This window comes from Streptomyces capitiformicae, assembly GCF_002214185.1.
Lineage (GTDB): Bacteria > Actinomycetota > Actinomycetes > Streptomycetales > Streptomycetaceae > Streptomyces > Streptomyces capitiformicae.
Genome location: NZ_CP022161.1, coordinates 2,658,513 through 2,716,183, shown reverse-complemented (window position 1 = coordinate 2,716,183; position 57,671 = coordinate 2,658,513). Strand labels below are relative to the sequence as shown.

At 70.0% G+C, this 57,671-nt stretch carries 48 protein-coding genes and 2 pseudogenes (1 of these 50 only partly in view); 15 read left to right on the top strand and 35 right to left on the bottom strand.

Going from position 1 to position 57,671, the window contains the following annotated elements; translation table 11 throughout:
* Positions 1-1,308 precede the first annotated feature (1,308 nt).
* Entirely contained in the window at positions 1,309-1,749 is a 441-nt protein-coding gene (locus CES90_RS12010) for a DUF3846 domain-containing protein (protein ID WP_189784849.1), read from the top strand.
* Between the two features lie 60 nt (positions 1,750-1,809).
* On the opposite strand, the gene CES90_RS12005 is transcribed toward CES90_RS12010, so the two are convergent.
* The 23 genes from CES90_RS12005 to CES90_RS11895 all read right to left on the bottom strand — a co-directional run bounded on the left by CES90_RS12005 (position 1,810) and on the right by CES90_RS11895 (position 27,476).
* A complete protein-coding gene (locus CES90_RS12005; protein WP_189784850.1) occupies positions 1,810-2,085 on the bottom strand; it encodes a hypothetical protein in 276 nt (91 codons plus the stop codon).
* A 357-nt stretch (positions 2,086-2,442) separates the two neighbouring features.
* Positions 2,443-5,898: a LysM peptidoglycan-binding domain-containing protein gene (locus CES90_RS12000; protein WP_189784851.1), complete on the bottom strand. Its 3,456-nt coding sequence runs from the start codon at positions 5,896-5,898 to the stop codon at positions 2,443-2,445.
* 1 nt (position 5,899) lies between these two features.
* A complete protein-coding gene (locus CES90_RS11995) occupies positions 5,900-6,352 on the bottom strand; it encodes a TadE/TadG family type IV pilus assembly protein (protein ID WP_189784852.1) in 453 nt (150 codons plus the stop codon).
* Complete coding sequence (locus CES90_RS11990) at positions 6,349-6,804, bottom strand: TadE/TadG family type IV pilus assembly protein (RefSeq protein WP_229914035.1); 456 nt, start codon at positions 6,802-6,804, stop codon at positions 6,349-6,351. The genes CES90_RS11995 and CES90_RS11990 overlap by 4 nt, the downstream gene beginning before the upstream one ends.
* Before the next feature lie 5 nt (positions 6,805-6,809).
* The gene (locus tag CES90_RS11985) at positions 6,810-7,232 is read right to left on the bottom strand and encodes a TadE family protein (protein ID WP_189784854.1); all 423 of its coding nucleotides are present in this window, start codon (positions 7,230-7,232) and stop codon (positions 6,810-6,812) included.
* Between the two features lie 5 nt (positions 7,233-7,237).
* The gene (locus CES90_RS11980) at positions 7,238-7,453 is read right to left on the bottom strand and encodes a hypothetical protein (RefSeq protein WP_189784855.1); all 216 of its coding nucleotides are present in this window, start codon (positions 7,451-7,453) and stop codon (positions 7,238-7,240) included.
* A 39-nt stretch (positions 7,454-7,492) separates the two neighbouring features.
* On the bottom strand, positions 7,493-8,377 hold the full coding sequence (locus CES90_RS11975; RefSeq protein ID WP_189784856.1) for a type II secretion system F family protein: 885 nt from the start codon (positions 8,375-8,377) through the stop codon (positions 7,493-7,495).
* Entirely contained in the window at positions 8,374-9,321 is a 948-nt protein-coding gene (locus CES90_RS11970; protein ID WP_189784857.1) for a type II secretion system F family protein, read from the bottom strand. The genes CES90_RS11975 and CES90_RS11970 overlap by 4 nt, the downstream gene beginning before the upstream one ends.
* Positions 9,318-10,802: a CpaF family protein gene (locus CES90_RS11965; protein WP_229914036.1), complete on the bottom strand. Its 1,485-nt coding sequence runs from the start codon at positions 10,800-10,802 to the stop codon at positions 9,318-9,320. Before CES90_RS11965 ends, CES90_RS11970 begins: the two co-directional genes overlap by 4 nt.
* Positions 10,789-11,619 (bottom strand): hypothetical protein, encoded by an 831-nt coding sequence (locus CES90_RS11960; protein WP_189784858.1) that lies wholly within the window; start codon positions 11,617-11,619, stop codon positions 10,789-10,791. Before CES90_RS11960 ends, CES90_RS11965 begins: the two co-directional genes overlap by 14 nt.
* Positions 11,619-12,323, bottom strand: coding sequence for an SAF domain-containing protein (locus CES90_RS11955; protein ID WP_229914037.1), 705 nt, complete (start codon positions 12,321-12,323; stop codon positions 11,619-11,621). The genes CES90_RS11960 and CES90_RS11955 overlap by 1 nt, the downstream gene beginning before the upstream one ends.
* Before the next feature lie 21 nt (positions 12,324-12,344).
* Positions 12,345-13,238, bottom strand: coding sequence for an ATP/GTP-binding protein (locus CES90_RS11950; RefSeq protein WP_229914038.1), 894 nt, complete (start codon positions 13,236-13,238; stop codon positions 12,345-12,347).
* The gene (locus CES90_RS11945; protein WP_189784859.1) at positions 13,184-13,750 is read right to left on the bottom strand and encodes a hypothetical protein; all 567 of its coding nucleotides are present in this window, start codon (positions 13,748-13,750) and stop codon (positions 13,184-13,186) included. Before CES90_RS11945 ends, CES90_RS11950 begins: the two co-directional genes overlap by 55 nt.
* A 791-nt stretch (positions 13,751-14,541) precedes the next feature.
* On the bottom strand, positions 14,542-15,456 hold the full coding sequence (locus tag CES90_RS11940; RefSeq protein ID WP_189784860.1) for a replication-relaxation family protein: 915 nt from the start codon (positions 15,454-15,456) through the stop codon (positions 14,542-14,544).
* The gene (locus CES90_RS11935) at positions 15,453-18,077 is read right to left on the bottom strand and encodes an ATP/GTP-binding protein (protein WP_189784861.1); all 2,625 of its coding nucleotides are present in this window, start codon (positions 18,075-18,077) and stop codon (positions 15,453-15,455) included. The genes CES90_RS11940 and CES90_RS11935 overlap by 4 nt, the downstream gene beginning before the upstream one ends.
* Entirely contained in the window at positions 18,053-18,700 is a 648-nt protein-coding gene (locus CES90_RS11930; RefSeq protein ID WP_189784862.1) for a hypothetical protein, read from the bottom strand. The genes CES90_RS11935 and CES90_RS11930 overlap by 25 nt, the downstream gene beginning before the upstream one ends.
* Positions 18,697-19,809, bottom strand: coding sequence for a C40 family peptidase (locus tag CES90_RS11925; RefSeq protein WP_189784940.1), 1,113 nt, complete (start codon positions 19,807-19,809; stop codon positions 18,697-18,699). The genes CES90_RS11930 and CES90_RS11925 overlap by 4 nt, the downstream gene beginning before the upstream one ends.
* A 41-nt stretch (positions 19,810-19,850) precedes the next feature.
* Positions 19,851-22,583: a hypothetical protein gene (locus CES90_RS11920; RefSeq protein WP_189784863.1), complete on the bottom strand. Its 2,733-nt coding sequence runs from the start codon at positions 22,581-22,583 to the stop codon at positions 19,851-19,853.
* Position 22,584: 1 nt separating this feature from the next.
* Positions 22,585-22,941, bottom strand: coding sequence for a hypothetical protein (locus tag CES90_RS11915; RefSeq protein ID WP_189784864.1), 357 nt, complete (start codon positions 22,939-22,941; stop codon positions 22,585-22,587).
* The gene (locus CES90_RS11910; protein WP_189784865.1) at positions 22,938-25,616 is read right to left on the bottom strand and encodes an ATP-binding protein; all 2,679 of its coding nucleotides are present in this window, start codon (positions 25,614-25,616) and stop codon (positions 22,938-22,940) included. The genes CES90_RS11915 and CES90_RS11910 overlap by 4 nt, the downstream gene beginning before the upstream one ends.
* Complete coding sequence (locus CES90_RS11905) at positions 25,613-26,206, bottom strand: hypothetical protein (protein WP_189784866.1); 594 nt, start codon at positions 26,204-26,206, stop codon at positions 25,613-25,615. The genes CES90_RS11910 and CES90_RS11905 overlap by 4 nt, the downstream gene beginning before the upstream one ends.
* Entirely contained in the window at positions 26,203-26,544 is a 342-nt protein-coding gene (locus CES90_RS11900; RefSeq protein WP_189784867.1) for a hypothetical protein, read from the bottom strand. Before CES90_RS11900 ends, CES90_RS11905 begins: the two co-directional genes overlap by 4 nt.
* Entirely contained in the window at positions 26,541-27,476 is a 936-nt protein-coding gene (locus CES90_RS11895) for a conjugal transfer protein (protein WP_189784868.1), read from the bottom strand. The genes CES90_RS11900 and CES90_RS11895 overlap by 4 nt, the downstream gene beginning before the upstream one ends.
* A gap of 718 nt (positions 27,477-28,194) precedes the next feature.
* Between CES90_RS11895 and CES90_RS11890 the strand changes: the two genes are divergently transcribed.
* The 4 genes from CES90_RS11890 (at position 28,195) to CES90_RS11875 (ending at position 32,490) form a co-directional block, all read left to right on the top strand.
* Positions 28,195-29,661, top strand: a complete 1,467-nt coding sequence (locus CES90_RS11890) for a helix-turn-helix domain-containing protein (RefSeq protein ID WP_189784869.1) — start codon at positions 28,195-28,197, stop codon at positions 29,659-29,661.
* Complete coding sequence (locus CES90_RS49440; protein WP_229914039.1) at positions 29,658-31,094, top strand: hypothetical protein; 1,437 nt, start codon at positions 29,658-29,660, stop codon at positions 31,092-31,094. Before CES90_RS11890 ends, CES90_RS49440 begins: the two co-directional genes overlap by 4 nt.
* Before the next feature lie 230 nt (positions 31,095-31,324).
* Positions 31,325-31,858, top strand: coding sequence for an RDD family protein (locus tag CES90_RS11880; protein WP_189784870.1), 534 nt, complete (start codon positions 31,325-31,327; stop codon positions 31,856-31,858).
* Positions 31,859-32,043: 185 nt separating this feature from the next.
* Complete coding sequence (locus CES90_RS11875; RefSeq protein ID WP_189784871.1) at positions 32,044-32,490, top strand: hypothetical protein; 447 nt, start codon at positions 32,044-32,046, stop codon at positions 32,488-32,490.
* A gap of 690 nt (positions 32,491-33,180) precedes the next feature.
* On the opposite strand, the gene CES90_RS11870 is transcribed toward CES90_RS11875, so the two are convergent.
* The 9 genes and pseudogenes from CES90_RS11870 to CES90_RS11840 form a co-directional block, all read right to left on the bottom strand.
* Positions 33,181-34,086: a hypothetical protein gene (locus tag CES90_RS11870; protein WP_189784872.1), complete on the bottom strand. Its 906-nt coding sequence runs from the start codon at positions 34,084-34,086 to the stop codon at positions 33,181-33,183.
* Positions 34,087-34,327: 241 nt separating this feature from the next.
* Complete coding sequence (locus CES90_RS11865) at positions 34,328-34,852, bottom strand: hypothetical protein (protein ID WP_189784873.1); 525 nt, start codon at positions 34,850-34,852, stop codon at positions 34,328-34,330.
* A gap of 401 nt (positions 34,853-35,253) precedes the next feature.
* Positions 35,254-35,607 (bottom strand): hypothetical protein, encoded by a 354-nt coding sequence (locus tag CES90_RS11860; protein ID WP_189784874.1) that lies wholly within the window; start codon positions 35,605-35,607, stop codon positions 35,254-35,256.
* 85 nt (positions 35,608-35,692) lie between these two features.
* Entirely contained in the window at positions 35,693-36,724 is a 1,032-nt protein-coding gene (locus tag CES90_RS11855) for an adenine nucleotide alpha hydrolase family protein (RefSeq protein WP_229914040.1), read from the bottom strand.
* 75 nt (positions 36,725-36,799) lie between these two features.
* Positions 36,800-37,714, bottom strand: a complete 915-nt coding sequence (locus CES90_RS11850) for a Mom family adenine methylcarbamoylation protein (RefSeq protein WP_189784875.1) — start codon at positions 37,712-37,714, stop codon at positions 36,800-36,802.
* A pseudogene (locus CES90_RS51930) lies at positions 37,714-38,076 on the bottom strand (DUF6248 family natural product biosynthesis protein); the annotation flags it as partial. The gene CES90_RS11850 and the pseudogene CES90_RS51930, both read right to left, overlap by 1 nt.
* A 25-nt stretch (positions 38,077-38,101) precedes the next feature.
* Positions 38,102-38,197, bottom strand: a pseudogene (locus CES90_RS51925) (DUF6248 family natural product biosynthesis protein); the annotation flags it as partial.
* Between the two features lie 32 nt (positions 38,198-38,229).
* The gene (locus CES90_RS11845; RefSeq protein WP_229914041.1) at positions 38,230-38,769 is read right to left on the bottom strand and encodes a hypothetical protein; all 540 of its coding nucleotides are present in this window, start codon (positions 38,767-38,769) and stop codon (positions 38,230-38,232) included.
* A gap of 185 nt (positions 38,770-38,954) precedes the next feature.
* On the bottom strand, positions 38,955-39,494 hold the full coding sequence (locus CES90_RS11840) for a hypothetical protein (protein ID WP_229914042.1): 540 nt from the start codon (positions 39,492-39,494) through the stop codon (positions 38,955-38,957).
* A gap of 154 nt (positions 39,495-39,648) precedes the next feature.
* Here CES90_RS11840 and istB point away from each other — a divergent pair, with 154 nt between their 5' ends.
* Positions 39,649-40,413 carry an IS21-like element helper ATPase IstB gene (istB, locus tag CES90_RS11835; RefSeq protein ID WP_189784876.1) on the top strand — a complete coding sequence of 255 codons (765 nt, stop codon included), beginning with the start codon at positions 39,649-39,651 and terminating at the stop codon, positions 40,411-40,413.
* Here the strand turns inward: istB and CES90_RS11830 are convergent.
* The 3 genes from CES90_RS11830 to CES90_RS11820 all read right to left on the bottom strand — a co-directional run bounded on the left by CES90_RS11830 (position 40,410) and on the right by CES90_RS11820 (position 43,056).
* Positions 40,410-40,934, bottom strand: coding sequence for a hypothetical protein (locus CES90_RS11830; RefSeq protein WP_189784877.1), 525 nt, complete (start codon positions 40,932-40,934; stop codon positions 40,410-40,412). The two genes, istB and CES90_RS11830, sit on opposite strands and share 4 nt — an antisense overlap.
* A gap of 66 nt (positions 40,935-41,000) precedes the next feature.
* On the bottom strand, positions 41,001-42,281 hold the full coding sequence (locus CES90_RS11825) for an IS630 family transposase (RefSeq protein WP_189784878.1): 1,281 nt from the start codon (positions 42,279-42,281) through the stop codon (positions 41,001-41,003).
* Between the two features lie 16 nt (positions 42,282-42,297).
* Positions 42,298-43,056: an IS701 family transposase gene (locus tag CES90_RS11820; protein WP_408646656.1), complete on the bottom strand. Its 759-nt coding sequence runs from the start codon at positions 43,054-43,056 to the stop codon at positions 42,298-42,300.
* A gap of 1,431 nt (positions 43,057-44,487) precedes the next feature.
* Between CES90_RS11820 and CES90_RS11815 the strand changes: the two genes are divergently transcribed.
* From CES90_RS11815 to CES90_RS11775, 9 genes are all read left to right on the top strand, one after another.
* Positions 44,488-47,175: a BTAD domain-containing putative transcriptional regulator gene (locus tag CES90_RS11815; RefSeq protein ID WP_229914043.1), complete on the top strand. Its 2,688-nt coding sequence runs from the start codon at positions 44,488-44,490 to the stop codon at positions 47,173-47,175.
* A gap of 423 nt (positions 47,176-47,598) precedes the next feature.
* Positions 47,599-48,204: an LOG family protein gene (locus CES90_RS11810; protein WP_189784881.1), complete on the top strand. Its 606-nt coding sequence runs from the start codon at positions 47,599-47,601 to the stop codon at positions 48,202-48,204.
* Between the two features lie 55 nt (positions 48,205-48,259).
* Entirely contained in the window at positions 48,260-49,639 is a 1,380-nt protein-coding gene (locus CES90_RS11805) for a DUF6002 family protein (protein WP_189784882.1), read from the top strand.
* A 39-nt stretch (positions 49,640-49,678) separates the two neighbouring features.
* Complete coding sequence (gene panD / locus CES90_RS11800) at positions 49,679-50,095, top strand: aspartate 1-decarboxylase (RefSeq protein WP_189784883.1); 417 nt, start codon at positions 49,679-49,681, stop codon at positions 50,093-50,095.
* Positions 50,096-50,152: 57 nt separating this feature from the next.
* The gene (locus CES90_RS11795; RefSeq protein WP_189784884.1) at positions 50,153-51,325 is read left to right on the top strand and encodes a GNAT family N-acetyltransferase; all 1,173 of its coding nucleotides are present in this window, start codon (positions 50,153-50,155) and stop codon (positions 51,323-51,325) included.
* On the top strand, positions 51,322-52,203 hold the full coding sequence (locus CES90_RS11790; RefSeq protein WP_189784885.1) for an LLM class flavin-dependent oxidoreductase: 882 nt from the start codon (positions 51,322-51,324) through the stop codon (positions 52,201-52,203). Before CES90_RS11795 ends, CES90_RS11790 begins: the two co-directional genes overlap by 4 nt.
* A 7-nt stretch (positions 52,204-52,210) precedes the next feature.
* Positions 52,211-54,028 carry an asparagine synthase (glutamine-hydrolyzing) gene (gene asnB, locus CES90_RS11785; protein ID WP_189784886.1) on the top strand — a complete coding sequence of 606 codons (1,818 nt, stop codon included), beginning with the start codon at positions 52,211-52,213 and terminating at the stop codon, positions 54,026-54,028.
* 30 nt (positions 54,029-54,058) lie between these two features.
* Positions 54,059-54,256 carry an MbtH family protein gene (locus tag CES90_RS11780; RefSeq protein ID WP_189784887.1) on the top strand — a complete coding sequence of 66 codons (198 nt, stop codon included), beginning with the start codon at positions 54,059-54,061 and terminating at the stop codon, positions 54,254-54,256.
* Positions 54,257-54,275: 19 nt separating this feature from the next.
* On the top strand, positions 54,276-57,671 hold the 5' portion of the coding sequence (locus tag CES90_RS11775) for a non-ribosomal peptide synthetase (RefSeq protein ID WP_189784888.1). Its footprint extends 2,844 nt past the window's final position; the window shows 3,396 of its 6,240 coding nt (coding positions 1-3,396); it begins with the start codon at positions 54,276-54,278; its stop codon lies beyond the right edge, outside the window.

The following is a 57,671-nucleotide window of genomic DNA, read 5'->3' as shown; positions in this document are numbered from 1 at the left end:
ACACGGCCGGAAGACTCCGTACTCGACGCCGCGGCGGAACACGAGCGGAGAGCGGCCGAGCTGGAGAGCGCCGAGGCGGAACCGGTCCAGGTAGTCTCAACTCCGGGGACTGAGCTGCCCGAGGATCCACAGGAATCGACCGTGGAAGCCGCTGAACGGTTCGCCGAGGCATACCAGGCGTTCCTCACCCAGTTCCAGGCTGAGCCGACCCCGACGCAGTGGAGCTACTGGCTCCGCGACACCTATGGCATCTCCACGGGATCCGGTAACCCGCTCTCCGAGGACCAGGTGCAGCCGCTGCTCCAGGTCCTCCAGGCGCGCTATGCGCTCGATACCCAAGAGTCCTCCGCCACCGACGAAGCCGAGTGGTACGACTACTTCCACAGCGCCTGGCGTACCTACGCGCAGGAGCACGGCGCGTACCCGGATGCTGCCGCCCTCGCCGCGTACGTGTACGAGCGAGACTCCATCACCGGAGACGGTGGCCGTCCCATCACGGGCGACGACCTGGCAACCTTCGTCGCGAGCTTCCAGGAGCACGAACTTGGCAGCAGCGAGCCGCCCACGGATGAGACTGCCGCCGATCCCGGTGAGCATGTCGCTGAAGTTCTGCCAGATGGGGAGCCCGAGAGGGCGCCCGCCGGCGCGGGCGCACAGGCCGCCAAGGAGCAGCGCACCCCGCGGGTGAACGCCGCCATCGATGACGCGCTACACCAAGAGGACGGCACATCGGACGGGCCTGTCGGCTTGACCACCGTCGACCGCTACTACCTTGCGTGGATGGAGTACCAGAGCCAGAACGGAGGCGAACCGCAGTCCTCGACGCGGGAGGCCGAGGAACTGTCCGCCTACTTGGCCAGCAAGGGAATGCGCGGCCGTGGTGACAAGCCGGTCAGCCCAGCCACCCTGCGCCGTTACCTCCTGCCGTTTCGCGTGTACAACATCTGGGCCGAGCAGCGAGTGCGCAGCGATGTGCCGTCGCTCGACACCGTTGCGCAGGAGTGCGCAGCCCAAGGGATCACTGCGCAGTACAACAAGCCCCTCAAGGCCGACTACCTCGCCGAGCAGGCCGTTGATTTCGAGCGGCGCTGGCAGGCGCTAGTCCGCCACCACGCCGACGCGCAGCAGTAAGCCCGCCACCGCGCACCGGTTGCGCATCCGGCCTCAGAGCACCGCCGCCAGGCTGCGCAATGAGGAGAAACCCCTGATCAGGGGTGCATTGCGCAGGCATTGTGATCATTGCGCAGCCTGGCGCATCGCGCCCTTGCGTATTGCGCAGCCCCGCCCTGAACCGAGGAGGAGGTCCAGATGCACGCTCTGCGCATTGACCCGGACGCCACTGTCACAGACCTCAACTTGCCCACGACCGATGCGCAGTCCGCGATCCAGGAGCACATCGGATCCAGTGCCGTCGACCACGGGGTCTACCACCAGCGCGCTGTTCTGCACATTCACGGCAACGGCCAGAACCTAGGTCTTCCCCAGAACCTGGCCGCATGGGCCCTGGCGAGTGCGTGGCGCGGCATGCCCCTCTACCCGCTGGCCGGCCCCATCGTCGTCACGGGCCGCACCGCGAGCGGCGACGTGGCGGCCCTCGATGACGACCTGGTGCAGCACGCGAAGGCCGTTGCGCAGACCGTCCGTGACACCCTGTCCGAGTGGCGTACACGCCGTCCCGCCTCCAACGAGGCCGCCGTCAACGAACTCCTCGCGTACGCAGCGCGCGACGTGGCCTCTCGCGGGCAGTGACGGGCTGCGGCCTCTGAGGCTGAGAGGTGTCGGATCCTTCGATGCCATGGCGCCGGTCTGTCACCTTCGACGACGCCGCGCGGCTGCGGTCTCGGCGTGGGCCAATAGCGTAAGGATGCCGCCCACCGCTCCGGTCTCGGCGAGACGGAGAGCCTGTTCGGTGACCGCCTGGAGGTCTGACTCACCCGTGGCGATGAACCAGTTCCGGGCGTTGCTCAGGTGCGCCTGCCAGTCGTCCTCTGATGGGTCCGGGCTGTCGCTCGGGGTGCCCGAGACGCACATCCAGCCGCGGAGATGCGACACGATGATCTCGGCGTGCGGTCGGTGATCGTGCACTGTCCCGCACGGAGGACGCTCATCGTCTGCGGCCAGGCGGCGGAGGTTGCCGGGAACGGACCATTCGAAGAGGCGGCGATGCCGAGGGCAGGTGTAGATCTGCCAGGCGAGCTGTCTCCTCTGGCGTCGGTGGGTTGTGTACTCGGCTGGCTGGGGGCACGCGGTGACCTGTCGTAAATGCATGCCGCCAGCCTTTCGGTGAGCCGTCGCCGGTTCCGCCCTGCGGACGCACACCGGCTGTGGCGTACCCCACAGAGCGCGGTGCGGTGCATGAGACCGGCGTCGTGCAATCACAGGTGCAGACGTCAGCTGGCCTGCCTCAGGGAGGTTGTGACTCAGGCAGTGACCACTCACCGACTAGAGGACCCTGCGCATCGACGTACCCGAGCCGTTGAGGAGTTCGTGAATGAGGGCCTCGGTCTCCGTCTCCAGTGAGCAGTCCAACGACCGGTTGACCTGCTGCACCCGCGTGATGGCGGTATGCAGGCCCTGCCGATTCCCCGCTGCATGCTCGATCCGCAGCCAGTCCCGATACAACAGCTCTGCCGTGTCGTCGGTGTCGAGACCGGTCGCGACGGCCTGACGAGCCGCGCTGAGATCGTGGTGCGGACCTCCGGGCGTGCGGTAGGTGGCCACGGTGTGCGCGACGTCGATGATGCGCGTGATCATTTCCTGCTGGTACGGCTCGGCCCAGGGCAGGGGCTTACCGCCGAACGGCCGGCCCCGCACCAGCGTGAGCGCCCTCTCCAGGTCGGTCAGGCCAGCCGGGCCCAGCGGCAGGGCACGCTCGACGAGCTGGAGGAAGCGGGTCCAGTCGCAGCGCACGCTGGGGGAGAGCCGGTAGGGGCTCTCGCCGGTCTTGCGGCGCGGCACATAGGGGTCGCCGGCCGGGTCGTTCCCCAACGAGCGACGCAGGCCCTGCATCCGGGCGTTGAGGGTGCTGAGCGACCAAGGGCTGACGGGATCCATGTCCGAACACAAGGCGTCGGCGCTCCGCCCGGGCCGGAAGAACAACAAGGCGGCGAGTTGTGCCATCCGCGGGCCGTGGCCGGTGCTGTCCACGCCGGTCACCTCGACCGGGCCCAGGACCCGGATCTCCGGCGCGTGCAGGTTGTGCGCCTCGCACTCCTCCCTCTCTGGCTTGCGCTCCTCGGCGGAGTCCTCGTGATCGTCAGCCTCCCCGGCGGTGTCCGCGGCCGTCAGTGACACGGGGGCCGGGGGCGCTGTCTCGGTCTCTGGGCCGGACTCGGCGTCGGCCTGAGCCCGCGTCGTGAGCAGGAGACGAAGTCCAGAGGGATCGGTGGCGGCGGCGAGCAGAGCCGGGAACACCTCACCGCCCGAGTCCGCTTCCGCTGCCAACGAAAGGCTTGTGGCAGCGGGCGTAGGCGCGATGGGTTCCTCTGATACCGGAGGATCCGGTTGCTGCAATGTGTCGGGCTCTTCCGGCACGTCCTGCCAGGGACCCTCAGCCGGGTGGGACGGTTGCCCGGACACCTTCAGTGCGGTGGTGATCTGCACGTAGGCGGCGTGCTCCAGGCGCTGCACCGTGATGTCGATGCCGGCGTAGTCGACGTTCTGCGGCTCGCTGAGCGAGGCGTTGAGGATTTCCGCCTCAGGGAAGTGTGCGGCCGCCGAACTCGCCGGGGCGACGAGAGTGACGGGCACCGTGCCGGACTTGTCGATGACATCGGCGAACTGCCAGGCCGTGTCCGCGTCCAGAGACGACGCGCACAGCAGCAGATACGGCTGATGCTGGGTCTCGGGCACCTGGTGCGCTTCCAGCAGCCGTTCGCTCAGATCGCGCAGCGCGTGCGCAGCCTGCCGCATGTGAGCGATCCGCGCGGTGGGCAGCAACTGTGGCAGGTCCTCGCCGAACCCCACGGTGACGACCTCGACTTCACTCGCCCACGGGCTCATCCCGAGCTCCAGGGCGAGCGACGTGCAGACCTCGGTGATGTGGACCGGGTTACCGTCCAGCAGCAGCGCAGGCAATTGCGCGAGGTTGAGCAGCAGAAGCTCACCCGCCTCGGTGCTGCCGATCGTCACCAGCCCCGGATACGGTGCCCGCACCTCGCGGGCGGCCTCCTCGTCCAAGAGGACGGCATCAGAGGACAGAACCCACCAACCGGCCTGCCCGGATACGAAGGGCGCCTGAGGCTCCTGGGAGAGATCCTCGGGCAACACCTCCAGCGCGCGGGCGCCGATCCGCGCGGCCCGCAACGGCGGCAGCGCGGCATCCTCCTCCTGAGCTACCAGGTGGGCCAGGGTCCGCAGCGCCAAGTCCATGCGGGCTGCGCCGCCCGGTTCGGCGGCCGCCGCCAACTGAGCCTCTGCCATGGACGTCTCCGACGCGATGGCGATCTTCTCGCCGGGCTTGCGACGGCGGCGCTGCAGCGTCCTGCGCAGGGCGAGGGCACCGGTGATGGCGGCGGCCAGCAGCGCGCCGGCGCCGACAACGGTGTGCAGGTTCAGCCGGCTGTTGGACGGAGCCGTCACTGCAGTCTCGGACGCCGTGGCGGCGGGGGAGGAAGCGACCGAGCCGGACGAATCGGCCGACACCGACGGCGAGCCGGCAGAAGGCGAAACGCTGGTGCTGGGCCCAGGCGTCGCCGAGGCGGATAGGGAAGGAGATCCCTGATCCTGGCCGGGCTGCTCGGCAGGGCGGCTCACCGGTGCGCTGGGGGCCGACGACTCTGGTGCAGGTGCTGCGGTGTGGCTGGGTACGGGAGTCTGCTCATCGCCCGTCCCTTCGCCTGGCTTCTGCTCGCCGTCGGGCTTCTGGGTGTCCGGGGGAGCGGTCTGCGGGCTGCCCGACTCATCACCCTGGTCGCGGTCCTGGGGCGACTGGTCGGGCTGGGCGCCGGGCACAGAGACCTGCTGGCCCGTGTAGATCACATCCGGGTCGGAGATCTCGGGCAGGCCGTCCGGCTGCGGCTGGCCCTTGCTGGCCTCGAACAGCTGAGGCCACTTATCGCCGTCGCCGAGCTCCTCCTCCGCGATCTTTGACAGATAGTCGCCGGGGTGGACCGTGACGACGTGCTCGCTCTTCTCGTCAGCAGCCGGGGCACTGTCACCCAGCTGCGGACGGGTTTCTCCCGCGACGGCCGTGGAACCGGAGGACACCTCAGGCATGTGCAGCCTCCACCCGGGCTGCAGAAAGCTGTTGCTCTTGAAGACCTGTCCGTCGGTCATGGGGCGGCCCTCGTTGAGGGCGGCGATCTCCCGCCAGCGCTCACCGTCGCCGAGTTCCTGCTCGGCGATGCTCCACAGGCTTTCTGCCGGACGCACCTCCCGCACCGTGTACGCAGCCGGTTCCGTCGCGCTCGTGGCGGCCACCGAATCTGCGGCCGCCCCGGTGTGCTGTTCTCCCGGCGTCTGCCCGGGCACCCGGACGTCGCTGATGGCCGGGGCCGCCTGGGCGGGGGAGGCCAGCGCCGAACTGGTGGGCAGCAGGACCAGAATGCCGCCGACCAGCACTGCTGCGGCCCGCTGCGAGGAGCCCAGGCCTCGGGGAGCATGCCACGTCCGGCCGCGCAGCTGCGCGGCCCCTTCCCCCACGACGCAGAACGTGAACTGCGCCCACCCCATCCAGCCCACCGCGACGAGCAGCAGCAGGAACACGGCACCGGTGTCCTGCCGGTCCAGCAGATGAGCGAGATCGTCGTGGCTGGACGCCCAGATCTGCGGGGTGGCCCAGGCCAGCAGCAGCGGCAGACCGGTGACCACGGTGGCCAGGATGAGCAGACTGCCCAGGGCTTTGAGGACGCGGGCCACGGCGGAGCCCTCAGTGGTGGGGGAGTGGGTGGTGCGCATGTCAGTTTCCTTCGGGAGCGGTGACGCCGTGCAGGAGGGTCGCCTTGCCGTGGCCGGTCACCGCGAGACTGTCAATTCCGACCACGGGCAGGAACTTGGTTTCGTACGCGCTGGCTACGGTGACGGTGAGGGTCGTGCCGTCCCCGGAGACGCTGACCGTGCCGTCGGCGCCAGCGGTGGCCAGGTACGCCCGCGCGGCCGCCACGGCGGCCTGCGGGTCGACGACGATGGCCTCGCCGGTGATGGCCTGAGCCGGATCGATGGCCTGCCCGCCGGCCCGCGCGGCCTCCCCGGCGAGGTAGTCGGCGCGTTCGGTGGCGCGCATCTTGCTGCCGCCGTCGACGGCGACACCGATGATGCCGAGCAGCGCGACGACACAGATGGCGACGAACACCGTGACACCGCCCCGGTCGTCGAGCCGTTCTAGGCGCCGAGCCAGCCAGTGCGCGCTCATCCGTCCCCCCGCTGCCGGTACTGGTCGACCACCGAGGTCGCCGTCGACGTGAGCGTCCGCGCTCCGGGCACGCCCGGCAACAGCAGGTCCGAGAGGTTGACCGTGCATGTCACCGTCGCGGTCACGGTGCCGACCTGCCCCACCGGCACGCTCAGGCCACCGGTGTCGATGCTGACGCTGGTGGACGCGCACGTGATGCCCTGGTCGTCGAGGGATTCCGCGGCCGCCGTGTGAGCGGCGCTCTGGGCGGCCGCCACCGTGCGGTGAATGGAGGCCTCCCGGGCCGCGTCCTCGGCGGCGGAGTCGATCTTCGAGCCGGAGGTGACGATCCGGCCGCCCGCGATCGCCAGGCACACGAACATGATCAGTGCCGGCACGATGATGGCGGCCTCGATCGCGGCGCTGCCCTCATCGCCCCGGATCCGCTCGGACCAGCGGGCCCTGTTACGCACGTGGTTCACCCCCCTGGAACCGTGAATCTCTCCACGGGCCCGGACGCCGACTGCGTGATCTGCAGGCCGGACACGCCTGGGATCATCGACAACGCAGTCCCCGACACCTCGACCCGGACACGCTGGCCGTCACTGCTGGCGGTCACGGTGGAGCCGGACAAGCTGTCGCCGGCTGTCCGCCCGAGGACCTCCCGCGCCTGAGCCACGCCGTCGCCCGGAGTTCCTTGATAGGAGCGGGCCGCGGTGACGCCTTCGCGGGCCGCGGTCAGCGCGATCTGCCGGGCGTAGTACCACATCGAGGCCTGGACGACGGCGATCGTGAGCAGGAGCACGAACGGGTAGACGATCGCCATCTGGATGGACGCCTCGCCCCGGTCATCACGCCATCTCCGGCCGTGCCACCAGTCCTTGAGCCGCTCCTCGGCCATCAGAGTCAGAGTCCGGCGAGCTGGCCGTTGTATTTGGCGATGACGATGGCGATGGTTCCGGCGATCACCACGGCGCCGGTGACGGCGGCGACCCAGATGATGACGGTGGTCGTGCTGACGTCACCGCGGTCCGGGCGCTGTCGCGCCTCCTCCAGACTGTCGTGCCAGCGGGTGGTCAGCCAGTGGACGGCACGGCGGGTGTGCTCTGCGGTCCGCTTCATGATCGGTTTTCCTTTCAGCGAGAGGTTGAGCCAGGTCGGTCAGATGGCAAGCATGCGGATCACGGCCGGGAACGCCATCAACAGCATCACTAGCACCGCCAGGAGGGCGCCGGGCGCGGTCATCTTTTCGCTGGCGGTGTTCGCCTCGGCAGCCTGGTCGGCGAGGAGTTCGGCATTGAGCGCGGCCGTGCGGGCCCGCAGCGCCTTGTAGACGGCGGCGCCGTCGGTGGCCGAGCCGCGCATGATGTCCGCGACATCCTCCAGGACGGGCAGGTCATACTCCGCGGCGAGTTCGGTGAGCGCCTGATACGGGGGGATCTTCTCCAGCCGGGCCCGGCGCAACGCCCCCTGCAGATAGAGGAAGGGCCAGCCGCGACCGACCTCGGCGGCCTTTTCCAGGGCCTCGGCGGGCCCGGCGTCGGCGGCCCGTTTGAGCGCGACCAGGTCGAGGTAGGCGGAGACGGCGTGCGCGAACTCTTCCCGCGCCCGCTTGGCCTGGTCCCGCACCGCGAGATCGGGCGTGATGAACAACAGCAGCGCCACCGCGATCCCAGCGCCGGCTGGAACGTAGAACGGCAGCGAGACCCCGGCGATGATCCACGGGATCGTCGCGAGCACCGGGCAGAGCAGGCCGAGCGCGGCGAGCGCGGTCTTCTTCAGCATGAACTGGCCCGGGCCCTGCCCGAGCAGGGCCAGGTTCTTCACCGGGACCCGCACGCCGGGCACGCGCTGAAGGCGGGCCAGCAGCCACAGTCCCCAGATCTCGTCGCGGTCCAGCTCCGGCCCGGGCATGCTCAGCGTGGCCGGGGCGCTGCGGGCGAGGGCCGCCGCCAAGGCGGGCTGCGGGCGCAGGAGTTCCCCCACCAGCAGGGCGACACCGGCGCCCACCGCGCCACCGGTCAGGACCACAGGCCACAGGTTCACGAGCTGCCCTCCTTCGCCAGCCGGCCCCCGGCCGGTATCTCCGGGACTGTGGGCGCGGGCAGTCGTACCGTGCTTGTCGGATCGGTGACCAAAAAGCGCGGGATGCGGCGAAAGACGCCCAGCTGCCGCATCAGCGCGAGCACCCCGACGAACCCGGCCGCCAGCAGGGCGAGCACCAGCTGACCGAGCACCGTGGCATACGGCTTCGTGTACGAGGGCACGAAGAAACCGGCGACCACGACGCCGACGGTGATGAGGGTCATCCACCGCACCGTCGTGCGGGGTTTGGCCCGGTCGGCCTCGACGCTGCGCTTGCGGGCGACCTCGTCGCGCACCGTGCCGGCGAGGTCCTCCAGTGCCTGGGCCAGTCCTGGGCCCCGGTCGTTGACCGACAGGATGAGCGCGGCGACCACCTTGTCGGCGGTGACGTCGTCGAGTTCGTCACCGAAGGCCCGCAGGGCGTCCTCCGGACGCCAGCCGAGCCGCAGCCGGTCGGACAAGTTCACGATCTGCACCTGGAGTTCGCTCGGTGCGGTCTTCCGGCTGGTGATCATCGCTTGTTCCAGGCCCATGCCCAGCCGGAGCAGCCCGGCCAGCCGCTGGGTCCATTCGCTCAGGGCCTCCAGTTGGCCGATGCGTTCCTGGGCGATCTGCGCCGGTGTGATCAGCCAGGGCACCCCGATGACGGCCGCGCCGAGCAGCGCCCCGCCGACAAAGTTCCCCGACACCAGCCACACCGCCGCAAAGACCACCGCGGCCGCGACCGTAAGGGCACGTCGAAGGAGCGCCGCGTCCTGCGGCTGCTCGCTGTTGCCCTGCTGGCCCCGCCACCTCTGCCAGAAGGGGGTCCGGCGCGGTGCGTCCGTACCCACGAGCCCCACGACGACACCGATCAGCCCGCCGACGACAGCCATGCCGCTCAGCAGTCCCCACAGCAAGATCATTGCCGGGCCCCCACCTTCAGCGGCAGCGGTGCCGGCCAGAGCCCGTAGGGCTGTTGCAGCAGCGTGGAGTCGAAGCCGACGCGGCGCAGATCGTCGATGCAGCCCGGATCCATCCGGGGCACCGCCCGCAGATCGCCGAACTCGGCGCCGGGGGAGAAGATCTCGTTCGTGGCCGGGCGGCCGGACTCGCCGATCCCGGTCAGTTCCAGGACGTGGGAGACGTAGCGGTGCCGGCGGCCGCCGATCTGCGTCTCGTCGGTCATGTCGACGTACACGACGAAGTCCAGCCCGTTGGCGGTCTGCCGGTAGGCGAGCTGCTCGGACAGGTTCTCTTGGGCGAGCGCGTACAGCTCGGCGATCCGGTCGAAGATGATGTCCGGGCGACGCGCGTGGATCGTGCACAGGTTGCCGCCCGACCCGTTCGTCAACGCCTGCATCATCGCCACGACTTCCGGTCCGCGGACCTCGCCGACCACGATCCGCTCCAGCGACATCCGCAGCGCCGGGTGCATCAGGTCCAAGAGCGTGACCTCGCCTGCGCCCCGCCCGGTGACGTCCTTCTCGCCGTTGGACTCCCGCCCCACCAGCGAGACGACCTGGCGGTGGTAGCCGTTGGCGTGGGCGAAGAGTTCGTCCTCGGTCTGGATGGTGGCGAACCGGCACTCCGGGTCGAACTCACGGAGCATCGCCCGCAGCAGGGTCGTCTTCCCGGCCTTCTGCTTCCCCGCGATCATGATGTTCTTCTCCGCGCGGACACACGCGCCGAGGAACTCCCGCAGCACCGGGTCGATGGTGCCCAGCCGTACCAGGTCGTCGAGATCGGCGTGGGAGACGCGGTGCCGGCGGATGACCACGTACGTCATCGGGCCCAGACCGGTGATCGCCTGCAGACGGGAGCCGTCCTGCAGCGACAGGGCGAGGGTCGGGTTGGCGGTGGAGATGGTGCGCTCGCTGTGCCCGGAGCTGCGGGCCAACTCCCGTAGCAGCTCCAGCAGTTCCTCCTCTGAGTCCGCCACCGGCCCGACCTGCCGGCGTTCACCGTCGCCGTAGTCCAGCCACACCTGGTCGGGGCCCTGGATGATGATGTCCTCGACCCGCTCGTCATCCAGGTATGGCTGGAGCCGCCCGGCCCGGTAGAGCAGGTCATAGACCGCACGCCGCAGTGCCTCGTCCTCCGCTGGAGTCATCGCCTGAGCGTCGGACCACAGCGCAACCGCTTCGTTGATCCAGTCCAGGCAGCGCTGCTCTTCCGTGTCCCGGTCCGCATCCGGCGTGGCCTTCAGCCACTCCTCGCGCTGTTTGGCGACCTGGGCCGCGATGTTCCGGGCGACCTGGTAGTCAACGACGATCTGAGGTGTCGCCGTGCCGAGCACATGCGTGCTGGAGGCCGTGCCGTTCGGCTGCTGCGGCCACGCCTGCCGAGGGCGGCCGGGCGGCGGCGCAACCGTGGGATCCGAGTGCAAGGGCTTACCGCGGCGCATGGTTCACCTCCCCACTGGTGGCGAATGGGCGGCGTGGATCGAGGCGGGCCCGGCGCGCAGCGGCCCGCTGGACCAGCACCGTGCTGGCCGTCCGGGCAGCGCGCATCAGAGGCGACCGGGTGAACTTGCGCGGCTGCTCGTCGCCGTCGGACAGCACTCTGGCGTCCTTCGGCGCGTACGGCAGCGTCGCCACCACCGGCACCTGGAGCACCCGCTGAACTTCTCCCGCGGGATAGGGGCCTTCGTCGATCACGATCAGGCCGACGTCGCCGACCCGTTCACCCAGGGCGCTCACCCGGCTCTGCGCGGCTTGCAGGCACCGCAGGGTGTTGCGGACCACCACGAGCACGGCGTCGGCCTGCTCAGCCAGGACACCAGAGGGGTCGGCGGCCCCCCGACGGCCGAGATCGATGAGGACGTCGTGGCCGTGGTCGGCCTCGATGCCGCGGAACATCTGCGACAGGCCCTTCCACACCGAGTTCATGCTCGCCGCCTGCGCGGGATCGGCGATCCCCGGCAGCAGCAGCCGGTCACGCGGAGACTGCTGCAGGTCGTCCTCGCCGCTCAGATCGATCAGCTGCCGCCAGAACGCCTCACCGAACTCGCCCTTGCGCGCAGCGACCGAGAGGTTCCGCAGCCCATACCGGTCGCCGAGGGTGCCCTGCAGCAGCCCGTGCGCCACGGCGCCGCCGTCCGGGTCGCACTCGGCCAGGATCATCCGCCGGCCGGGCTCCAAGGGCCACGACAGCAACAACGCCAGTGCGGTCGTGGTCACGCCGGGCGCGCCGCTGCATCCGGCCAGTGCGATCACGGCCATCAGCTGCCGCCCGGAGCGTCGAGGACCAGGCGCAGCGTGCCAGCCGATACCCAGGCCGCGGCGGTGGGACCTTCGTCAGCAGAGGTGGCGACGTCGACGACCACAAGCCCGGTGCCGGGAGCGGCCTTTGACGCCTTCACGACGCGGCCGGCGATCGTCCGCGGCGGGGTCTCGGACGCCTTGCCCGTGTCCGTCGCACCCGGTGCGGGAACCTCAACCAGCTGGACATTCTGCCCCGGTACGAGTGCTGTGGCCGGGACCTGCTCCGGCTTGAGTCCGATCGGCACAAGCTGTTCCCCGGCCTTCACCAGGGAGTCACCCGTCACCTGCGACGGCGCAAGCAGCGAGCCAGGCTTGAGCTCGACGGCCGCCCTCTTTCCCACCACCATCCCCATCTCGTCAGCGCGTACAGCCTTCACCGCCGGGTCCAGAGCGACGGAGGCCTTGCCCAGGTCACGTTCGGTCAGCACCTCACCGACCTGGACATCGCGGACGACGGTGACGACCTGGGTACGGTCGCCGACCTGGAGGAGAAGGACGGCAGCCCCCGCACCTCCGGCGGCGATCAGCGCCAGGGACAGGGCAATGACACCGGGGCGCCGCCTGCGAGCCGACACCCGGGGCGGAGCCACCGGTCCGGCCACGCGCCCCTGCTGAGGGACTCCGTTCTGGGCTGTGTCTACACGTTCTTGGGTCTTGCTCAACGTTCTGTCCTTCCGGCGGCGTTACCTGACGACCTGTACTTCGCCGATCGCCACCTGCACGTTGGTCTGCCGGATCTCGGTGAGCTGGCCGGCCTGTCCGCCGCCCTGCCAGTCGATCGTCCACGTCGAGGTCGCGGTCACCGGGAACTTGCCGTTCTTGGCACCAGCTGAAGTCTTGGAGTACACGTGTCCGCAGGTCGGTGACTGGGCCATGCCTTGGGAGGCCTGGTAGGGCGTACCGGGGCCGTTGCAGGTCACAGAGGCGCCGTCGCCCATAGTCCACACGATCTTCGACACCTTCGCGGTCGCGGTGACGGTTATCCCGCCCGCCGAGGCCGACGCGGTGTTCGGTCCGTAGGTCATGGCGCTCAGGTTGACCCACATCCACATCGGGACACCCACGGTGTACTTCCCGGCCGCGCGGGGGCTGGCGATGTCCGGGCCGAGCAGCGTCATGGAGTCCACCGCGCGCTGAGCCAACTCCTGCGGGTCGACCTGCGGCACGGGGGGCTGCCCCTCCGGCACGACGATGAAGCCGTCCGGGTTGTTCAGGCCGCCATCCGAGCAGGACATGAAATACATGTCGTACTTCGCTGGGTCCTTGCCCTCCCAGGCCGGGTGTTCGGCCGGCGGTTTCGGCTCGGTCTTGTTGTAGCCGCACTTCAGCTCGCTGTCGCTGTCGCTACTGCCTGTTGAGCCGCCCGCTTGTCCGCCGCTTCCGTCGGTCTCGTCACCGACGCCGACACCGACACAGAACTTGATGACCTGGCATTTGCCAGCATCGACGGGATCGTCGTCGGCGTGGGCGACGGGAGCCGAGGCCAGGACGAGGGCGCCGGTAAGTGCAGCGAGGCGTCGGGTTAACAGGCTTGCTCTTGAGCGGTCAGCTTCGTGACCATCCACTTCGTCCCCCACTTTTCAAGCGTTGCGGTGCTGACGTATTTGGTGAGCCGCGTCGTGGGCAGCGGGACCTTCTTCTTCGAGGCCTTGTCGATCAGCGTCCAGTTCGTCGTGTCGACGCAGTCCGCGACCGTGGCCGTGGGGATCTTGGCGTCGGTCACCTTGACGACCTTCGGATGGATCACAGGCTTGCCGGTCGTGACCTGTCCGGCCTTCCGCATGGCCGAGAGATCGCTCTCGATGTCGGCCAGGGCCTTGAAGGTGGTGTTCTGCTTCAGGTCGGTGCCCGCGGAGGAAGCCTTGCTGTAGGCCTGCGTCTGTGCGTCCCAGGAGCTGGTGTACGCCGCGATGACGGCGGCGTCCTCGGCGCCGGCGGTGGAACTGGGGGACGGCGAGGCAGCCGTCGGGGTAGGGCTGGGCTTGGACGACGTGTCCGAGTCGCTATCGCTACAGCCGGCCAGCGCCAGCAGACTGCCCGCGAGAAGCAGGGCAGTTGCGTGCTTCCGGGTGCGAACAGCGGCGCTCACGATCCGTGAAGGGCGTGGTTGTGTTGCAGTCACGTTGTCTCCCCGTACGACGCGGTGCGGTTCGACCGCTGCCCCGACCCCCCGGCATTCGGCGGCCAAGAACTGCGGTCTGGTCCAGCTGCAGTAATGCGTTTGCGTGACCGCCAGATTACGCATATGCCAGTCAACTTCCCACCTTCATATTTGAGTTCACTCACACAACTCGGGACGTATCCGGTCACTTTCGGAACCAGATGTCGATTTGTAGTTCTGTGTCTTCGCTCGTTGCGACCGCATGTGGTCCGTGTCGTTCGTCGGGCTGTTCGGGCGGCGTGAGCCCCCGCGCGCGAGAACGAGATGCGGGCCGCCGGGTTCTTCCGGCCGAGGGGCGGGCTGAGCTGATGTCGCCCCAGGCATCATGGAGCGGGAGTCCCTGCCCCGTTGGGCGGGGAGGTCGGCCATACGGTGATCACGTCTCCGTCGAGCGTGACGCGCCGGCCCGGGAATCGGTGGCGTACCAGGTTCAGATCGTCCAGGTCGAAGTCGCCGGCCCCTTCGACCACGCAAGCGCTCCCGACGTAGGAGACGACCTTCGTGCGGACGGGCCACGCGTCAGTGGGTTGCGTTTCAGGGATGCGAATCTCACCAGTAGCTTGCAGCATCTGGATCTCCCAAGTTCAGAGCGCACGGGGACGGTTGAAGGGCCGAGCCCCGTTGTGCATAAGTAAACTAGCCATTCGCGTACGCAAACATCAAGTGGATTCTGGAGCAGTTGCAAGGCTGCGACATTCGTTCGGCACCGTGCCGCCGCGTCACAGCTCGGTCCACGGCCGCGGCTCGCCGCCGGCCAGAGGGACCCAGACATCGCCGGTAGGCCCCTTTAGTTCGAGGTCGTCCAGGACCGCCGCGCCCAGCGGCACCTGCCGGGCCAGCGTGCCCACGAGCGGGTGCTGCGCGACCATGGCCTGCAGGTCGTTGATCCTGTTGCCCAGGACGTACCGGGAGGCGCCGGTGAGCACGAACAGGACCCGGGGGAACACGGGATACCAGCGCAGCCAGACGGCGCCGGGAACAACCGACTGACGCGCTCGGGACCGGCCGACAGGCTGCGGCTCGTACGCCCACAGCCGCGCGTACTCGATCAACTTCAGTGCGAGCCGCTCGCTGCTCATGGTTGTCCGGTCGACCTCGACGAACGCCCTGAGCTTCGTCCGCTGATCCTCACCGATGAGCGTGTAGTACATCACCGCATCCGTGATGATCTTCTCGCCGTCGCTGAGCGGGTGGGAGACCTCGGGCGTCCAGTCCAGGTGACCGTGCTCGTCGCCACGCCTGCGGGCATCGGCGACGAACGCCAGGTGGGTGCGGACCACGGTCAGGGTGTGCGGCGTCTTCAACGAGGCAGCGGTGGCCGAGGTGATCGGATACGGCGGCCGGCCCCTCAGCGCGGGGAAGTCCCTCACCAGCCGGGCCCCCTCACCCGTCAGGTACCAGGCCCGGGACCGGTTGGACTGCGGCAGCACCGTGTAATCCACCAGGCCCTCACGGCGCAGCTTGTTCAACGGTGTGGAGACGGTCTGCCGCGCCGTGCCGGGCCGCAGCAGGTCGTGGATCTGACCGGTAGACGCCATCCGGTGCTGACCCAGCACGGCCAGGAGCTGATGCGGCAGAGGCTCGATGGGACTCGGAGTGCGGCCAGACGGCACGGCCTCGAAGGTGGTGGTCACTGGTAACCCTTCTTCTGCCCTTGTACGGCTGGCGGTGTGGTGGGGGCGAGTTGGGCAAGGAAGGCGCCCACCCGGCCCAGCTGATCGGTGGCGCGAGTCGTGAGCTGGTCCAGGGGCGCGGCGCCGGCCGTGGCCCGGGCGGCGCGCTCGAGTGCCGCCGCCTGGCGGGGACGGGCGTACTCGGCGAAGACCTCGTCGAGGTGCGGGCCGGTGATCCGGACGGGACCGACACGGCGGCCCCTGACCGTCAGCGACATGTAGTGCTCGAACCGGTCTAGGGCGGCGACGACGTCAGGTCCGGGACGGTCTCCCCATTCCGCGGTGATCGGAGCGATAGCGGACTGCGAGCCGGCGGTGGACGCCAGAGTGGAGGCGTTCTGTACCAGGGACAGACGCACCGGGATGGGCAGGCGGGCCAGCAACTGGGTCATGCCGTGGACGTGGACTTTGTACTTGCGGAAGTCCTCGAACATGCTGGCGATCGTCTCTGCGGCCGCTCCGGTCAGGGTGATCAGCTCGTCGAAGTACGGGCGGAACGGCACCCGCCTGGCCTCGGGGGTATCCCGGCGGGAGCGCACCGCGCGCAGCAGGTCCCGGGCGAGCAGTGCGGTGATCAGCCGGTAGGTGGGCCCGTTTCCGCCCGGGCACACCCACACGATCATCTTCGAGTCCATCGCGGCGCGGATGTTGTAGCGGCCGGCAGGCTGCCCGAGGAACGCGCGAGTGACGGGGTTGGCGGCGAGGCGGGCGATCGGGTTGAGGACCACGGCGAAGGAGTCGGGCGGCAGCGTCGGGAACACCGTCTGCCACCAGGAGCGGGTCTCCTCGTCCAGGCACCCCTTAACCCCGGCGAGCGCCGCAGCGCGGAAGACCGAGTCGGTGAGCAGCGCCCGCACGTGGAAGACCGTGGCCTGGTCTTCGGGGCGCCCGGCCTGGCAGGCGGCTTCGTTGACGGCCACCAGCACCGCCAGGGAAGCGGTGAGGATGGTCAGCGCGCGGGGTGCGCTGGCGTCGTCCCAGCCGAGTGCGGACGCGAAGGCGTCCGCCGTGGCCTCGACGACCTCGTGGGCCACCTGGCCCTGGTGCATGCCGAGCGGGTTCCACGAACTCACCTGAGGCGCAGGCCCATGGGCGTTGAGGTCGATGAGCGCGATCCGGTCCATGAGCGCGTCGTGGGCGAGGAACGGCAGAGCGCGGGGCCAGGAGTCGCGGTGCGGGTCGACGAACATCAGCCCGCCTCCTGCATGAGCCCAGCCGATGGCTTGCGCGAGGGCGCGTTCGGTCTTGCCGCCGCCCGCCTTGCCCACGCCGACCTCGAACAGCGTCTCCTTCGCATAGCTGGCGACCAGACGCCGGCGGCCGTCGGGGCCGCGGTAGACGCCCTGCAGCAGCAACGTGGGGTTGTTGAATTCGAAGGTCGGCAGGTCCCCGGCGAGCAGCGGCAGCCGGCAGTGCACCGTGGGCGGCTTGAGCAGGCCAGTCAGTTCCTCCAGGCGTACCCAGTTCGGACGGGGCGGCTGGCAGTGACCAAACGTCCAGCGGCGCTCGAATCCGCGACGGCTGGGCCAGCGGTCCGCCCCGAACCGCCACGGGCCGACCCGCCATCCGCGCATCGCCCACCGCGAGCCGCCGCCGAACACGTCGAAGGCGGCCTGGAGCTGGGCGAGCCGGGCCTGGGAGCGGCCCTCGGTGTTCGACGCGCACATCACCAGCAGCTGCACGCGGACAAGGTGGTCGTCGTCGGCGAGTTTGCCCAGCGCCTCGGCGGGCTCGACCCGGCGGGGGACGGGCGGCATGACCAGACGGCGCCCGCCCCCGGCCTGCTTGCCGCTGACCAACTGCTGCAGCTGCCAGGCCAGTGAGTCCTCGACGCCGCCTGCGTCTTTGCGCACCCACCGGGCGGCGCGCTGGGCCTCGCGCCGCTCCCTGCGCCGGGCGTCCGACATCAGCTGCAGACGCCGGGCCCGCAGCGTCCATTTGGGGGCCCGCTGGATGTCGAGCCGTATCTCGGCCAGGTCTCCCAGTTCCGCCCGCAGATCGGAGACGGCGTCGATCAGCGGCTGCAGCGGGTCGGGGTCCAGCGGAACGTCCCGCAGCGGGGCGGTGGGCTTGCCGCGCAGGACGAACTCCGCCCGCACCACATGCTCACGCGGCTTGTCGACGAGCGGGCGCGCCCGGTTCACCGTGACGGCGGGACCGAACGGCGTGATCGACAGCAGACGTTCGCCACCGGCAGGACCTTCGATCCGGTACCGCAACGGGCTCGAGCCGTCGGCGCGCAGCCGGATCTGCACCGCCTTCGACCGCCTGGGCGCCCACCACGGCATGCTCGTTGAAGCTCGGGCGAGCTGAACCCCGCGGCGGAAGATCTCCTCCAGGCCAGGGTCGAAGTGCTGCGACGGCACGAGTTCCAGCGCCATCCGCTCAGCCGAGGCCTTCCTTGCCAGACGGCGCACCACCATCTCGCTCACGGCCCAGCAGGCGGCCGCGGCCGCCACAGGCACGTACCAATAGGTGATCACCCAGCCAGCGGCGTTGACCAGGCCAGCCAGCAGACCGAGGACCTGACTGGCCGCCGTGTCATCCGCCTGCTCGGTCAAGTACGGGGCTGAGGTGTCCACGTGGACCCTCCTTTCGTTGAAGTGCGGGTGAAGTACCAGTCGGTGATGCGCCGGTCGGTGTAGGTCCCGCCACGGTCGGCAGCCGCCCACACCAGGTGCACCACCGCCTTGTCCCGGCTGCCGTCGCGGCGGGCGATGGCAGCCTGGATGCGGAAGCGGGCGGTGGAGAACGCCGGTGCGATCGCCTGGCCTTGGCTGCCGAAGATCGCGGGCCACTTGGCGCGGCCGATCCCAGTGGCGTCCGCCCGCAGCAGGCCACGGCCGGCCGCGAGGAGCCTTTGCTCCTCGTCGGCGGCAAGGTCGGCGGGCCAGGCGTTCTCCAAAGACTTCTGGATGACGGCATCGCCGGCCACACCCTCGCCGTGCGGCGGCAGCGCGGACGCACCGGCTGACTGCGTCGACGCGGCGGAGGCCGTGGCCGGCGCGGACACGCTGGCCTGCGCAGCAGGGCCGCGTGCGGCGGTCGCCGAGGGATACGGCGTGGGAGCGGTCGTGCGGGGTGGCGCCGAGGTTGCCGGAGCGCTTGGTGTGTGCGGCACCGTCAGCAGGATCACCCCGGCCACGACCAGGACCACGGTGGCGATCAGCAGCAGGCGCGGCGAGCGCGCCGGGGGGTTGGTCATAGCAGCCGGGCCCCTCCCGCGTATCCCGACATCGCGTTGACCGCGTCCAGGCGGACGACGGTTCCGGGACGAGGGGCGTTGACCATCTGTCCGCTGCCCAGGTAAATCCCGACGTGATAGATCGTTTTGTCGCGGCCGGGAGCGTCGGCGTAGAAGACGAGGTCGCCAGCCTTGAGCGCACCGGTGCCGAGACTGGCGGGGATGCGCTGGCCGACCCCGGCCTGGTCGGCAGCGAGGCGCGGCAGTTGGATGCCGGCCTTGGCGTAGGCGTACACGGTCAGCCCCGAGCAGTCGAAGCCCTTGATGTTCTCGCCGCTCTTCCCGCTGGGGGAGCAGCAGATCCCGGTCGACTTGCCCTTGGCGTTGCCGCCGCCCCACGAGTAGGGCACACCGCGCTGGGAGAGCGCCGCCTCGATCACGGTGCGGACCTTCCCGGTCACGTTCTTCAGGTCCGGGTCCTTTACGGCCGCCGTGTACTGGTCAATCCAGCCCAGCACGTTCGCCACGTACTCACCTGAGTGGTTGTACTGGAGGATCGCGGCCTTGAGCTGAGCCCGCTTGGTCAAGTCCCGGCCGCCTGCGCACAGGTAGACGGCGGCGCCGAGGGCTGCGTCGTCGGCGTTGTGCGGGTCGGCTGTCTTGTCCCCGCTGGCATCCTCGCCGACGCCCTCCCAGGTGGACGGCAGGAATTGGAAGGGCCCGACCGCGCGCTCCCCGCTGGCTGTGCCGTCCCACTTGCCGCCGTCGGTATCCGGGAAGACGGTGGTGTTCCCGCCGGCCCCGGAGCCGTTGAGGAGCACCCCGTAGATCTTCGGACGGATGTCGCCGCCTGCAGCGATGTTGCGGCCGACGGCGTGGTTCGACTCGACCCTGGCGATTCCGGCAAGGATCGGCCAACGCATGCCCTGGCACTTGGGCACGTACTTCCCGACCTGCTGTACGGCCTTCTTATAAGCAGCCAGCATCCGGGCGGGGATGTCCGCCGCCATGCCGCCGCCGGCGATCCCACCATCGGCATCATCCTGGAGCCCGGTCTGCAGCGCGACGTACGCGCTGATCGCGTTCGAGACAGGAGCCGCGCAGCACACGGCGGTGAACAGCAGCAGCATACTCACGCATCCCCACCGCCCCAGGCGGCGCCGTGCCCGCTTCACTCGGCGTCACCGTCCTCGGCCGGCGGCTGCTGGCCGCGTTCACGGCGCAGACGCTCCGCTTCGGGAGCGGTCCGCCGCATCAGCTCCTGCATCCGCCGACGCGCTTCGTCGCGCGTGGTGTTGCCAGCGCTGCCTGCGCCGGGAAGGGCCGAGCCCGTCCTGTTCGGCGCAGGACTCGCCGGACGCGGGGCGTTACCGCCCGCGAGCCGGTTCGGGGACGTCGGCGTGGTGCTGCCTCCCGCCGGAGACGCCGACGCGCTCGGCCCAGCAGGGGCCGGTCCCGGACGGCCCGCGGGGCTGCTAGTACGCACCGTCGGCGGCTGCACCGGGTTCGGCCGCGGGGAGGACACTGCCGTCGCTGTCGGCAGGCGGCGGCTGCGGGTGGGGCCGGACCGGGCTGCCTGCCGTCCCGCCTCGGCCCAGGCACGGCCGTCTTCGCGGACGGTGTTGCTCCACACCCGCACCTGCTGGCGGGCGTCCTGCGCGTACTGCGATCCGCCCGATCGGGCCCGGCGGAGGTTGGCCGGGAGACCCACGGTCGTGCCGTACGCGGTGCGGCCGCCCCGGTTGAGGATGCGGTATCCGCGGAAACGGACCAGGCGGTTGTGTGCGCGTGTCGACAGCAGTGTGCGGTCGGTGTTCTGGTCGTGCAGTACCTGCCCCGAGCGGCGGTCGACGACCTGGCCGTCCTCGTTGCGGTAGCGGTCGGGCGGACCGCCGGGACGACGGGGCCCCCCGCCGCCCGTCCCGCCGCCTGGTCCGCCGGACGGACCGCCCGGGTCCGGGTCGCCGTCGGCGGTGGGCTTGCGCCACTTGGCCAGCTGTTCCTTGTCCGGCCGGCGGCCGATCAGCAGCCAGTGGCCGCCCTTCGCACCGAGCCGAGCACCCGCCCCGCCCACGGCGGCGGCCGCGGTGAGCGGGGCGAGCCCGCGCCCTGCTTCGGCGCCTGCATCGGCCAGCACCCGTCCGGTGTCCACGGGCATGCCCGCGCCGTCGGCCAGCGACGTCAGCGCGCCCATCAGGCGCTGCCGGGTGCCGAGCAGCCCGAACCGGCCGCCCCCGCCACCGGTGAAGGCGCGCAGGCCCCCGCCGTAACCGCCCAGCGCGGCGGGCGAGTTCATGGCGAGCGCGGCGCCGACCTCGGAGGTGTCGCCGGGCATGTGGGTGCCGCCGACCTTGGCGTAGCGCATCCGCATGGCCATACGCCGCCCGAAGGAGGCGATCCCGGTCAGGAGCCTGCGGTGCCCGGCCGCGCCCGCGACGGCCAGGACGTCGATCAGCAGGATCCGCTCCACCATCAGGTCGGGCCCGTCGGTGATGGTGGCGTCCACGGCGATGCCGAAGAACGGGATGAACGCACAGATCCCGACCACGGTCAGGACCGAGATGCCCCAGATCGACAGCCATTTCCACACGGACTGGCGTGCGGGCCCGGGCAGCATGCCGGCGATGAAGGTGACACCGCCCGCAGCCGCGGCAGCCGCGCAGATGCCCTGGGTGCCCAGCAGCACGATGGCGCTGGAGAGCAGCATGCCGCAGATGAACAGCGCGGCGATGAGCAGCAGGGCGGCGCCGCCGACCCGCCACCAGGTGGGCTTTTGCGCATAGTCGGCACACGCTTTGCCGACATCGCCGGCCTTCTTCATGTCCTGCATGAAGGCGTAGAACTCGCGGTCCTCGTCGGTGACGATCGCGTTGGAGGCGTCGAGCAGTTCCCCACCTGGGGTGAGCTCCGGCAGGGTGTCGCTTCCGTCGTTCCCAGGGGTGTCGTCGGTGTCGCGCTCGCACCACTTCTTCGCCTCGCCCTTGATCAGGTCGCAGGCGTCTTTCCTGCCCTCGTTGTTTTTCTTGGCGCCGGCTTTGTACCCACCGGTGATCCACTTCAGATGGACGGCGTAGGCCTTGCGGTCGGCGGTCTTGGCCGGGTCGAGGATGCGCCCGTACTGCAGCAGCATGTACGGCTTCACGATCAGGGCGTTGGTGATCGAGTCCTGGATCGGGCGGGCCACCTCTTCGGCGGAGACAGGCTTGTCGCCTTCACGTTCCAGGCACTTGACCTCCTGCATGCCGGCCATGCCGGCGCACGGGCCACGGCTGGCGAGCTTGCCGCCCCAGTCGTAGGAGTTGACGCTCTGCTGGGCGACTTCGGCGGCCACCTGCTGGGACTGCCCCAGGGGCCCGTCCTGGGCGAGCAGCGTGTCAGGGCGGATGAGAGCCGACGCGGCGATCGCCCCGATGAGCAGGGTCAGGAAGATCTCACCCAGACCGCGGCCGACACGACCGCGCACGATCATGAACCCCGCGAAAACAAACGCCCAGGCCAACAGCAGACCCTTCAGCCCAAGCGTGTCGACGACCACGTTGTCGTACGTGTCGGCGACCTTCTGAGCCGGACGGGTCAGGATCTTCAGCAGCGGGAACCGGAAGGCCAGCTCGATCGCCCACCCCGCCAGGCCGACCAGCAGCCGGATCAGGGTGAACAGCCCGGACAGGGCGAAGGCCAAGGCCTGCGTCTTGAAGGCAACGATGGAGCCGCCGTCGGCGTTCAGCTCGTAGCCGTTGATCGGCACCCCCTCGGAGGAGGTGATGTTCAGCGGTGCGAGCAGGTCTCCGGTCTCGCTGTTGCTGCCGGCTGCGTACACGACCTGGCTGTTCACCATGACGAACACGCCGGTGAGCAGCGCCACGAAGCCGGCCGAGCGCAGAGTTGCGCGGTCTAGACGGAACATCTCAAGCCCGCTCTCGTCCTGCCGGAGCGCGGCGCCAGATCACGAGCGCCCCCAGCACTGCCGCGCCAGGAACCAGCTTCCAGGCGGCGGCGTCGCCGCTGTCCTGGGCGGGGGCGGCGCTCGTGGCGTGGCGGCCGCGCTCGCAGTACGCCTTGGCCGGACCGGCTATCAGATCGCACGCGTCTGCGGGCGTCCTGGCGGTGCCGGCGGCGAAGGCGTGTCCGGTGCGTGGCCACCAGGTCTCCGGCAGGCTCGCCCCGAGCACCAGGACGAGCACGCCGACGGCGACGGCGATGGCCGTGAGGGCGCTCGCGGCTGCGGCGAGACGCCTCGAGCGACTGGGAGCGAAAGAGGTCACAGGAGTTCCTTCTGACGGTCGCCCGCAGCGGCACCAGCGAGCGGAGCGGGCGGGGGCGCGGTGGCGCGGCGTCCCGGCGTGGTGGTGATGGAGGAGGAGATCCGCTCGATGCGCGGGATGCTGACCTTGATCCGGCCGATGTTCTGCCGCGGACAGGCGATGAGGAACTCGCCTTCGCGGCCGCGCTGTCCGACGGGGGACAGGCCGGTGGTCACCAGCCGCAGCAGCTCGGGGTCGTTCGGATCGAGACCGAGGAACTCCAGCCCCCGGCGGGCGCGTTCACGGTCGGTGGTGCGGGCGAGCGCACGGTAGGCCATCAGCCCGCGGTCGGGCCCGAGTTCTTCCGCGTCGTGGGAGCCAGCGATCAGCCCGGCGCCGTGCTTGCGGCCGTCGTGGAGGATCTCGTGGACCAGGGCGGTGCCTTCGGCGGACGAGGTGAGCCAGTACAGCTCGTCTGTCACCACCGCGGTGAACCGTTCGGGGTCCTCGAACGCGGTCTGCCGGGCGATCGCTGCGATCAGGTAGAGGACCGCGCGGCCGATCAGGGCTTCCAGGGGTTGCTGGTGGAGCACTTCGGGCTTGTCGAAGGCGGCCTTGGGCGGCAGCTTCAGGCCGGTCGTCGTGATCACGATCATGTCGGAGGCGCTGGAGGCGTCCAGCCGCACGGGCGGCAGGGCGGGGTCGAACACCATCGCGGCGAGAGGGTTGCTGGCCACGACGCGGATGAGGCCGGCGAGGGTGGCGGCCGCGTCCTGCCGCTTGCCCGTCTCTGCCCCGCCCATCTCCTCGAGGACCTGAAGGACACGATGCATGGAGGGGGCTTCGCCGGCTGCGGCCCGCTCCACGGCGTGGTGCAGGACTTCCCCGCTGGTGCTCATGGGGCCGATGCCGAGCTGGAGGGTGAGGTAGGACAGGGCGTAGTGGCGGCCTTCGGGGCCGGTGAAGATGCGCAGGGGGTCGATGGACACCTCGGCCTGGGCGGCGTCGATGATCTGGCTGCGGCCCGCGGCCGCAGTGCGGGCGAAGCTCGCCCACTCCCGCACAGGGGTGCGGTCGATGCAGATAGCGACCCCGCCGCGCGCCCACACTGCCTCGGAGATCAGCTTCTCCAGGACGCTTTTGCCTGCGCCGAGATCTCCGACGACGCCCATGGAGGCGGATGCGTCCTGTTTCGGCGCGTCCGCCACGTTGATCATGACGGGGCGGGTGGTGCCGCAGTCCAGGTCGATGCCGAGGAACATGCCGCCTGGGTCGCCGACTTCAGAGGCGGTGAAGGCTCCGCCCAGCGCCCAGTCTTCGCTGACCTGGTGCTGGGTGAATTCCCGGACTACACCGGTCCTTGCGGTGCCGGGCAGACCGAGGGTGAACAGGACCTCTTGAAGGCCGGCCGGGCGGACCGCACGGTAGTCGGCGCCGCCGAGCAGTGCGGCCAGGGCGCGGGCGCGGGCGTCGCAGACGGCGGCGGTCGGGCCCCACACGGTCAACACGGTCACGGACTGGACCTCGACCTCCACGCTGGTGCGGGACAGGCGGGCGTCGAGCTCGCCCAGGTCGCGGGCGGCGTCGGTCAGGGAGGCGGGCATGCCGGTGGGGCGGGCGTCGTACTGGTCGGCCTGGTCGACGAGTTCGTTCTTCTTGCGCCGCACCTGGTCGCGGGCCTTCTCGGCCGGCACCAGAGTGAGGTCGACGGTGTAGTCGACAGGGAAATCCAGGGTCTCCAGCTGGGCGAACAGGTCAGCAGCGTCCTGGCTCACCGCGGGCGGGCACTCGGCCAGCGCCAGCTGAGCCTGATAGCCCACCCCGGCGTCGGACTCCACCTGCAGCCACCGCCGCTTGAGCGGCGACGACGTCTTCAGCCGCCACCACGTCTTGCGGCCCGATCGGCCGATCCGGTCCGCGCCGGTAAGGCCGTCGGCGTCGTCGAGAGCCGGGTCGACACCGCCCTCCTGCAGGCGGGCCTGGCCGAGGTCGGCGTAGCTGGGGGAGTGCAGCATCCCCGCCCTCAGCTGTCCGCCGTAGAGGTCGCTGGTCTCGGCCTCGGTGAGCAGCGGCTCGTCCAGGCCGCGATGCAGAGCGTGCTGGATCATCCACACGATCTCCGCCGGGCGGGCCGGGCGCAGGGCGACGCCGCCGGCGAGCGCGGCCTCTACCCGCAAGGCCTGCTCGCGGTAGGCGGTCACCTCGCGGCGCGCCACGGGTGCCGCCCGCATGCCCAACATCGGTGCGACGTCCGCCCACATCGCGCCGAGCGATGCGGTCACCTGCCCGCCCGCGGCGTCGTTCTGCAGCGGCACCGCCAGCCAGAGGGTGCGCCGGTGCATCTCCTGGTCGCTCAGCAGATCCAGGGTGGCCTCGACGTTCTCCACCCACGGATGCCCCTCGCCGGGAGGCTGGGCGCCGGGCTCGATGCCCTCGATCATGCGCAGGGCAATCTCACCCGGGTCGACCTGAGCGCACAGCCCGAACAGGCGCGGCGCCCCCGTCAACGAACGGATCAGGTGCGTGATCTTCGCGAGCTGCTCGTCGCGGACTGCGGCTGGCACGTAGGTGCCCTGGACGGTCTCCTCCCGGCGGCCGCGGGCGTCCGGACCGGGGTGCAGCCGGTACAGCGCCCACACGCTGCCGTGTGTCGACCACACCAGATGCCCGGCAATGTGACGGATCGGCACCCTCACTGCGCACCCCCCACCTGCTGGGCCAGAGCGAGCAACTGCTGCACACCAGACACCGGCACACCCGACACCGGCCCCTTTGGTGCCGGGCGAGTCTGCGGTTCTGAGCGCGGTCCTGCGGACGGACGGGACTCCCGGCCCCGAGGCACGCTCCGGCCGCCTGCCGGCTGGCCGGCGCGCGGCGGCGCCGCCACGGCCGGGCCAGCGGGATCAGCCTCTTCGACGGTGAAGCCACCGAGCAGACGACGGGAGATCTGGTCCCGGGCGGCCCTCCCGCCGATGCGGCCGCCCTGCGGCTGCCAGGCGAGCAGCACCCAGCCCAGCGCCGCCTGCAACGGGGCGCGCCCCTTGATCTTCGGCCGGCGTACCGCCCAGACCGTCAAAACCCAGGCCACGATGGGCACCGGGCCCATCCACGACCACCAGCCGATCGTCTTGACCAGCAGGAAGCCGCCGCCGACCGCGACCGCGATCTGTGCGGGCGTGTACGGGCCGAGCGGGATCTTCCAGTCGGCGACTTTGCCCAGCACCCACGGGTGGCGGCGGGCAGAGGTGTAGAAGCGGCCCACCCGCCCCGGGGCCGCCGCGCTCACAGCCGGCCTCCCGCGCCGTCGGCGTGCACACGGGCGAGCGGATCGGGACCCTGCACGACGCCGGGCACGGCGGGCGCGCCCGTGGCCGGGTTCTTCACCTCGTCGGTGAACATGTCCGCCAGTTCGTCGCGGCTGTCGTACAGCCCCAGCGCGACGATCATCAGTAGCAGGGCGCCGATCCCCGCCTTCAGGCTGAACCTCTGGATCATGATCACGACGACCAGCACGATCAGACCGGCCTGCAGGCCCTTGGTCGCCCAGTCCTCGAACATGTTGATCCAGCTGTCGCCGAGGTCGTCCAGTTGCCCGGCGAGCATCATGCTGTGCACGGTGTTCACCGGGCGCCCCCGTCCTGGAGGGTCCCGGATTCCAGTGCCGCGACTTCCCACCGGTCGGAGCGAGACGTGAGAGAGACGTCGTACGCCAGCGGCCAGCGCCCGGCGTCATCCCGGGCCTCGACCTGGACGCGGACACGGACCTTCGTACCGTCGGCCGGCACCTGCCCGGAGGCCGCGGCCTCGTCAGCGCCCCACACCTCCTGGACCGCGACCGCCTGGTACGGGGCGGGCGAGATGGGCGACAGCTTCACCCCGGGCGCGAGGTAGCGATCCACCTCCCCGGCCCCCGTCAGGTACGCGCCGAGGAACTCCCCAACTGCGGACGCCAGATCGCTTCTCGACGGCACGCTCACGCCGTACGGCGACTGGGCCACCGCGGCGCGCTCCGGGCCGGCCACCACACCCGGGGCACCGGTCACGGTGAACGAACTCCCGCTCGCGTCGGCGGCCACGGGGACGACGAAGTAGCGCACCCCTCCGTCGGCGTACTGCGCAGCCACCGTCACCGCCCACGCACCGGCGTCGCGCTGCGCACTGCGCACCGCGGTCACCGACCCCAGCTCCGGCTGCGCACCGGCGACCGGGTCCGGCAGATCGACGTCCGGCGCGAGCAACTGCGCAAGCCGCGCCTGCGCACTGCCGGCCTCGTCGCCACTGCTGCGCAACCACGCGCCGACGAACACCTGCGCATAGCCCGCCGGGTCGACCGCGGCGGCCGCGGTGCGCACAGCGGCCGGCTTGTCCGAGGGGGCGGCCTTGGCCGTGGCCGGGCCGGACATCACCGCCACGCCCAGGGCGACGGGACCGGCCGCGATCGCAGTGAACAGGGCCAGGCGCGACAGACGGACGCGGCGCCTCATCCTCTCCAGCTCGATGCCTGCGGCCATCGGAGGAGCAGCGTCGCTCTCCGACACCTGCTTGCCAGGGGACATGGTCAAACTCCCAGGTCAGAACGTGTACTTGCTGACCTTGAGAAAACCCGTCGACCCCGACCCGACCACCGACCATGAGCCCCCGACCACGGTCACGATGGGGACACAAAGCCCGTGGTCGGGGCCATGGTCGCCCCGACCACAGCCCCGACCACCGGGCACCGACAACGACCGGGAACGCCTGAACCGACCACCGGCGTAAAGGGCGGCGCGGACGCTGAACCGGCCCAGCGAGCTCACGGCGGTAGAGAGGAAGAAGCTACCGACGAATCGGCCACGCGCCGCCTCCAGGGGCAGGCCGTAGTAGCCCAGTTGCGCACGACTTGGACGACTGCGCAGAGCAAACGCCGGCGATGCCTCTCCGCTGTGCGCAGTCGGCTGCACATACCGACTGCGCACGACCCGGACCCGTTGCGCAGCCGACTGCGCACAAGGTCCGCTGTCACCGCGCAGCCGCGATTGCGCAGCGTCCCCGAGCACTGGAGGAGACCCGTGGTCGGCCCGACCACAGGCCCGACCACGGCAGCCCAGTGCGCATGTTGCCGGATCGTGACCGGTGGTCGGGGGCTGTGGCCGTCAGCCTGGTCGGGGGCGCCGAGTGAGCTGACGGCATGGATCTCGCCTACGTCTTCTCACCCAGCGGCCCCGGCCGCCTCGCGCCCGCACGCCTGCTCCAAGGCGTCAGCGGCCGCGCGCACATGGCGCGCGAGGAAGCACGATGAGCCGCTTCGGGGCGGGGATCCGCCGTGGGGTGATGGCGGCGGACCAGTTCACCCAGATCGCCAACGGCCTGTTCCGCGACAGCCGGCTCTCCTTCAAGGCGAAGGGAATCTTCGGCTACATCAGCACCCACCGCGCCGGCTGGCACGTGACGGTCGCCGACCTCGTGCGCGCCGGACCCGACGGGCGGGACGCCGTACGCGGCGGCCTGAACGAACTGCAGAGGCACGGCTACCTCGTCCGCGAACAGCTCAGGCACGACAACGGGACGCTCGGCGAGATCGTGTACTCGATCACGGACCGCCCTGCCTCGGTCGGCGCCGACCTCGCGCCGGCAGTCGGCACGGCGCTCGCCTCCGCCCCAGCGGGTGAGGCAGGGCCCGGCCTCGGGGCGGGGATCCGCCGTGGGGTGATGGCCGGGGACCAGTTCACCCAGATCGCCAACGGCCTGTTCCGCGACCCCCGGCTGTCCTTCAAAGCCCAGGGCCTATTCGGACTCATCAGCACGCACCGGGATGGCTGGCGGATGAGCGTCACCGACCTGGCGCGACGCGGCCGCGACGGCGAGGCAGCCGTCAAGAGCGGGCTCAAGGAACTGGAGAAGCACGGCTTTCTGCTACGGGAACGCGAGCGCCACCCCGACGGCACCCTCGGCGCGGCCGCCTACTTCATCACCGACCTGCCCAGCCTGCAAAACAGCAGGTCCGGGCCGATGTCGGGTTTTCCACCGGTGGATAACCCGACATCGGTTAATCGCCCCACTAAGAACACCAACAGAAAGAAGACCAACAAGCAGAAGACCAGATCCCTCCGTCCGTGCGACCGCAACGATGTCGCGCGAACGCCCCAAGGGACGGCCCAGCCGGACGCACCAGCATCCCCGCCTACCGAGCTCGAGGCGGACGAGATGCATCCGGGAATCCAGCTACTGCTCGAGATCGGCAGCAGCCGCCCCGAACTCCTGCTGACCGGGAAGGTGCTGACCGACCAGGGCCGCGTGCTCACCGTGATGATGGAGTCCGGCTGGAGCAGCGAGCAGCTACGCCACGTCATCACCGACCGGCCGTTGCCGAACCCAGTGCGCACCACGGTTGGTGCGATCATCGCCGCCCGTCTGCGGGCCGCTCAGGCCTATCCGCCGCCCGCCACGCTGGACAGCCGTCACCACCGCGGCGACGTCCTGGACGACGAACCGTATGGGTGGCCGGCGACCGAGCGGTCGTCCACGGCGTCCGCCGCCCGCACGGTGACCGAGGCCCTGACCTACCGAGCGCTCGTCGAGTGCGCCGGCTGCGGCGTTCCCACAACCGCCCCCGGCGAAGATCTCTGCCCCGCATGCCTGGGCTGGCCGCTGTGCCGAACCTGCCCCGGCCCAACCCCCCGGCGCGCCCACCCCGACGGTGACGGCCGCTGCATCACCTGCGTCACCGCATCGACCAACCTGCTGGAAGGAAGCACACCATGACCACCCAGACACCGCCGACAAGCGGGATCGCTCAGCGGCTGCGCCCGTTCCAGCAACAGCAGCAGCGGTGGGAGAGGAAGCGGTCCCGCGCGGTGCACGGCGGCCACGTCTGCTGCGGCTCCGGTTGCGCGGATGGCTGCGAACCGGTCCTGATCCGTGAACGGGCCGGATGGGGGTGGATCGACTGGAGTGTCCCGGCCGACGGCAGCCTGCCCGAACAGCCCCACCGGATCGCCGTGTTCACCCCAATCGCAACTCGCTCCCAGCGCCTTGGCCTGCGCTGGCTGGCCAGGCGACCAGCACACCTCATCCGCCTCGGCCCCATGACGGTACGGCCGGTCACCGCCGTCGTCACGGCCCTCACCCTGATCGCGGCCACCTTCGCGATCCAGTACGGCGTCCCCTTCAGCATTGTGCTGCCGGCGGCCGCCTTAGCCCCCCTGCTCGTGGAGCACCTGCCCGAGCGGTTCGATGCCCGCGCCGGCGAGAACGTCCGGATCGTCGAGGCCGAAGCCGCCTGCCGCTACCTGCAACGGCTCGCCGCTCTTCACACCGGTCTCGTCGAAGCGGCTGGCGGCAGCGACCGCTACGAGGTGCGGCGCGCGGTCGCGGTCGGACACCACCAGCTGTTCGACACGGCAGACCTGCTCCAGCGCCGCGACACCCGCTCGGCCTCCAGCGAGCTCATCGTCCGGGAGCGGCTGATGCTGCAACTCGCTGTCCAGACCAGGCGGATCGTCACGCCCATGAAGGGCGATGCGTCGTCCGACCGCCAAGACCGGTCCGGCCGGCAGCAGCCGCTGGGTCCCTATCCGCCCCAGCCCCGCCGACAGCCCCAGACCTCAGCCGACCACGCAACCCCCGTCACGACGAAGGAGCAAACGCACATGCCCCAGAACGGACCCGAGCGGCACACCCGCGAGGTGTACCTGCTCTTCGCCCACGAGGCCTACTACCCGGCCGCCGCCCAGGAGATCAACACCTCGCTCGTGGCCGCAGCCTCGCTGCTGCACCGGCACGTCCGGCAGCCCGACGGCGCCCGCATCTACGACCGCCTCACCCGCGGCCGCCGCCCAGGCGAGATCGTGCCGCTGTCCACGCTCACCCACGAGCTGGACGGCGGCGCGCGCTGGCCGGAGGTCGGCGACTGGGCTGCGGTCACCGCGGACCTGCTTCAGCTCATCCAGCACCGTGAATGCGACGGTCTCAGCCTGGGACTACCGGACATCGCCCGTGCCCTGGTGTGCTCCGGCCCGCACAGCGAGGTCCGGGTCTACGATCCGGCGGCCGGCCACTATCAGGCGTACGGGCCCGCCGACCGTATCGAGGTCCTGGCCCATGTCGGTAGGCAACTGGCCTGGGCGGAAGCCGGGTGCGCCCTGTGGCCGGGCGACAGCCTGCAATTGCCTGCCCATCCCGGAGAAGCCGAATGATGTGCGGCTACGAGCCGCGCGCCGTCTGGGCGGACCTTGTGAGGCTCCTCAACCGGCACGGGCTGAAGGCACCCTTCGTCCCGGGCCAACGGACTACACGCAACTGCCCTGCGCGGCGACGAGGAGCAGGGAACCCTGCGCCCCAGCAATACCGATCACCTCACGAACGGGCGGCTGTCAGCACGCCGCGCCGGAACAAGGCCACCGCCACTTTCTGCACGGAGGATTCCATGAGCTCATCCCGTCTCCCCTGCTATCCGCTCGGCGCTTCGAATTCCGCTGGTGCCGGGCAGACGCACGACCCGCGAACTTCCGACTCGGTTCCCCTTGCGGGCCTCGCGAGCGTCGGAGCCCGTCTCGGCGCACGGGTGCTGGACCTGATCATCTGGTACGCCGCCTACTTCGTCTCCGCCATCCCGGTCATGATGTGGATCGACTCAGGCGGCGGCACCACTGCCAGGACGCTGCTCCTCGGCTGGCTGACCGCCTCCTTTGTCCTCTACTTCCCCTTCGCCGTCTGGCAGTTCGGCTCCACCTTGGGCAAGCGCGCCTGCGGAATCCGGGTCGTACGTCGCGAGACAGCGCAGCGGGTGGGCTTCTGGCGGGCGGCCGGCCGGGAGCTGTTCTGGGTGGTCGCCTTCATCGTGCCGGTTCTCAGCCTGCTCAATCCGCTGTGGTGTTGCTGGGACAAGCCCTACCGGCAGTGCCTCCATGACAAGACCGCCGACACGATGGTCGTCGCTGCCCCTGGCTGGACGAAGTGAGTCGATCCTCGCATTCGGTGCTTCACTACTGCAGCGAGTCAGGGCAGAGGGCGAACAGGTCCTGCGGCGGGAGGCCCGGAGGACAACAGGCGTCCCGCAAGACCTCATTGGCAAGCAGGCGATCCGCCCATGATTGGATCTGCGAGGGTAGGTCAGTTCACGACAGGGAACGAGGAACGGGGAACATGGGAAGGACGCTTCAGAGCGCGGCCGCGCTCGTCGCGGCGGCGGTGCTGCTGACCGGATGCGGCGGCGACAGCGAAACCACCGGCACACGCGCGGACGGTGACAAGGCGTCGGCGTCGGCGAGTGAGACGCCGAAAGCCGAGCCGGGCAAGGTGACCCACGAGGTCACCCTGCAGGTGGGCGGCGAAGGCACCGCTCAAGTCATGTACCACGCGGCGACCGACGGCTTCGACACACAGACGTTGCCGTGGACGAAGACGGAGACCGTCGAACTCACCGATGCCCACCAGGCGGTGGGATATCTGGTGTCCGTTATCCCCGGCTCGGTCAAGGGCGCTGACGGGCTGCTGCAGCCCGCACCGTGCGTGATCAAAGTCGACGGCAAGCAGGTCGCGGACAACGACGACGGAAAGAGCGCCGAGGGCTGCAGCTACACGATCAAGTAGTCGGAGTACTCCCAGGCAGGCCCCGTCCCCGGCCGCAGGAAACCAGAGAACCGTTCGCGAAGGCGTCACAGACATGCCTTCGCGAACGGCTCACTGGTCGTGATTAGCGATCGCGGCTCTGATCCGCCCTGGCGCGGAGGTACTCCTCCCGCTGTCGGTTCATGATCCGGCGGCCGTGTACGCGTTGCAGCCACCGCGGTGTGAATGCGTCGCCGAGGGAGGTGGCAGGGTTTCTTGCGTATCGGAAGAGTGCCAGGGCGAGGTACAGCACGACCGCAGTGACGATGACGAACCGGGCCCACTCCACGGCGATCTCCTTCTCGACTGAGGTGCAAAGGACGCTATCGGAGCGCACTGACATCGCTGCCGGGCAAGTGTGCAGAACCAGGCCCTTCAGGCAGCGCGCATGCAGTAATGCCACACGGGGTCCAGCACGCTGATCGGCCGGGCAGTGCCACCTGCTCTGCAGGAGATCCCGTCAGAGCCGGTGCCCGATTCGGCTGCGGGAGCGTTCAGGAAACGGCGATGGCCGGTGCCGCGAAGCCGTGCGGCTTCGCGGCGGAGAGGTGGCTGGCCTCTCCATACCGGCCATCGTGCGGCGTCTGGCCCGCCGGGAGTTCGTCGATCCCTTCAACCAGAGGCCGCGGTCTTACGGTATCCCGCGTGTGACGCGGGGTTGGTGCGCTGTAGTCAGGGCGTCGAGGACCGGCGAGCGGCCAGCTCCTCGAGGCGGGAGCGTCTCCAGCGCTGCTGGCGCGGGCGGCCGGCACTGCCGCGGCGGTACTCGAACCCGTCGGGCTGCTCGAGATCGGGCAGCTGTCCGTGCCCGAGCGCGCTGATGAAGCTGTCGGCATCCTTATATCCGAGGATCTGGGCCGCTTCGGCGGCGCCGACCAGGTCCGCGTTCTCGTCCCTGTCGGCGGCCGGCAGCACACCGCGCGTGCGGGCGGCGGCGACGACGGTGTCCCGGCGCCACTTCTTGCGGGCCCCGCCTCGGCTGCCCTCTTCCCTCTCCAGGGTCTCCGGCTCCGGCAGCTCGGGGATGCGCCCCTGGTAGAGGGAGCTGGAGAAGGAAGCGACGCTGCCGTAGCCGAGCAGGCTCGCGACTTCGGCAGTACCGAGCAACTCGTCGGGGTCCCCGTCGACCGACACCGGGGGCAGCGCGGCGGCCGGGGCGGAGCTGCGCCGGCCCTTGCCGGGCCTGTTGCTGGCCCAGGCGACGATCGTGCCGCGGCGCCACATCGGTCCGTCGACGTCCTCGTCGGGCTCGGGGAAGTATCCGGGCCGGTCGCGGAAGTAAGCGTCGATGGTGGAGGTTCGGGTGTAGCCCAGGAGCTTGGCCACCTCCCGCTTGGTCAGCAGCTCGTCCTGGTCGGCCTCAAGTACCGCGGCTGGCAGCGTGCGCTTCTTCGGTGCGCGCTGCGCGAAGAACGCCGCGACCTCGTCGTGACGCCAGAACCGCTTGCGGCCCTCGGTGCGCGCGACCGTGGGGAAGCCGCTGTCCGGGTTGTTACTCCACTCGCTGATCCGGGGCTTGCTCGTGCCGAACTCGGACACGATCTGCGAGGTGTCCACGAGCCGCTCGGCGGGAGACATCTGGGGCCCCTTTGGAAGGATCGGAAAGGCGGTGCCGGCGCCCGGTCGAGCGCGACAGGTTCGATAATGCCAAAGTTGGTGGGTTCGTGTCCAGCTCAGCGCGAGACCGGCTGCAGATGTTCCTCGCCAAGAAGGCAGACACCGAAGAGCGCGGCGCGCTCTTCCAACTCCGCTTAGGTCATTGCTGCTGGTGCGGCCTCCCGGATCGCTGAAGCGAGGAGTTGGCTGAAGAAAGACCCTCTCAGTCGACGGCTCGCCGGAGTTCTCGGTCAAGAAGTTGGGCGAGTTCGACTGCCGAGGAGTAGTGCGCGCCCCATGCCTCGGCAAGATGTTCGTCTGCGGCGTCGGCGGCCAGCAGGTTCCGGAAGTCGTCCTGATGGCCGGCCAGCTCCTGCAGGGTCAGCCAAGCTTTGTAGCGGTCGTTGACGGCACGTAGTTGGGTGGCCTGGTCTTCGAATCCGGTCACGAGGCGCTCGAGCGCTGCACGCTCCTGCTCAAGGGCCTGGTCTGATGCTTCGAAGGCGGCGGTCGGCAGCAGGCCTTGATGGTCTTGCTTGCCCAGTTGCCGGCGGATGTTGTCCATGCGTGACCACTCGGCGGCGCGGCTTGCGAACATCCAGAGGTCCGAAGCCAGTTCGCTGCGCAGTCGCTCGGCGTGCGGGATCAGACCGGAGTACATGACGGGGTTGTTGATGATGCTGCCCTTGGCGGCTTCCGCGCGCTGCGCCAGGTGCCAGGTGGCCTCGTTGAGGTCATCGCCGGTCACGTACCTGCGGTAGACCACGTGCCTGAGTCGCTTGCCGCGGAAGAGGAAGATCCGACCGAGGAGCCCCTTCGGTGGTTCTGGTGGGCGCTTCTCGCCCCACCGAGGGCGGGGTCGAAGGTATCTGAGGTGCTGCCGCACGTCCTCCGGCAGCTCCGGGTCGACCGCCACGATGTCGGGCCTGTGCCTGGGCATGCTCATGGGAAGGGCCTTCAGATGTAGGTGACGGGGTTGCGGGAGAGGCGGGGGCTGGGGTGGGGCGGCCGGCGCGGGTCACCGCGCAGGAGTTCACCCGCTAGGGCGTGGCGATTACCGCACTTGGAGATGCCCATGATCTGGCGAGTGTGACAGGTTCGATAATGCCAAAGCCGGTGGGTTCGTGTCCAGCTCAGCGCGAGAGGCGGCTACAGAAGTTCCTCGCCAAGAAGGCAGACACCGAAGAGCGCGGCGCGCTCTTCCAACACCGTGTAGGCCATGGCGGCCGGAGCGGCATCCCAGGTCGCGAACGCGAGCACGGAGACCGCCTCGCCGCGCGTCATCCCCTCCTCCCACGGAGCGCCGACAGCAGAGCACCGCTCGGCGAGCTGGGCGTCGGACAGGTTCGCGACTTCCCGGCGGATGCCGGATTGGGCGTCGGCGACGCCCTCGCACCAGGCACGGTGGCCCCTGGCCAGAAGGTTCTGCAGCGCCTCCCGGTCACTCAGGTCCTGGGCGCTGGCGGCGAGGTCGAGAAGCAGGGCGGTGGGGTTGGTGTCCATGGTCATCTCCTTGAATCCACTGTAAAGGGGGACCTGTGCCGGGCCGGGCCGGGTCCGTCCGGACCCGGCCCGGCACACGCGGGTATCAGTTGTGGGCGGTGCAGCCGTCGCACAGGGCGCGGCCGCTGTGCCGGGCCATCTCGGGTTCCTTGCGGGGGTCCTTCTTCAGAGCTTCCCGGACCTGCTCCTGCAGGGCAGTGAACTCCGGCCCGTCGTCCGGGCAGACGACGCCGGGGTCGGGTGCCCCGCAGGTGTTGGCGTGGCGGATCAGGTCGGTGATGCGCCAGTCCGCGCGGAAGCTGTCGCCCCGCACCTGCTCGACCTCGGCGTACAGGTCAGCCAGCCGCGGCCGCCGGCCGACAGAGAGCAGCACGTCAGCGCGCGAGGCGAAGACACACAGCGAGCACGAGCAGCGGGAGGTTCCGGCCCAGTCGCCCGCGCCGGGCACCGAGTCGTACGTCCAGCAGTACGGCACGGGTGCGTCGGCGTGCCACTCCTTGACCGCGTCCGTCGACCAGTCCTTGACGGGCAGCCACTCGTCCACGACCCGCGCACTGTTGGCCAGCACCGTACGGAAGGCAGGGCGCTTCTTACGGTCGGCTCCTTCGTCGCTGCGCAGGCCCATGACCTTCAGGATCCGCACCGGGCGGCCGAGCTCGCGCTTGAGGCGGCTGACCATCGGCGTCCAGGCGCTGGAGACCACGCTCTCCTTCGCGGCCTTGCGACAGTACGGGCTGCCCATGCGGGGGAAGCGACCGTACGCCGCGATCTCGGTCAGCAGACTGTGCGGCATCCGGGTGCCGTCCGGGCCCGGCATCGTGCGGGTGACCTCGACGTGCCGGTCGGGCGGAACCCCGAAGGCGTTGCTCTGCAGCGCAGCGAGCTCGGACACCCCCGGGTAGCGGATGCCGTCGAAGACCACGGGCGGCCACTCCAGCACGCCGAGGCTGGAGTGGTAGGAGATGACGCGGTCGGCTACGCCGACGGTCCGGGCATCTTCCATGAACACGGCCATCATGACCGCGCTGTCCTTGCCGCCGGACAGCTGGGGTGCGAGGAGATCGTAGGAGGCCAAATCGGGGGTGCTGGGCGGGCGGTTGGCGGGACGCGAAGGCATGTCAGCTCCAGTTGAGTCGAGGAGTGGGCGGTGGGACTGGGTGCGCAGGACGGCGTGCAGTCCGCGGTCGGACGGCTATGCCGGGGACTTCGCCCAGGTGGCTGTGGGCTCGGCGTCGGGTTGCTTGGGGTAGGGCCGCAGGGCGGGGAGGCCGAGCTCGATCTCCTCCCGCTCGCGGCGGGTTCGGCCGAGCCGGAACACGTAGCGGTGCGCGCCGCGGTGGCGGAGGTTGCGGGCGCCGACCGCGGTCAGGGCCTCGCGCAGCCACAGGGCCGGGTCGCTGCCGGGCCGCAGCCGCGGAGCGCCGAGCGCGGTGAGCTGGGCGGCGGCGTACTCACAGCCCTGCTCCTGGCGGCGGATCTTCTGGGCCGCGCGGTCGTGGAATACGGTGCCGTCGGGCAGCAGCTTGACCGTGCGGGCGGTTGCCCGGCCGGCGTACACCGCGTTCGTCGCCGCGTAGATCGTCCCGACGTGCCCGGGCATGACCAGAGCGCCTGAGGCGGTCCGGCGTGGCACAGGGTCGGCGAACGAGACCACGCCGCGCACCCCGGCAGCGAGCAAGGCGTCGAAGCAGCGGGCGAGGAACCACGATTCGGAATTGCCGGGGCACTCATCGAGGAGAACGAACCGCAGGCATACCAAGGACTCGGTGTAGGGACGGAGTTGTGGCAGGGGCTTCGTCAGCACGGCCTCGCTGACGGGGACTCCGAACACGGCGACACCACTCAGCCGTCGCTCACCCGTGCTCGTTTCGTACAGGGCAAGTCGCTGGGTGGCCGCCGGGTAGGACCCGGAGTAGTGGTGGGTGATGACGAACTTCTCGGCCTGCGCCTCGTCGAGCGGTGCGACTTCGTAGTGGCGGGCGTCGAAGCCGCCGTCCCGGATGTGCCGCCAGGAGTGCGTGCGTTCGCGCCACCGCTGGCACCAGGGCGACGCGGTCGGTATCTCCCGCAGGTCCTCGAACGGCAGGGTCTCCTGGACCGGGGACATCACGGTGCCTCCCCGTCCCCGCGTTCCTGAGGGCCGCTCGCGAAGAGGGTGAGCTGTCCCTCCGGGGCGGCTGCAGGCCGGTGCGCGGGGACGGCGTGCTGGGCGGCAGGGGGTTTCTCGGGTTGGCCCGTGTCAGCGGTTCCTTCGACGTCTGCCGGGTGAGGGCAGGGGCAGAGCCACCGGCAGGGCCGTTGGCCTGGTCCGTACCGGATCACGGCGACGACGAATCCTTGGGCGTCGGTGATGGTGTCGGCGTGCTTGTCGACGCGGGGGCCGCGGGCGCTGACGCACCGGTCGTGGTGCCCGGAGGCGCAGCCGGGGCAGATGCCGCGCTCGCAGGAGCACCAGCGGTGGAAGCCGTGGGGGGTAGGCGTCGCCGATCTTGCGTAGTCCCTTGGTCCAGGCGTGTGCGCGGACCCAGGCGCCTTCCTCTTCGCTCATCGGGGAGGGGACGGTGGAGGGAATGGGGTCGAGGATGCCCATGATCGCGGCGCCGATGTGGCGCAGGCGGGTCGTCATGCTTCGTCTCCGAACAGCGTTGGGGTGGTGTGGAGTTCGTTCATCCAGGCCAGGAGGCGGGGGAGGTTGGTGTCGGGCCCGAAGGCGAGGTAGGTGCCGTCGCAGCTGGTGCAGCCGAAGGCCTGCGCGATGCGCAGCCGCCGGCGGGAGTTGACTCGGCCCATGTGGACGGCCAGGCCGCGCTCGCGGGCCTCAAGGGCCAGGCGGTGGGCGGCGGGTGAGGTCTTCCACTGGGTGGAGCCTGCGAGGAACAGCACGTCGATCAAGTCCCAGGGGATGGGGCCGTGCTCGCTGCCGTCCTGGGCGGCGAAGGCGACCGGGACGCCCAGGGAGCGGATCCGCTCCAGCCACGGCAGCGACTCGGCCAGGGTCGCCGCGGCGTCCAGCGGAACGTCGGGGGCTACGGCCCACAGGCAGAGCTCGCGTCCGTAGCGGTCGACGGTCGCCTTCAGCCGGGCGAACCAGGCATCGGCCCTGGGCCAGCCCTTGCCGAACTTGCCGTTGCCGCAGGCGTACAGCGCGCCGGGCGGGATCACGTTGCCCTCGCCGGAGTCGTCATGCAGGCCAGCAGCCCGGTCTGCATGACGGCCCGTACGTCAGCTCCCGACGGCGCGGCCAGGTACAGCACGGCGAAGGAGAAGCGAAGGAGAAGCAGCGGCTGAGGCCATGGATACGCGCACGGGGACGTCCTTCCGAAAGGAGGGGGGGAGGGGGGGGCGGTTCAGGCGAGCGGGAGCTGGGCGGCGGGGCCTGAGATCAGGGCGTCCCGCTCCCGCTCGAAGTACTTGTCCTGCTTGTCGATCACGCGGGCGGGGGCGGTGGCGAAGAGTTCCTCCGCCATCGGCCGGCCCTGCGTGCGGGGGCGGATCCAGGCCCGGGCGCGCCCGTACACCGGGTCGTGCTCGGCCTCGACGCGGTGCCTCTCGGAGATGGAGAGCAGCCGCCGGGCCAGCTGCTGCGGGCTGCCGAGGTCGACGCGCTCGGTGGAGCGCATCACCGGGCGCTGCTCGCCGTCGGCGGACAGCAGGAACAGTCGGCGCACGTGGTAGAGCGCCCACGGCATGTCGAGCTCGCGCTCGAACGCCTCCAGACACGCCCGGTCCCTGGGCAGGGCGGGGTCGAAGAACTCCAGGAGAGTGCGCCTGCCGTACAGCTTCGCGTTCGGGTTGAGGCTCATCGCCGTGTACTCCAGGCGCAGCACCTCACCGGCGATCTCCGGGTGGGACCGCATGCGCTCCAGGTGGGCGGGCAGAGCACCCATGGAGACGGGAAAGCAGCAGAAGGTGCAGTAACTCTTGGGCCAGTGCACGCCGAACCGCTTCAGGAGGTAGTCCTCGACCTGCTGCCGTCCCCACCCAGACGCCCGGCGACGTCCACGACGACCAGGACCGCGGTGACGCCGAGGAGGCCGTGCGATGAGCGTGATGACCACCGCCCTGCGCGACTCGCTCAAGACCCTGCGGCTGTCCGGGATGCTCGAGACGCTCGACGCCCGCCTCACCCAGGCCCAGAAGGGCGAACTCGGGCACCTTGACTTCCTCCAGGTCCTCTGCCAGGACGAGATCACCCGCCGCGAGTCCGTCGCCCTCGAACGGCGCCTTCGCAGAGCGAAGTTCGAGCAACAGGCCACCTTGGAGGGCTTCGACTTCAACGCCTCCCCGAAGCTGCCCGCCGCCCAGATCCGCGACCTCGCAGCCCTGCGCTGGCTCCACTCCGGCGAGTCCGTCATTCTGTTCGGACCCGTCGGTGTCGGGAAGACACACGTCGCCCAGGCCCTCGGCCACCAGGCCGTCCGCCAGGGCGCCAACGTCCGCTTCGCCAAGACCAGCCGCATCCTGGCGGAACTCGCCGGCGGCCACGCGGACCGCACCTGGGACAAGCGCATCCGCGAACTGGTCCGCCCCGACGTGCTCATCCTCGACGACTTCGCGATGCGGCAGCTCACCGCAGCCCAGGCTGATGACCTCTACGAGCTGGTCAGTGAGAGGCAGGGCCGGTCCCTGATCATCACCAGCAACCGGGCTCCCCGCGACTGGTATCCGCTGTTCCCCAACCCCGTCGTTGCCGAGTCTCTCCTGGACCGGCTGATCAACACCAGTCACCAGGTCATCATGAACGGCCCCAGCTACCGGCCGAACAAACGCCCCAAGAGTCCGACCGGCAAGCCGCCGACCGCCTAGCGTCCGGGCTGGTCAACGTTCCACTCGCGCGGCAGGGCCTCGTCACAAAAGACGCAGACGAAGTCCTCCTCGCGCACGATGTTGAGCTGCCGGCAGGAGAGGCAGCGTCGGAACACCACCTCGTGTGTGAAGCCGGACGGGCGAACGATCCCGGCCTGGTCCAGGGCCTCGACGACGGCCGACCACGAGCTGACGTCCGGGCAGTAGCCGGTCGACTGATTGCTGACCTCGTCGACCGCCCACCGCCCGGACTCCTCGCGGAAGCTGATCTCGCCAGCACCCAGGACGGCTTCTCCACCAGCGCACACCACGTGCTCACTGCGACGCGGCGCGAGACGCAGAACCCCAGCCTGATCGACAACGAAGGTGAAGGGCTCGGCCAACTCCTCCACCGTCCGAGCCGAGACCCACTCGCCGAAGTCCGCCGGCGAACGCATGCTCTGACCCTCGCCGTCCGGTCGGACCAGACTCCTCAACTCGGCCGGTCCGACATAGCGATAGCTCCACCCGCGCATGGTCATGCTCGCCAACCTAAACCCGCACTGGGGCGACGACCTGGGGAATTACGTGACCGCAGACCTGGGGAATTACGTGACCGTCGACATCTTGGTCCAGGTGAAGGGCCGCGGGTTCTCGTTCCAGGCGTCGATCCACGCGGTGATGTCGTCCTCCAGTGCCTTCACGGAGGTGTGGACACCGCGGCGGATGAGCTTGTCGGTCAGCAGGCCGAACCACCGCTCCACCTGGTTCATCCAAGAGGAGCCGGTGGGAGTGAAATGGACGTGGAAGCGGGGGTGTTTGCCGAGCCACGTCCTGATCTCGGCGGTGTTGTGGGTGGCGTAGTTGTCGCAGACGAGGTGCACGTCGAGTCCGGCGGGCACCGCCTTGTCGATCCTGATCAGGAACTTTTTGAACTCGATCGCCCGGTGGCGGCGGTGCAGTGCCGATATGACGGTGCCGTCGGCGATGTTGAAGGCGGCGAACAGGCTGGTGATGCCGTGCCGGAGGTAGTCGTGGGTGCGCCGTTCGGGCATGCCCGGCATCATCGGCAGCACTGGCTGGGACCGGTCCAGCGCCTGGATCTGGGACTTCTCGTCCACGCAGAGCACGACCGCTTTCTCGGGCGGGTGGTGGTACAGGCCGACGACGTCGACGACCTTGGCGACGAACTGCGGATCGGTGGACAGTTTGAAGGAGTCCTGCAGGTGGGGCTTGAGGTCGAACCGCTTCCAGATTCGCCCGATCGTCGACTTCGACAGGCCGGTGCGCTGAGCCATCGAGGCCCGTGACCAGTGCGTGTCCTGGCCCGGGACCGACTCCAGGGTGGCCACGACGACCTCCTCGACCTGGTCGAGGAGGATCGAAGGCGGCCGGCCCGAGCGCGGCTCGTCCTGCAGACCGTCGAGGCGTTTTGCGATGAACCGGGCCCGCCAGCGGTCCACGGTCGACCTGTCGATGCCGAGGTCGGCCGCGGCCTGCTGGTTCGTCCCGCCCTCCGCGCAGCGCAGCACGATCTTGGCGCGCAATGCGAGGAACTGGGCGGTCATGGCCTGCCGCGCCCACTGCTGCAGCTGTCTGCGCTCAGCGTCGTCGAGGATCAGGTCGGCCTTCGGCCGACCGGTCCAGCCGGCGTCCTCAAGCCCGGCCATCCGTTCCGCGGCGAAAGCCCGACGCCACTTGCCGACCGTCTTGGCCTGGACACCGACGAGCCGTGCGACACCCGTGTTTGACATACCGTCAGCACACGCCAGGATGATGCGGGCCTTCTCGGCCGAGCGCCGGTGCGGCATTTCCGTCCGGCGCACCAACTCGGCGCGCTCGGCCTCGGACAACGTGATCGCCACAGCAGAGGGCCCGGGATGCGACATGACAACAGGGTAGTAACTAACCCTCAGGATTTCTGGCGCAGCACACTAGCGGGCGCCGGGCACCAGCACGAGGTCCTCGACGGGTGTGTCCTGCGGTCCCCAGGCCAGGTAGTAGTCGCGGTCGCCGGGGTGCCTCAGGGCGGCGCCGGGCGATGAACCATCGTGCCCAGGCCCCCTCGCCGATCTCGGTGTCGGGGTCGGGGATGCGCCGCACCCACCACTGCCAGGTCCGGCTGCCCAGCTGGGAAGGGTCGGCCGGGAGGGCGAGCCAGTCCTCCTCGGCCGCGCAGCGCTCCACCAGCCGGGCGGCGTGCCGCCAGCCCGGGCGTGGCAGCACGGTCTGGTTGGCCTGCACGGTGACCGCGTACGCCAGCCGCGGCTGCTCCAGCAAGGCGCGGAAGGCGGCGTCGCGGCCGTAGACCTCGTCCGCGGCCACCCAGATACGGCCTTCGGGCAGGTCCGGCAGCGCCCGCTCGATCATCCGCTCCGCCAGACGAGGCTTGACGGCGAAGCCCACCTCGTGGGGGACATGGGCAGCACGGCACCGCTGTCGGTCGTCGGTCCACTCGCGGGGCAGGTACAGCTCACGGTCGATCAGCGCCTGCCCGGCGCCGGTGGCCCAGGCCGCCATCACGCCGATCTGGCAGGGGAAGACGCCACCGAGGGTGCCGGGGAACTGGCGGGCCACCCCGGCCGAGGCGCGGTCCTTCTTGGCGAACCCGGTCTCGTCCACGACCAGCGCCCCCGGGCCTTGCGGAAAATTGGGAACCTGCAGGCCAGGGGCCTGTCTCAGTGAGGCCCGGGAACGTCCCTCCTCGGATTTGGGAACGCGTGGTGTCCTCGCAGGTCAGGCAGGTTACGCGGGGCGACTGCGTTGGTAGCGTTTGGACTTCCCAGCCAGATAGCAGTTGGCCCATCCATGCGACGGGGACAGGACCCTGTGGATGGACGTCGGGTGCGGGCGCCGACCCGACACCACCCGAGCTACGGAGGGGCACCACACTCGCGATCATGAACGGCCTCGCCGGCAGGTGCCAGGCCCCCCGAACCGCCCTGAGGGCGATGACGGAGCTGTGCACCCAGCGACCCCACCGCCTTGGCGCCCTGGTGTTGTTCAGAGGGGGAGTCGGGGGAGGCCGAAAACGCTCATGGCCCCTTCGTTTATCGATCGTTTATCGTCGCGCGGTTCCATCGTCGCTCTGGAAGCTCAGTTGCACCACCCGCACGTGTTCGACCTGTATCTACCACTCAACGGTGCCCGTCGACACCGCACCGACAGGAAGGACGTACCTTGGTGGCACTCTCGCTGTGCGCTGACGCTCTCGGCACTCAGGCGCGGGCTTTGCCCACCAGTACGGAGATACCTCGGTACTGCTCCAATAGCGAGCGGGAATTGATGACTGTCTGGCGAAAACGGGCATACGTTGCCTTTAGGGGTGTGCCGGTCAGTGACCTGGCACTCGCAGCCGACCTGGATCATCTACTGACGTCGTTGCCGATGTTGCGGTCCGACGTGATGCGTCTCGTACGGGACGGCGAGTTCCTGCCTCATAGCCCGTGGCGTCCCGTTGGGTGGCGTGAACGATCAAAGACCGAGAACCCGCAGTCCTGAACCTGGCCCTGTAATCGCATGCCGCCACAAGGTGCGTGAAGTACCTGAGCGGGGTCGGCTGGGCGCGGACTCCGTGGAGGCACCCACGGGGCTGTGTACGGGGCGCGTCACGCAAGAACATTAGCTAACTAAGCCCTCTCACTCCGGGGCATCACTGCTTGCCAAGCGGATGGCCAGAGAGAGGGGCGTCTATGCGCATAGATACTTCTGGGGTCCTTTCAGGCTGGGACTTGCCGAGACGTTTTCAGCTCCGAGGCAACAAAGAGATCCCTACGGCAGAGACCCCGCTCTTTTCTTTGGGACAGCAAATGGAACGCTACCAGCGGAGGCGCTGTGAACCCACAATGGGGAGATAGCGAACAAACACAGTTCCGGCTCCTTGGACGCTTCGAAGTAGCACGCGGAAAAGCGGCAGTCCGCCTCAATGCCCGTCGACATATGCTATTGCTGGCTGCCCTGACCTGCCGGGCCAGGGAAATCGTTACCGTCGAGGACATCATCGATGTGATATGGCAGGAGAATCCTCCCGCCACCGTGCGAAGCCAGATACAGATCTGTGTTTCCGCAGTGCGTAGGGCGCTGGCCGATGTGGGAATGCGAGACGCCCTGAAGACGCATCACTTCGGCTACTCTCTCATGCTTGATCCGGGACTGCGGGACATCGACGAGTTCGCCAGGCTGGTAGCCGCTGCTCGGGCCTCCTGCGATTCCGGTGACATCGCTCAGTCCGTACAGAACTACCGCGCCGCGCTCTCCCTTTGGCGCGGACCGGCCCTCAGCGGACTCGACAGCGACGCCTTCCATAGAAAGGCAGTTCGGCTCAATGAGGAACGCCTCACGATCTTGGAGGAGTGCTTCGACCTGGAATTGCTCCAAGGTCGGGAACGAACCCTGCTGCCGGAGCTTGTGACCCATGTATCTGAGAATCCTCTGCGCGAGAAGCTGCGCGGCCAGCTCATGCTCGCCCTACACCGGGTGGGCCAGCGTACCGACGCCCTCCAGGTGTACCGCGAGGGGCGCGAGCAGATGGTCCGGGAACTCGGCCTCGAACCCTCCGAGGAATTACGCCGCCTGGAGAAGGAAATCCTCAACGACGCGCCGAATCTGGCACCCGGGACCAGCATCACCCCAGCCAAGCAGATCATCCCGCGCCAGTTGCCGCCGCAGCCCCCGTACTTCACTGGCCGTGATGAGCAGGTCCGGCAGCTCTGCGCAGCGCTGACCGGCATCGCCCCACCCGGGAACCAGGCGACCCGCGCCGTCAACCTGTTTGGCCAAGGCGGCGTCGGCAAGACCTCCCTGGCCATCCACGTCGCGTACGAGCTGATGCAGGAACACTTCCCTGACGGACAGATCTACTACGACCTGCACGGCAGCCAGCCCGCCCCGGTTTCACCGGCCCGGGTGCTGGACCACTTCCTGCGAGTGCTGGGCGTACCGCCACCCAGCATTCCGGACGAGATGGACGAGCGCGCCGCGATGTTCCGCAGCTGTGTCGCTGGGCGCCGGATGCTGCTCGTCCTCGACGACGCCGCCGGCGAGGACCAGATCCAGCCGCTGTTGCCTGGAGGATGGGACTGCGCGGTCATCGTGACCAGCCGTACGCCGCAGACCGGTGTCCCTTCGCTGCAGAAGGTCAGGCTGGACGTGCTCGCAGTCCAGGACGCCGTCGAGCTGCTGCAGCGGATCGTCGGGGACAATCGGGTCGGCGCCGAACCGGCCGCCGCGACTTCCCTCGTGCGCACCGTCGAGGGGCTGCCGCTCGCCCTGAGCATTATCGGAGCACGCCTGGTCACGGCGCCGAACCGGACCATCTCCTCCATGGCACAACGCGTCCACGACGACCGGCGGAGCCTGGACGAACTCGTCCACGGCAGCCAGTCCGTACGCAGCAGCATCGCCTCGGTCTACCACGGTCTGCCGCAGCGGCTGCGTAACCTCCTCAGCCTGCTCAGCCTCTTCGACATGGAGGCCATACCCGGCTGGATGGCCGGGGTGGTCATCGGCGTCGGCCCGCGTGAGGCGCTCGACCTGATGGACGAAGCCGCCGCGTGCCAGCTGCTCCTGCCCGTAGGCGTCGAGCCGTCCAACGACCCCCACTACCGCTTCCACAACCTCACCCGTCTCTTTCTGCGCGAAACCGCCAACAGGTTCGCGCCCGAGCGCCGCCGGGAGGTCGTCCGCCGTGTTGTGGGGGCCTGGCTCTCCCTCGTCGAGCAGGCCCACGGGCGGCTCTACGGGGGAAACTTCACGCTCGTGCGCGGAGAGTCGCCACGCTGGGAGCCCCCTGCGGCCCTGGTCCGCCATGTGCTTGCGGACCCACTCCACTGGTTAGACGTCGAGCGCTCAGCGCTGCTGGCCGCCGTCGGACACGCGGCCGCGCACGGCTTCGACGAGCTCTGCTGGGAACTCGCCATCAACCTGGTCACCCTCTTCGAGGCCCGCTTCTACCGCGACGACTGGCGGGAGAGTCATGAGACGGCGCTGGAACTGGTGATGCGCACCGGTAACGTCCGGGGCGAGGCCGCCCTGCGCTGCTCGCTGGGCTCGCTGTACATCTCGCAGCGGCGCATCGACCGTGCCAAGCCCCAACTGGAGAAGGCGCTGCCGATATTCGAGGGGTTACGGGACAACGGCGGAACCGCACTGACTCTGCGCAACCTCGCCCTGTGCCTGCACATCCAGGGCGCCTTCAACGAAGCGCTGAACGCCTACGGCCAGGCTGCCGAGCTGTTCCTCGCCGCGGGAGATCCCATCGGCCAAGCCCACACGTGGTGCAACATGGCGCAGATCCACGCATCGTCGTCGGGCAACGGTGCGACCGCGCAACGGCTGCTGACCGATGCGCTGCGGATCTGCGACGAGGTGGGCAACCAGCGGGTGCGTTCCCAGGTGCTGTTCCGGCTCGGCGAGCTCAACTTGCGGCTGGGGCTGCCGGAGCAGGCGATGAGCCGGTTCTTCACGGCGCTGCCCATCGTGCGCGAGCAAGCGGATCGCGTCGGCGAGGGATACGTGCAGCGTGGGCTCGGCAATGCCCAGCTGGCCCAGGGCAACCTCGCGGAGGCGGAACGCTGTTTCCAGAGCGCCCTGGCGCTTGCCAAGGCCACGGGTAACAGCCACGACATGGCACTGGTCAGACTGAGCCTCGCCGAGGTCTACCTGCAGCAGAACCGCCAGCAGCGTGCCGTGGCCCTCCTGGGGCAGGCGCTGCCCGTGTTCCGGCAGTACGGCGACGAGGAGTCGGTGAACAGGACCCTGTCACTGCTTCCGCCCCGCTCCTGACGCCGACCGGTCCGTACGCTCCGACGAGCCGAGCGGTCACCCGCCGCTCGCCGTTGGCCCCCAGGGTGTGTCGTCCGGAGGGCCGACGAGGGCCGCAGCCGCCGTAACGAGGCACATCCGTGTCTTCCTGACCGACAACCTGTTCATCGATGCCTCCGGGTACGTCGTCACCCCCTGCCAGCCGCGGTCGGCAGGGGCCTTCGTGTGCGGCGCATCGTACGAACGTGATCCTTCACCCGCCCATCGGCGCGCTATCAGCGCCCCATGGGCAGTGGGAGCGGCCACCGGATAGGACGCTGATCGTCCTGCAATAGACGACGGATAGCACCGTGCCGAGCATGGTGCCTCGTTGTGTTATGACACCCGGACGTCGCCGATCAGCGGGGAACCGTCCGGCCGCATTCCCGTAGCTGGAGGCCATCAATGGCGGGCGACCTGTCGCAGGTCAGGACCGAGGACGGGACCAGCTTGTCGGTGGCCGTCTTCTGCGGTGCCCGGCCTGGAGTCTCACCCCGTGTGACGCAGTGCGCAGAGGCTGTGGGCGCCCTGCTCGGTACACGCGGCCACCGTCTGGTGTACGGCGCCGGGGGCGTCGGCGTCATGGGTGCGGTGGCCCATGCGGCCGAGCGGCACGGCGCCCCGATCACGGGGGTCATCCCCCGGTTCCTGCGTGAACTGGAGCGTGACGATGCGGCACCCGAGCAGGAACTGGTCGTCACCGAGGACATGTTCACGCGCAAGAGGGAGATATTCGCCCGGGCCGACGCCTTCCTGGCGCTGCCGGGCGGCTACGGCACGCTGGACGAGGTCATCGAGGTGGTTTCCCTGAACTACCTCGGTCAGCACCCCCGGCCCTTGGTCCTGCTCGATGTGGACGCGTTCTGGACCCCACTGTTGCGTGCCGTGACGGCCGTACAGGAACGCGGGTTCACCCGCGGCCCGCTGTCCGTCCCGTTCGAGATCACCGCCGATCCGGTCACCGCCTTCGAGTCCCTGGAGAAGATGGCCGGCGGCGTCAGAGCCCGGTGACCCCAGCCCTCCGTATGACTACCAGCAGGCCACTCCCAAGAAACGAGGACGACTCTTGCCGCTTCATCTCGCCACAGAGCCGCCACCGACCGTCGTCCCCGCCACGCTCACCCGCTACCACCGGGTCGTCCGGACGGCAGCGGAAACCCTGGGCTCGCGCCGCTCTCGCCTGGGGGACACCGAGCTGCCGTTCCGCGTCCCGGAACCGGACGACGCACTGCGCGAGTTCTACGCCCCCTCTGACGTCTCCGTGCACGAGCTCGAGCCCATCGGCGGGCGTCGGGTGACCGCCCTCAACCTGATGCGCAACCCAGGCACCCGTACGACCAAGACCTTCGCCTCGCTCAGCATGGTCGGGCGGGCCGTGCAGCACATCCGGGAGACTGGGGAAAATGTCATCATCGTGACCCCCACCTCAGGCAACAAGGGAACCGCCCTGCGCGACGCAGTGGCTCGAGCGTACGAGACCGGGATCGCGGGACCCGAACGGTTGCGCGTCATGACCGTCACCCCGGCCGACTCGCTACGCAAGCTGCGGGACTGTCCTTTGGCAGCGACCCCCGAACTACGAACAGCCAACCCCGCCGTGCTCGCCCAGGTGGACCAGCCGGCCCAGGTCAAGGAACTGGCCCGCAATGTCGTGGACGCCTACCTCGCCGATCCGGCCGCGAAGGGCTCCTGGCGGGTGTGGTACACGCTGGACCTCGACAACTACCGCATCGCCGACGTGGTACGCGCGTGTGTCGAGGCGGAGTTCACCGCCCCGCACGACACAGGTGTCCCTCGCTGGCACGCACATGCTGTCTCCAGCGCGTACGGATTGCTGGGGTACAGCCTCGGCCACCGGCTGCTGTCCGAAGGTGTCGCCGCCGACCTCAAGGCGCCGCCTGCCCACCCAGGCTTCTTCCTGGTTCAGCACCTGTCCACACCCGACATGGTGCTGAGCCTGTCCGGCGCCTCCCTGCCCCGCTACACCCATGACGTGACGGACGGCCTGTGGCGGCAGGCGGCCGATCCGCGCTTCCCGGCGGTCACCGACTCCCCGTCGGATTTGATCGACCCAACTTTCTACACCCGCGCCCCGGTCACTTGCGCCGAGATCGCCCCGCTCATCCGGAAGCACGGTGGGGACGGCGTCGTGGTGTCCCAGCGCGAGTGCCTGGAGCGATGGAGCCAGGTGCGGGAACTCGCCGCGCCAATCGGGGCGGACCTGCCCGCCTCGCCCGAGGACCTGCGGGAATGGTCGCTGGTCATGGCCCTCACCGGTCTCCTCGTCGGCGACGAGCGGGGCCTGATCCCCAAGGGCACGGACGTCGTGGTGCACGCCTCCGGCAGCTACTCCGACGACACCCTGCCGCCCGCGGCACCCGACGGCATCCGTTTCGCCGCCGACGAGGAGGAGGTCCTGAAGATCCTCCACACCGCAGTGGCGTGATCCGCGAAGCCCGTCCAGCGCACCTCTTGGGAGTACGCCGTGTTCCGAACCATGCTCAAGTCCAAGATCCACCGGGCCACCGTGACTCAGTGCGACCTGCACTACGTGGGATCGCTGACCATCGACGAGGAACTGATGGAAGCCGCTGGGCTGCTGCCCGGCGAGCTGGTGCACGTCGTGGACGTCAACAACGGCGCCCGGCTGGAGACCTACGTCATCCGGGGCGAGTACGGCAGCGGGGTCATCGGGGTGAACGGGGCGGCTGCCCGGCTCATCGCCGAGGGCGATCTCGTCATCATCATCGCGTACGGCGCCGTCGCAGACGCCGAGTGCAAGGACCTGGAACCACAGGTCGTCTTCGTGGACGAAGACAACAGGATCATCGGCACAGGCGGCGACCCGGCAGATACCTTCGGCGCTCCGGAACTGCGGCGCAGTGACATCACTGCGTCCTGAGCCCGCGTGCCCTCGCATGTCCGTGCATCTCCGCGCATGTCCACAGAGGGAGGGACCATGCACCGCGGCAGAGTGATGCTCCGTGCCCGGTACGCTTGGACCAACAGCGAGCACCCCGGGCTCACGCGGCTGCGGTGCTGGTGGGACGGGGACCTGCCCAGACGTTTCCCCCAGGTAGTGTCCGAGCTCCCCGGCCATCCGCTCGTCCTGGGCTATGCGGGGATCGGCGACGGGCTCCGCCACGTGCTGCCATTCCTGGAGGAGCGGCGTGGCGGAGACGCGGACGCCGTCCGCCGACGGCACAGCATCGTCGGATGGGCCCAGCTGGCGCAGGGCGCGGGACTGCCCGACTGCGACCTGCTGGCGGTGGGCACCACAGCCAACCGTGCCCCGCAGTTACCCGGGGACCGTTCGCTGCTGCTTCCGTTCCGGCTGCACTTGGTGGTGCCGATCGTTGCCGATGCCGAGGAGATGCGGCGGCGCATCTCCCGCAAGGAACGCCAGCGCTCCGAGCGGCAGTTCCGGACCCGTGGCTGGAGCGTGGAGACGTCCACGTCCGTCACCGACTTCGACCACTTCTACGACGCCATCCACCTGCCCACCATGCGCCGACGGCACGGCACGGCCACTCGGTCCATGGACAAGGACATGGCACGCGAGTGCCTGCTGCGCCAAGGCGTCCTGCTGTTCCTGCGTGAGGGCGACCGGCACGTTGCGGGGATGCTGTGCCGCTACGGTCCGGGCGTGGACACTCTCACCCTGCGCCTGGCGGGGGTGCTGGACGGCGCCGAGGAGCACTACGCGCACGGAGCACTCGCCGCCCTCTACCCCGCGCTGATCGACTGGGCCGGCCAGCACGGGGTGCGCAGGCTGGATCTGTCGGGATGCGAGCCGTTCGTCAGCAAGGGCATCTTCCAGTTCAAGCGCAAGTTCCATCCCCTGGTCGAGCTGCCGCGCACCCACTTCCGCGACAAGCGGCTGTGGCTCTCAGTACGCCGCGACTCCCCGGCCGTAAGGGACTTCCTGGTCGCCAACCCGGTGCTGGCTGAGGACCCGTCCGCGCCCGGCCGCTGGCATGCCCTGTACTTCCATGACGCCGAGCGTCCGGCGCGCCGGACGCTGCCCTGGCAGTGCCCCAACGTCACCGCCTCCCGGGACGTCGACCTTGACACCTTCCTGAGCTCCGTCCCTCGGACCGGCGCGCGGCGCGAACTGCGGGGGGCGCAGTGAGGATCGGTCTCGTCATCCTGCCCGACACGCCGTGGGACCAGGCCGCGAAGCAGTGGCGCCTGGCGGACGAGCTCGGCTTCGACCACGCCTGGACGTACGACCACCTCACCTGGCGCGAGCGCGTCGGGGACCCGTGGTACGCAGCCCTGCCGACGCTCGCCGCGGCCGCCCTGCAGACCCGCCGCATCCGGCTCGGGCCGCTGGTCACCGGGCCCAATTTCCGTCATCCCGTCCCGCTCGCTCAGGAGTTCATGACGTTGGACGACCTGTCTGCGGGCCGGATGGTCCTCGGTCTAGGCGCCGGAACGACCGGCATCGACGCGTCCGCGCTGGGCCGACCGCCGGGCGGCGCGGCCCGAATGCGCCGTTTCGCCGAGTTCACCGGGGTGGTGGAACGGCTGCTGCGGGAGCGGCAGGTCACCCACCATGGCGAGTTCTATGACTTCGAGGAGGCCCGTGTCATCCCTGGCTGCGTCCAGCGTCCCCGGGCCCCGATCGCCGTCGCGGCCACGGGCCGTCGGGGCATCGCGGTCGCGGCGCGGCACGCCGACATGTGGGTGACCAACGGGGTCGTCCCGGGGCCCCACCAGGCCCCGCGCATCGACTACGCGGCACTGGCAGAGCAGTCCCGGACCCTGGACCGGGCCTGCTGTGCCCTCGGGCGCGACCCCCGCACCGTGCGCCGCATGGTGGTCGACACCGGCCGGGACCGCCCGGTCCTGGCCTCCGCGGCCACCTTCGCCACCGCGGTCGAGCGCTACGCACGGCTCGGCTTCACCGACCTGGTCATCCCCTTCCCAGCGCCGGACGGCCCCTACCAGGGAGACCCGACAGTGCTCCACGACATCGCCGAGCGCCATCTCACGGAGAGGCGGTAGGACCCGGATGTGCGGCATAGCCGGCTGGCTCGACTTCCGACGCGACCTGCGCGAGGAGATCCCCACGCTGGAACGGATGACAGCATCCCTAGCGTCCCGGGGGCCCGACGGCTCCGGGACATGGACGGCGCCGCACGTGGCGCTCGGCCACCGCAGGCTGGCGGTGGTGGACCTGGAGGGCGGGGGCCAGCCCATGGTGGCCCAGCGCATGCCCGACGGCGAGCCGGTCGTCCTGGTCTACAACGGCGAGATCTACAACACCCCGGAGCTGCGTGCTCAGCTCACAGCCCGGGGCCACCTCTTCGGCACCCGCTGCGACAGCGAGGTGGTGTTGCGGTCGTACCTGGAATGGGGCGCCGACTGCGCCGAGCGCCTGAACGGGATCTTCGCCTTCGCGGTGTGGGACGGCGACCGGGAGACCCTGACCCTGGTCCGAGACCGGCTGGGCGTCAAGCCGCTGTACGTGCACGTCTACCCGGGCGGGCTGCTGTTCGCCTCGGAGCCCAAGGCGATCCTCGCCAACCCGCTGTTCAGCCCGGTCCTGGAGGTCGAGCGGCTGCCGGTGGTCTTCAACCCCAGGCTGAAGGAGCCGGGCGGCTCCGTGCTGACCGGGCTGCATGAAGTGGCCCCGGCCTCCACCCTGGTCGCCGACCGTGGTGGCGCTCACGAGTTCCCGTACTGGCGCCTGGTCAGCCGCCCGCACGCGGATGACTGGGACACCACCGTCGCCACCGTCCGGGGCCTGCTGGAGGACATCGTGCTGCGGCAGCTCGTGGCCGACGTACCAGTGTGCTCCCTGCTGTCGGGCGGGCTGGACTCCACGGCCCTGAGCGCCCTAGCCGCCCGGCTGTCCGGCCGCCCCCTGACCACGTTCGCCGTGGACTTCACCGAATCGGACCAGCACTTCCACTCCACCGTTCTGCGCCCTGACCGCGACGCCCCGTATGCCCGCGAAGCCAGCAGCCATCTGGGCACCCGGCACACCGAGGTGGTGCTGGACTCCGCGGCCGTCGCGGTCGGCGCGGCCGAGGCGCTGCGGGCGCGTGACTTACCGAGCCTGGGCCAGTTCGACTCCTCGATGCTCCAGCTTTTCGCCGCCGTGCGCCGCCGTTCCACGGTCGCCCTGTCCGGGGAGGGCGCCGACGAAGTGTTCGGCGGATACCCCTGGTTCCACACGCCTGCGCTGGTGGAGTCGGAAACGTACCCGTGGCTGGGCGAGGGGCCCCGGCTGGTCGAGTGCCTGGCGCCGGACGTACTGGACCGCGTCCGGCCCGAGGAGCAGGAACGGGACGGCTACGCCACTTTGCTGGCCCGGGCCCCCCGGCTGGAGGGAGAGAGCGGACTGCAGGCCCGGATGCGCGAGGTGCTGTATCTGAGCCTCCAGGGCCCGCTGCACCTGCTGCTGGACCGTACGGACCGCATGAGCATGGCCGTGGGGCTGGAGGTACGGGTGCCGTTCTGCGACCACCGGCTGGTGGAGTACCTGTGGAACGTGCCCTGGTCGATGAAGTGCGCCGACGGCCGGGAGAAGAGCCTGCTGCGCGCGGCTGTCAGCGACCTGCTCCCGCCGAGCCTGCTTAACCGCCGCAAGAGCGCCTACCCCGCGACCCACGCGCCCGACTACACCCAACGGGTCGTCACCGGGGTCCTGCGGCTGCTGGACGATCCGGACTCACCGCTGCGCGAGCTGCTCGACGCCGACCGGGTGCGCAAGTTCGCCGAGGGCGCGGACGTCTCCGTGGCTTGGGTGAACACCGCGCACATGCTCACCCCGCTGCTGGAGACCGATGCCTGGTTGCGCACGTACAACGTGCGGATCGTGTGATACCCGACGCCCCATCCGAGAGGAGTAGCCGTGAAAGACACCTACCGCGTGGTCCTGAACGACGAGGAGCAGTACTCGATCTGGTGGACCGACCGCGACCTGCCGTTGGGCTGGCACGAGGAAGGCACCGTCGGCTCCCGCGAGGAGTGCCTGCAGCACATCGAGCGGGTGTGGACCGACATGCGGCCGCGCTCGGTGCGCGAGGCACGGCGGAGCGCCAACCGCTGAAACAGATCCCTTAGGGCCGATGGACCAGGAGACGAATGTGGCGCAGCATCTGGACCAGTTGTTCGCGACGGCTGTGCGCGGGCACGGTGATCGGACGGCCGTGACCTGCGGCGACGAGACGATGACCTACCGGCAGCTGGACGCGGCGTCCGCCCGTCTTGCCCGGCGACTCCAGGACCGCGGCGTCGGCCCGGGCACCAAGGTGGCGGTGTGCATGAGCCGGAGCACAGGGCTGCTCGTCGCCCTGCTCGGCGTGGTGCGTGCCGGGGCCGCCTACGTGCCCCTGGACCCCGCGCATCCCGAGGAGCGGCGCGCCCACATCCTGCGCGACTCCGGGGCAACCCGGGTCCTGACGGACGCTGACACCGCCGCGGCCACCGGCGCCGGGAACAGGAACGGGTCCGGCAATCCCCGGCCCGTCCCGCTCGTCGACGGCGATGCCGTCTACACCATCTACACCTCCGGTTCCACCGGCCGCCCCAAGGGCGTGACCGTCACCCATGGCGCCCTGGCCAACTTCCTGTCCTCCATGGCGGAGCGGCCCGGGCTGCCGGACGGGGCCGTCCTGGTGGCGGTCACCACCGTCGCCTTCGATATCGCGGCCCTGGAGCTCTTCCTGCCGCTGACCCTGGGCGGCCATGTCGTCATCGCCACCCCAGAGGAGAGCCGCGACCCGCGTGCGCTGGCCGGGCTGATCCGGTCCACCCGGGCGTGTGCCCTCCAGGCCACGCCAGCAACCTGGCGGATGCTGCAGAGCGATGGGTGGGAACCACCCCCGGACTTCACCCTGCTGTGCGGGGGCGAGCCCCTTCCCCCCGACCTGGCGCGCTGGTTCGGCCTCTCACGGGCGCGCGCCTGGGACCTGTATGGGCCCACGGAGACCACCATCTGGTCCAGCACGGCCCTTCTGGACAACACGGGGTCCGTCGCACACTGGTGGCCGGTGGCCCGCACCACGCTCCGTGTGCTGGACGAGGCACTGCGTCCCGTGCCCGATGGGCAGCTCGGGGAGGTGTTCATCGGCGGGGCCGGACTGGCCGCTGGTTACCACGACCGGCCCGCGCTAACCGCGGAGCGGTTCCTGCCGGATCCGTACGCCGACGGTATGCGCCTGTACCGCACCGGTGACCTTGGCCGCTTCCGGCCGGACGGAAGCCTGGAGATCGCGGGCCGCACCGACCACCAGGTCAAGATCCGTGGCCATCGCGTCGAGCTGGGCGAGATCGAAGCGGCCGCCGTCGCCATCCCCGGCGTGCGTATGGCGGTCGCCCACCCCTGGCCCGACCCGTCGGGTGGCATCCGGCTGGTGCTGTACGTCGTGCCACGCGGCCCCGCCGCACCGTCGGCGCAAGAGCTGCGCACCGCACTGGCCCGCGCCCTGCCCGCCTACATGCTGCCCTCCCAGTACGTGACGGTGGACGCGTTCCCCCTCACCCCGAACGACAAGGTCGACCGGGCGCGGCTGCCCGAGCCCGGTGACGGCGGCGGCCGCACGGAGGCGCCCGCCACGAAGGCCGAGCAGTTCATGGCCGACGCCTGGTCCGCGGTGCTGGGCGTGTCCAGGGTCGGGCGCTATGACGACTTCCTGGACCTGGGCGGTCACTCGCTCGCCGCCGCTGCCCTGAGCGCCCGCATCCGGACTGTCCTCGGCCTCGACGTCAGCGCGGGGGAACTGCTGCGGCACGCGACACCAGCCGCGCAGGCAGAACTGCTGGGGCGAGCACCACGGGTCGCGGACCGGACCACGGCACCGGAGCTCGGCGCTGCCGGCGACCTGCCCCTGACATCGGCCCAGCAGCGGGTCCTCTTCGCTGAGTTGGTGCGCACCGGCGGATCGTCCTACGCCACGTCCGTCGCCTACCAGATCACCGGACCGCTCGACCCGGCTGCTCTCGACCGCGCGATCCAGGCCGTCGCCGCCCGCCACGAGGCGCTGCGGTGCCGTTTTCCCGCCACGCGGCCCGGTGCAGAGCCGGTGCAGCGGATCGAACCCGCGGCCCGCGTCCCGGTGACCGTGCTGCCAGGCCGCCCCGCACGGCCGGAGGCAATCCGGCTGCTGGAGGGCGCGGCGCGGCGACCGTTCGATCCGGAGCGGGGCCCGCTGCTGCGCGTAGTGGTGGCGCGTGCGGCTGAGCAGGAGGCGCTGATCCTGTTCTGCTGGCACCACCTGGTCTTCGACGGCTGGTCCCTGGGTCTGTTCCTCGACGACCTGGGCACCGCCTACGCCGCCGCCCTGGGTGACGGCCCGCCGCTGCCCCCTCCGACCGCCCGCTACGCCCAGTCCGTCAACCTGCAACGGGCGCTGCAGGACGACCCGGCCACGGCCGGGCAGCTGGACTACTGGAGAGGCCAGCTGGCCGGGCTGCCCGAGCTGTGCACCGTGCCCGAGGACCGGCCCAGGCCGCCCGTCCAGTCGGCGCACGGCGCGCTGGCGACGGCCGAGGTGGACGCGCGGACCGGCACGGCGTTCGGCCAGCTGTGCCGATCCGGGCACGTCACCCCGTACACTGGGCTGCTGACCGTGTTCCTTGCACTGCTGGGGCGGTACGCGAACACCTCCGACGTGGTCGTCGGCACCCCGGCCGCCGGGCGCTCGCATGTCGAGGCGCAGCAGGTCGTCGGGTTGTTCGCCAACACGCTCGCGTTGCGCGCCGACCTCGCGGACGCGCCGACATTCGCCGCGCTGTCCGCGCGGGTAAGGCACGTCGTCTACGAGGCTCTGGAGCACCAGGACGTCCCGTTCGAGCGCGTGGTGGAGGCGCTGCGCCCGGAGCGCGGCCTCGGTCACAACCCGGTGTTCCAGGTGCTGTTCACCCTTGAGGGCCGAGAGGCAGGTCGGCTGCGGCTGACCGGGACACAGGCCGAACCGGTGCACATCGACGGCGGCGGTTCCCGTTACGACCTTGCGGTCACGGTCCACGAGGAGGAGGACGGTCGTCTCGGGCTCACGGCGGAGTACGCGACCGACCTGTACGACCGGGCCACTGTCGAGGGCGTGCTCAAGCAATACGCCGGGCTGATCGCGTACGTCTCGGCAGCGGGCGGCGAAGCCGACCTGGCGACGGCGCTCGCCGCTGGTGTGGACCGGGCGACGTCGGCCCGCTGGAACAGCACGGCCATGCCGCCGCCCGCCGCGGACACTGTGCACGGCTTGGTGCGGCGTCAGGTGCAAGCCTCCGGGGACCGGATCGCCGTACGGCGGGGAGCCCGCACGATCACATACGGCCAGCTGGGAGCGCAGGCCGACAGGCTGGCCCGGGAGCTGGTCCGGCGCGGGATCGGCCCCGGCGACGTGGTCGGTGTCTGCGCCGAGCGCGACCTGGCCTTGCCCAGCACCCTGCTCGCCGTGCTGACCTCTGGTGCGGCCTATCTGCCGCTGGATCCCGCGTATCCGCCGGCCCGGCTGGCCGCGATC

Coding starts and splice junctions, on each gene's coding strand:
- CES90_RS11795 (WP_189784884.1), top strand. CDS start 50,153: ATGCACCGCGGCAGAGTGATGCTCCGTGCCCGGTACGCTTGGACCAAC.
- CES90_RS11970 (WP_189784857.1), bottom strand. CDS start 9,321: ATGATCTTGCTGTGGGGACTGCTGAGCGGCATGGCTGTCGTCGGCGGG.
- CES90_RS11810 (WP_189784881.1), top strand. CDS start 47,599: ATGGCGGGCGACCTGTCGCAGGTCAGGACCGAGGACGGGACCAGCTTG.
- CES90_RS11965 (WP_229914036.1), bottom strand. CDS start 10,802: ATGCGCCGCGGTAAGCCCTTGCACTCGGATCCCACGGTTGCGCCGCCG.
- CES90_RS11875 (WP_189784871.1), top strand. CDS start 32,044: ATGGGAAGGACGCTTCAGAGCGCGGCCGCGCTCGTCGCGGCGGCGGTG.
- CES90_RS11860 (WP_189784874.1), bottom strand. CDS start 35,607: ATGGACACCAACCCCACCGCCCTGCTTCTCGACCTCGCCGCCAGCGCC.
- CES90_RS11850 (WP_189784875.1), bottom strand. CDS start 37,714: ATGTCCCCGGTCCAGGAGACCCTGCCGTTCGAGGACCTGCGGGAGATA.
- CES90_RS11870 (WP_189784872.1), bottom strand. CDS start 34,086: ATGTCTCCCGCCGAGCGGCTCGTGGACACCTCGCAGATCGTGTCCGAG.
- CES90_RS11880 (WP_189784870.1), top strand. CDS start 31,325: ATGAGCTCATCCCGTCTCCCCTGCTATCCGCTCGGCGCTTCGAATTCC.
- CES90_RS11840 (WP_229914042.1), bottom strand. CDS start 39,494: ATGGGTGCTCTGCCCGCCCACCTGGAGCGCATGCGGTCCCACCCGGAG.
- CES90_RS11815 (WP_229914043.1), top strand. CDS start 44,488: ATGCGAGACGCCCTGAAGACGCATCACTTCGGCTACTCTCTCATGCTT.
- istB (WP_189784876.1), top strand. CDS start 39,649: ATGAGCGTGATGACCACCGCCCTGCGCGACTCGCTCAAGACCCTGCGG.
- CES90_RS11930 (WP_189784862.1), bottom strand. CDS start 18,700: ATGACCAACCCCCCGGCGCGCTCGCCGCGCCTGCTGCTGATCGCCACC.
- CES90_RS12000 (WP_189784851.1), bottom strand. CDS start 5,898: ATGCGCACCACCCACTCCCCCACCACTGAGGGCTCCGCCGTGGCCCGC.
- asnB (WP_189784886.1), top strand. CDS start 52,211: ATGTGCGGCATAGCCGGCTGGCTCGACTTCCGACGCGACCTGCGCGAG.
- CES90_RS11855 (WP_229914040.1), bottom strand. CDS start 36,724: ATGCCTTCGCGTCCCGCCAACCGCCCGCCCAGCACCCCCGATTTGGCC.
- CES90_RS11925 (WP_189784940.1), bottom strand. CDS start 19,809: ATGCTGCTGCTGTTCACCGCCGTGTGCTGCGCGGCTCCTGTCTCGAAC.
- CES90_RS11980 (WP_189784855.1), bottom strand. CDS start 7,453: ATGAAGCGGACCGCAGAGCACACCCGCCGTGCCGTCCACTGGCTGACC.
- CES90_RS11920 (WP_189784863.1), bottom strand. CDS start 22,583: ATGTTCCGTCTAGACCGCGCAACTCTGCGCTCGGCCGGCTTCGTGGCG.
- CES90_RS11825 (WP_189784878.1), bottom strand. CDS start 42,281: ATGTCGCATCCCGGGCCCTCTGCTGTGGCGATCACGTTGTCCGAGGCC.
- CES90_RS11985 (WP_189784854.1), bottom strand. CDS start 7,232: ATGGCCGAGGAGCGGCTCAAGGACTGGTGGCACGGCCGGAGATGGCGT.
- CES90_RS11830 (WP_189784877.1), bottom strand. CDS start 40,934: ATGACCATGCGCGGGTGGAGCTATCGCTATGTCGGACCGGCCGAGTTG.
- CES90_RS12010 (WP_189784849.1), top strand. CDS start 1,309: ATGCACGCTCTGCGCATTGACCCGGACGCCACTGTCACAGACCTCAAC.
- CES90_RS11890 (WP_189784869.1), top strand. CDS start 28,195: ATGAGCCGCTTCGGGGCGGGGATCCGCCGTGGGGTGATGGCGGCGGAC.
- CES90_RS49440 (WP_229914039.1), top strand. CDS start 29,658: ATGACCACCCAGACACCGCCGACAAGCGGGATCGCTCAGCGGCTGCGC.
- CES90_RS11895 (WP_189784868.1), bottom strand. CDS start 27,476: ATGTCCCCTGGCAAGCAGGTGTCGGAGAGCGACGCTGCTCCTCCGATG.
- CES90_RS11960 (WP_189784858.1), bottom strand. CDS start 11,619: ATGGCCGTGATCGCACTGGCCGGATGCAGCGGCGCGCCCGGCGTGACC.
- CES90_RS11995 (WP_189784852.1), bottom strand. CDS start 6,352: ATGAGCGCGCACTGGCTGGCTCGGCGCCTAGAACGGCTCGACGACCGG.